This is a genomic window from uncultured Rikenella sp. (assembly GCF_910577125.1).
GTDB lineage: Bacteria > Bacteroidota > Bacteroidia > Bacteroidales > Rikenellaceae > Rikenella.
Map to the genome: position 1 here is coordinate 1 of NZ_CAJTMN010000005.1, position 52,285 is coordinate 52,285.

General features: G+C 60.3%; 47 protein-coding genes. 26 read left to right on the forward strand and 21 right to left on the reverse strand.

Annotation, left to right across the window (positions count from 1 at the left end; all coding sequences use genetic code 11):
* Positions 1–25: 25 nt before the first annotated feature.
* The gene (locus QZ292_RS01260; RefSeq protein ID WP_294596724.1) at positions 26–226 is read right to left on the reverse strand and encodes a hypothetical protein; all 201 of its coding nucleotides are present in this window, start codon (positions 224–226) and stop codon (positions 26–28) included.
* Between the two features lie 210 nt (positions 227–436).
* On the opposite strand from QZ292_RS01260, the gene rpsH reads away from it, so the two are divergent.
* From rpsH to nadE, 21 genes are all read left to right on the forward strand, one after another.
* Positions 437–835 carry a 30S ribosomal protein S8 gene (gene rpsH / locus QZ292_RS01265; protein WP_294596727.1) on the forward strand — a complete coding sequence of 133 codons (399 nt, stop codon included), beginning with the start codon at positions 437–439 and terminating at the stop codon, positions 833–835.
* Between the two features lie 28 nt (positions 836–863).
* Positions 864–1,421: a 50S ribosomal protein L6 gene (gene rplF, locus QZ292_RS01270; RefSeq protein WP_294596729.1), complete on the forward strand. Its 558-nt coding sequence runs from the start codon at positions 864–866 to the stop codon at positions 1,419–1,421.
* 13 nt (positions 1,422–1,434) lie between these two features.
* A complete protein-coding gene (rplR, locus tag QZ292_RS01275) occupies positions 1,435–1,797 on the forward strand; it encodes a 50S ribosomal protein L18 (protein ID WP_294596732.1) in 363 nt (120 codons plus the stop codon).
* Positions 1,798–1,823: 26 nt separating this feature from the next.
* Positions 1,824–2,342, forward strand: a complete 519-nt coding sequence (rpsE, locus tag QZ292_RS01280; RefSeq protein WP_294596735.1) for a 30S ribosomal protein S5 — start codon at positions 1,824–1,826, stop codon at positions 2,340–2,342.
* A gap of 89 nt (positions 2,343–2,431) precedes the next feature.
* Positions 2,432–2,614: a 50S ribosomal protein L30 gene (gene rpmD / locus QZ292_RS01285; protein WP_294596737.1), complete on the forward strand. Its 183-nt coding sequence runs from the start codon at positions 2,432–2,434 to the stop codon at positions 2,612–2,614.
* A gap of 25 nt (positions 2,615–2,639) precedes the next feature.
* The gene (gene rplO / locus QZ292_RS01290) at positions 2,640–3,086 is read left to right on the forward strand and encodes a 50S ribosomal protein L15 (RefSeq protein ID WP_294596740.1); all 447 of its coding nucleotides are present in this window, start codon (positions 2,640–2,642) and stop codon (positions 3,084–3,086) included.
* A 35-nt stretch (positions 3,087–3,121) separates the two neighbouring features.
* Positions 3,122–4,450 carry a preprotein translocase subunit SecY gene (gene secY / locus QZ292_RS01295; RefSeq protein ID WP_294596743.1) on the forward strand — a complete coding sequence of 443 codons (1,329 nt, stop codon included), beginning with the start codon at positions 3,122–3,124 and terminating at the stop codon, positions 4,448–4,450.
* A gap of 122 nt (positions 4,451–4,572) precedes the next feature.
* Positions 4,573–5,358 carry a type I methionyl aminopeptidase gene (map, locus tag QZ292_RS01300; RefSeq protein WP_294596746.1) on the forward strand — a complete coding sequence of 262 codons (786 nt, stop codon included), beginning with the start codon at positions 4,573–4,575 and terminating at the stop codon, positions 5,356–5,358.
* 46 nt (positions 5,359–5,404) lie between these two features.
* Positions 5,405–5,623: a translation initiation factor IF-1 gene (gene infA, locus QZ292_RS01305; protein ID WP_294591854.1), complete on the forward strand. Its 219-nt coding sequence runs from the start codon at positions 5,405–5,407 to the stop codon at positions 5,621–5,623.
* A gap of 56 nt (positions 5,624–5,679) precedes the next feature.
* Positions 5,680–5,796, forward strand: a complete 117-nt coding sequence (gene ykgO / locus QZ292_RS01310; protein WP_027290520.1) for a type B 50S ribosomal protein L36 — start codon at positions 5,680–5,682, stop codon at positions 5,794–5,796.
* Between the two features lie 103 nt (positions 5,797–5,899).
* Positions 5,900–6,280 carry a 30S ribosomal protein S13 gene (gene rpsM, locus QZ292_RS01315; RefSeq protein WP_294596749.1) on the forward strand — a complete coding sequence of 127 codons (381 nt, stop codon included), beginning with the start codon at positions 5,900–5,902 and terminating at the stop codon, positions 6,278–6,280.
* Between the two features lie 39 nt (positions 6,281–6,319).
* Positions 6,320–6,706, forward strand: a complete 387-nt coding sequence (rpsK, locus tag QZ292_RS01320) for a 30S ribosomal protein S11 (protein WP_294596753.1) — start codon at positions 6,320–6,322, stop codon at positions 6,704–6,706.
* 120 nt (positions 6,707–6,826) lie between these two features.
* On the forward strand, positions 6,827–7,435 hold the full coding sequence (gene rpsD, locus QZ292_RS01325) for a 30S ribosomal protein S4 (protein WP_294591846.1): 609 nt from the start codon (positions 6,827–6,829) through the stop codon (positions 7,433–7,435).
* Between the two features lie 26 nt (positions 7,436–7,461).
* Positions 7,462–8,454 carry a DNA-directed RNA polymerase subunit alpha gene (locus QZ292_RS01330; protein ID WP_294596757.1) on the forward strand — a complete coding sequence of 331 codons (993 nt, stop codon included), beginning with the start codon at positions 7,462–7,464 and terminating at the stop codon, positions 8,452–8,454.
* 8 nt (positions 8,455–8,462) lie between these two features.
* Positions 8,463–8,993 carry a 50S ribosomal protein L17 gene (gene rplQ, locus QZ292_RS01335; protein ID WP_294596760.1) on the forward strand — a complete coding sequence of 177 codons (531 nt, stop codon included), beginning with the start codon at positions 8,463–8,465 and terminating at the stop codon, positions 8,991–8,993.
* A gap of 123 nt (positions 8,994–9,116) precedes the next feature.
* Positions 9,117–10,424 carry a phosphopyruvate hydratase gene (eno, locus tag QZ292_RS01340; protein ID WP_294596762.1) on the forward strand — a complete coding sequence of 436 codons (1,308 nt, stop codon included), beginning with the start codon at positions 9,117–9,119 and terminating at the stop codon, positions 10,422–10,424.
* 162 nt (positions 10,425–10,586) lie between these two features.
* Entirely contained in the window at positions 10,587–11,426 is an 840-nt protein-coding gene (locus QZ292_RS01345; RefSeq protein WP_294596765.1) for an inositol monophosphatase family protein, read from the forward strand.
* 13 nt (positions 11,427–11,439) lie between these two features.
* Positions 11,440–12,369 carry a lysophospholipid acyltransferase family protein gene (locus tag QZ292_RS01350; RefSeq protein WP_294596768.1) on the forward strand — a complete coding sequence of 310 codons (930 nt, stop codon included), beginning with the start codon at positions 11,440–11,442 and terminating at the stop codon, positions 12,367–12,369.
* Positions 12,366–13,421 (forward strand): glycosyltransferase, encoded by a 1,056-nt coding sequence (locus QZ292_RS01355; RefSeq protein ID WP_294596772.1) that lies wholly within the window; start codon positions 12,366–12,368, stop codon positions 13,419–13,421. The genes QZ292_RS01350 and QZ292_RS01355 overlap by 4 nt, the downstream gene beginning before the upstream one ends.
* Positions 13,418–14,236, forward strand: coding sequence for a glutaminyl-peptide cyclotransferase (locus QZ292_RS01360; protein WP_294596774.1), 819 nt, complete (start codon positions 13,418–13,420; stop codon positions 14,234–14,236). The genes QZ292_RS01355 and QZ292_RS01360 overlap by 4 nt, the downstream gene beginning before the upstream one ends.
* A complete protein-coding gene (nadE, locus tag QZ292_RS01365) occupies positions 14,233–15,645 on the forward strand; it encodes an NAD(+) synthase (protein ID WP_294596777.1) in 1,413 nt (470 codons plus the stop codon). Before QZ292_RS01360 ends, nadE begins: the two co-directional genes overlap by 4 nt.
* 87 nt (positions 15,646–15,732) lie before the next feature.
* On the opposite strand, the gene QZ292_RS01370 is transcribed toward nadE, so the two are convergent.
* The 15 genes from QZ292_RS01370 to QZ292_RS01440 all read right to left on the reverse strand — a co-directional run bounded on the left by QZ292_RS01370 (position 15,733) and on the right by QZ292_RS01440 (position 40,026).
* Positions 15,733–17,124 carry an aminopeptidase P family protein gene (locus QZ292_RS01370; RefSeq protein WP_294596779.1) on the reverse strand — a complete coding sequence of 464 codons (1,392 nt, stop codon included), beginning with the start codon at positions 17,122–17,124 and terminating at the stop codon, positions 15,733–15,735.
* Between the two features lie 185 nt (positions 17,125–17,309).
* On the reverse strand, positions 17,310–18,377 hold the full coding sequence (locus QZ292_RS01375; RefSeq protein ID WP_294596782.1) for a linear amide C-N hydrolase: 1,068 nt from the start codon (positions 18,375–18,377) through the stop codon (positions 17,310–17,312).
* A gap of 118 nt (positions 18,378–18,495) precedes the next feature.
* Positions 18,496–20,037, reverse strand: coding sequence for a ribonuclease Y (gene rny, locus QZ292_RS01380; RefSeq protein ID WP_294596785.1), 1,542 nt, complete (start codon positions 20,035–20,037; stop codon positions 18,496–18,498).
* 619 nt (positions 20,038–20,656) lie between these two features.
* Positions 20,657–21,055 (reverse strand): cell division protein ZapA, encoded by a 399-nt coding sequence (locus tag QZ292_RS01385; RefSeq protein WP_294596787.1) that lies wholly within the window; start codon positions 21,053–21,055, stop codon positions 20,657–20,659.
* A gap of 130 nt (positions 21,056–21,185) precedes the next feature.
* Positions 21,186–21,482: a hypothetical protein gene (locus QZ292_RS01390; protein WP_294596790.1), complete on the reverse strand. Its 297-nt coding sequence runs from the start codon at positions 21,480–21,482 to the stop codon at positions 21,186–21,188.
* A 68-nt stretch (positions 21,483–21,550) separates the two neighbouring features.
* Positions 21,551–22,858: a 30S ribosomal protein S12 methylthiotransferase RimO gene (gene rimO / locus QZ292_RS01395; protein WP_294596792.1), complete on the reverse strand. Its 1,308-nt coding sequence runs from the start codon at positions 22,856–22,858 to the stop codon at positions 21,551–21,553.
* 5 nt (positions 22,859–22,863) lie between these two features.
* Positions 22,864–23,850 carry a hypothetical protein gene (locus QZ292_RS01400; protein WP_294596794.1) on the reverse strand — a complete coding sequence of 329 codons (987 nt, stop codon included), beginning with the start codon at positions 23,848–23,850 and terminating at the stop codon, positions 22,864–22,866.
* Positions 23,851–23,968: 118 nt separating this feature from the next.
* Entirely contained in the window at positions 23,969–26,125 is a 2,157-nt protein-coding gene (locus QZ292_RS01405) for an elongation factor G (RefSeq protein WP_294596797.1), read from the reverse strand.
* A 216-nt stretch (positions 26,126–26,341) separates the two neighbouring features.
* The gene (locus QZ292_RS01410; RefSeq protein ID WP_294596800.1) at positions 26,342–28,486 is read right to left on the reverse strand and encodes an alpha-L-fucosidase; all 2,145 of its coding nucleotides are present in this window, start codon (positions 28,484–28,486) and stop codon (positions 26,342–26,344) included.
* A 157-nt stretch (positions 28,487–28,643) separates the two neighbouring features.
* Positions 28,644–29,528 carry an AraC family transcriptional regulator gene (locus QZ292_RS01415; protein WP_294596803.1) on the reverse strand — a complete coding sequence of 295 codons (885 nt, stop codon included), beginning with the start codon at positions 29,526–29,528 and terminating at the stop codon, positions 28,644–28,646.
* A 101-nt stretch (positions 29,529–29,629) separates the two neighbouring features.
* Complete coding sequence (locus QZ292_RS01420; RefSeq protein WP_294596805.1) at positions 29,630–32,428, reverse strand: sugar-binding domain-containing protein; 2,799 nt, start codon at positions 32,426–32,428, stop codon at positions 29,630–29,632.
* Positions 32,429–33,643: 1,215 nt separating this feature from the next.
* Positions 33,644–36,127, reverse strand: coding sequence for a UvrD-helicase domain-containing protein (locus QZ292_RS01425; RefSeq protein WP_294596808.1), 2,484 nt, complete (start codon positions 36,125–36,127; stop codon positions 33,644–33,646).
* Between the two features lie 109 nt (positions 36,128–36,236).
* Complete coding sequence (locus tag QZ292_RS01430) at positions 36,237–38,444, reverse strand: GH92 family glycosyl hydrolase (RefSeq protein WP_294596810.1); 2,208 nt, start codon at positions 38,442–38,444, stop codon at positions 36,237–36,239.
* Between the two features lie 85 nt (positions 38,445–38,529).
* Positions 38,530–39,774 (reverse strand): ABC transporter permease, encoded by a 1,245-nt coding sequence (locus tag QZ292_RS01435; protein ID WP_294596812.1) that lies wholly within the window; start codon positions 39,772–39,774, stop codon positions 38,530–38,532.
* A gap of 93 nt (positions 39,775–39,867) precedes the next feature.
* Positions 39,868–40,026 carry a hypothetical protein gene (locus tag QZ292_RS01440; RefSeq protein WP_294596813.1) on the reverse strand — a complete coding sequence of 53 codons (159 nt, stop codon included), beginning with the start codon at positions 40,024–40,026 and terminating at the stop codon, positions 39,868–39,870.
* 92 nt (positions 40,027–40,118) lie between these two features.
* Here QZ292_RS01440 and plsY point away from each other — a divergent pair, with 92 nt between their 5' ends.
* Both plsY and QZ292_RS01450 read left to right on the forward strand, forming a co-directional pair.
* A complete protein-coding gene (plsY, locus tag QZ292_RS01445; protein ID WP_294596816.1) occupies positions 40,119–40,745 on the forward strand; it encodes a glycerol-3-phosphate 1-O-acyltransferase PlsY in 627 nt (208 codons plus the stop codon).
* A gap of 401 nt (positions 40,746–41,146) precedes the next feature.
* Positions 41,147–41,350, forward strand: a complete 204-nt coding sequence (locus tag QZ292_RS01450; RefSeq protein WP_294596818.1) for a hypothetical protein — start codon at positions 41,147–41,149, stop codon at positions 41,348–41,350.
* A 956-nt stretch (positions 41,351–42,306) separates the two neighbouring features.
* On the opposite strand, the gene QZ292_RS01455 is transcribed toward QZ292_RS01450, so the two are convergent.
* The 3 genes from QZ292_RS01455 to QZ292_RS01465 are packed head-to-tail and all read right to left on the reverse strand — an operon-like array spanning position 42,307 to position 45,199.
* Positions 42,307–42,507 (reverse strand): hypothetical protein, encoded by a 201-nt coding sequence (locus tag QZ292_RS01455; protein WP_294596821.1) that lies wholly within the window; start codon positions 42,505–42,507, stop codon positions 42,307–42,309.
* 32 nt (positions 42,508–42,539) lie between these two features.
* A complete protein-coding gene (locus tag QZ292_RS01460; protein WP_294596823.1) occupies positions 42,540–43,784 on the reverse strand; it encodes a pitrilysin family protein in 1,245 nt (414 codons plus the stop codon).
* A gap of 20 nt (positions 43,785–43,804) precedes the next feature.
* Positions 43,805–45,199, reverse strand: coding sequence for an arginine decarboxylase (locus QZ292_RS01465; protein WP_294596825.1), 1,395 nt, complete (start codon positions 45,197–45,199; stop codon positions 43,805–43,807).
* 308 nt (positions 45,200–45,507) lie between these two features.
* Between QZ292_RS01465 and QZ292_RS01470 the strand changes: the two genes are divergently transcribed.
* Positions 45,508–46,749: a hypothetical protein gene (locus QZ292_RS01470; RefSeq protein WP_294596828.1), complete on the forward strand. Its 1,242-nt coding sequence runs from the start codon at positions 45,508–45,510 to the stop codon at positions 46,747–46,749.
* Positions 46,750–46,838: 89 nt separating this feature from the next.
* Here QZ292_RS01470 and QZ292_RS01475 read toward each other — a convergent pair whose 3' ends face one another.
* Together QZ292_RS01475 and QZ292_RS01480 are read right to left on the reverse strand one after the other, a co-directional pair.
* Positions 46,839–47,276, reverse strand: coding sequence for a GNAT family N-acetyltransferase (locus QZ292_RS01475; RefSeq protein WP_294596832.1), 438 nt, complete (start codon positions 47,274–47,276; stop codon positions 46,839–46,841).
* A gap of 14 nt (positions 47,277–47,290) precedes the next feature.
* Complete coding sequence (locus QZ292_RS01480; protein WP_294596834.1) at positions 47,291–48,574, reverse strand: pitrilysin family protein; 1,284 nt, start codon at positions 48,572–48,574, stop codon at positions 47,291–47,293.
* 91 nt (positions 48,575–48,665) lie between these two features.
* Between QZ292_RS01480 and QZ292_RS01485 the strand changes: the two genes are divergently transcribed.
* Together QZ292_RS01485 and QZ292_RS01490 are read left to right on the forward strand one after the other, a co-directional pair.
* Positions 48,666–49,592 carry a YitT family protein gene (locus tag QZ292_RS01485; RefSeq protein WP_294596837.1) on the forward strand — a complete coding sequence of 309 codons (927 nt, stop codon included), beginning with the start codon at positions 48,666–48,668 and terminating at the stop codon, positions 49,590–49,592.
* On the forward strand, positions 49,592–51,589 hold the full coding sequence (locus QZ292_RS01490; protein ID WP_294596839.1) for an HDIG domain-containing metalloprotein: 1,998 nt from the start codon (positions 49,592–49,594) through the stop codon (positions 51,587–51,589). Before QZ292_RS01485 ends, QZ292_RS01490 begins: the two co-directional genes overlap by 1 nt.
* Positions 51,590–52,285 lie beyond the last annotated feature (696 nt).

Consider the following 52,285-nt stretch of genomic DNA (forward strand, 5'->3'; position numbering starts at 1 on the left):
CATTTGTGAGTGCGACACGCACCGTTTATTCCGAGAGGCAACGCAACTGAAGACCAGCCGCCCGGTATGCCGTGCTGCTTGGGTTGAACCACGTCGCGTAAAAGTCCAAATACGAGCTCCGATAATGGTCTCCCGAATCGTAGACCGTGACCGACCAGTCGTAACCTCCGTTGCCAACGAGACCTGGCGCGCCCGAGGTGTGGCTGCGGAAGCCCGGGGCGCCCACAGGGCGTTTTATGGGCCGTGCCTGCCCGAATGGGAAAAATCGTTCGAAGTCGCTGTGAATTGCAAAGAAATCCTTTCTAATAATTTGATTATAAAGGAATAGTTTGTAACTTTGCCACTCTTTACGGGCGTTCATGCTCTCTGCGGAGGCAGAGGTGCGGCACGTAACGTATTGATAAACAACGAAAAAAAAACTTTTTATTTTTTAACCATGACAGATCCGATTGCAGATCTTCTGACTCGTATCAGAAACGCGGTGAAAGCCAACCACAAAGTGGTTGAAGCTCCCGGCTCGAAAATCAAGCAAGAGATCGTACGCATCCTGCATGAACAGGGCTACATCCTCGCTTACAAATTCGGAAAAGACGAAAAAGGCTTCTCGACCATCAAGATCGCCTTGAAGTACCATCCCGAAACCAAAACTCCGGCGATCAAAGCCTTGACGCGCGTCAGCCGGCCGGGATTGCGGCAGTACTCCAATGCGGCTGAAATGCCGAGGGTCATGAACGGCCTCGGAATCGCCATCGTCTCTACCTCCAAAGGGGTGATGACCGACAAACAGGCGCGGCGGGACAATGTGGGCGGCGAAGTGCTGTGCTACGTATATTAATCTACACTCACAATCAAGACAATACGCAATGTCAAGAATCGGAAAATTACCTGTAAACCTGCCTAAAGGCGTTACCGTTACCGTGGGCGCCGATAATGTGGTCAGTGTGAAAGGCCCTCTCGGACAACTTTCCCAGAAAGTCGATCCGGACATCACCGTGAAGGTCGAGGGAGAACAAGTTCATGTGACGCGGCCGACCGATCAACCGCGCCATCGGTCGATGCACGGCCTCTACCGGGCCTTGATCGCCAATATGGTACACGGCGTCTCGACCGGATATGAAACCAAACAGGAGCTCATCGGCGTCGGTTTCAAAGCCGAAGTCAAAGGGCAGATCCTGGAACTGAGCTTGGGGTATTCGCACGACATTCATATCATGCTCCCGGCTGAAGTGAAAGCCGAAGCTTTTGCGGAAAAGAAAGGGAACCCTATTCTGACCCTCAAGAGCGCGGACAAACAACTGCTCGGCCAGGTGGCAGCCAAGATCCGCTCGCTGCGCAAGCCGGAACCGTACAAGGGTAAAGGGATCAAGTTCGTGGGCGAACAACTGCGTCGTAAGGCAGGTAAGTCGGCTAACTCCAAATAACAGCTAAGAAACAATGGCACTCACTAAAATAGCAAGACGCGCACGGATCAAGATGCGCATTCGCAAAATCGTGAACGGGACGGCCGAAACGCCCCGTCTGACGGTTTTTCGCAGTAACAAGCAAATATATGCTCAGGTGATCGACGACCGGGCCGGTAAGACACTGGCTGCCGCATCGTCGCTGGACAAAGACGTGGCTGCGGCGGCAAAAGGGATGAAAAAGACCGAAGTGGCGGCACTCGTGGGGAAAGCGGTGGCTGCTAAAGCCATTGCAGCGGGAATCTCCGGCGTCGCTTTCGACCGCAACGGATACCTCTACCACGGGCGTGTGAAACAACTCGCTGAAGCAGCGCGCGAAGGCGGCCTGAAATTCTAACTCACACAACACACCAACGGATTATTATGTCAGTAAACAACATAAAAAAAGTACGCACCAGCGACATCGAACTCAAAGATCGGCTGGTAAGTATTCAGCGCGTGACGAAAGTGACCAAAGGGGGACGGACCTTCACCTTCTCCGCTATCGTCGTCGTGGGGAACGAGAACGGCATCGTGGGCTACGGCCTGGGGAAAGCTTCCGAAGTTACTGCCGCTATTGCGAAAGGCGTGGAAGACGCCAAGAAAAACCTCATCAAAGTGCCGATCCTCAAGGGAACCATCCCGCACGAACAGGTGGCCAAGTTCAGCGGCAGTCGCGTGCTGCTGCGTCCGGCATCTCCCGGTACCGGGGTGATCGCAGGGGGTGCAATGCGTGCCGTGCTCGAAAGCGTCGGCGTGAAGAACGTGCTCGCCAAGAGCAAAGGCTCTTCCAACCCGCATAACCTCGTTAAGGCGACCGTCACCGCACTGGCCGAATTGCGCGACCCGGTGACCATTGCCGAAACCCGCGGGATTTCACTCACCAAAGTATTCAACGGGTAGTTCTCGCATCGGGCGGTTTCGGCGGCCCGTGCTCGTGTCCGCCGATCCCCGGAGATACCCCACACAACCAACAGTAACTATACAGCGAAATGGCCATAGTTAAAATCACCCAGACCAAAAGCCGCATCGGTGCGACCAAAACGCAGCGTGCCAATTTGGACGCGCTCGGGCTGCGCAAGATCCGCCAGAGCGTCGAACACAACAAATGCCCCGAAATCATGGGCATGGTCGAGAAAGTGAAACATCTCGTCCACGTTGAAGAAGTTAAATAGATTCCTTTAAACAGAGAGAAAGATCATGAACCTCAGCAATATCAAACCCGCCAAAGGCTCTACGCACAGCGAAAAACGCATCGGACGCGGACAAGGGTCGGGGTATGGCGGAACGTCGACCCGCGGGCACAAAGGCGCCCAGTCGCGTTCGGGTTACAAACACAAACGCGGTTTCCAGGGCGGTCAGATGCCGTTGCAGCGGCGCTTGCCGAAATTCGGGTTTACCAACATCAACAAAGTCGTTTTCAAGACCGTCAACCTCGGCGCGATCGAAGCCTTGGTGGCTAAGACGGGGGCGACTGCGATCGGACAGGCTGAACTCGTTGCGGCAGGTCTTGTATCGAAAAATGATGTGGTGAAAATTCTCGGTACCGGGACTTTGACCAAGAAAGTGGACGTGACGGCCAATGCCTTCTCGAAAACCGCCCAGGCCGCTATCGAGGCTCAGGGAGGAACGGCGACTAAGCTGTAAACGATTCATTTTCCATTGCCTACCTTTTTCGGCTCATGAAAAAATTAATAGACACCATTCGGAACATCTTCAAAATCGAGGAGCTGCGGAACCGCATCCTCTACACTTTGGGGTTGCTTCTGATTTATCGGTTGGGGAGTTTCGTCGTGCTGCCGGGGATCAACCCCGAAGCACTCTCCGGATCGGGACTCCAGAAACAGACCGCTGACGGGATCTTAGGGCTGCTCGACATCTTCTCCGGGGGGGCTTTCTCGAATGCCTCGATTTTTGCCTTGGGGATTATGCCGTATATCTCCGCCTCGATCGTGATTCAGCTTCTGGGGATTGCGATTCCCTACTTCCAGAAGTTGCAGAAGGAAGGGGAGAGCGGACGGAGGAAGATCAATCAGTGGACCAGATATCTCACGATCGGGATTCTGCTGATTCAGGCGCCGGCTTACCTGGCCAACCTGAACTACCAGCTGCTCCCTTCCGCATTTGTGCTGGGGCCGGGATCGTTCCTCTTCACCTTCAGCGCCACGATGGTTTTGATCGCAGGGACGATGTTCGTCATGTGGCTCGGCGAGAAGATCACCGACAAGGGGATCGGGAACGGGGTATCCTTGATCATTATGATCGGGATTATCGCCAGACTCCCGCATGCGTTCCTTGCTGAGATGAACGCCCGGTTTACGACGGCAGGCGGGGGATTCGTCATGTTGATTGTCGAACTGGTGCTGCTGTTCCTCGTGTTTGCAGGGACGATCGCACTGGTGCAGGCGGTCAGGAAGATACCCGTGCAGTATGCTAAGCGGATCGTCGGGAATAAACAGTACGGCGGCGTTCGGCAATACATTCCGCTCAAGATTAATGCTGCCGGGGTGATGCCGATCATCTTCGCACAGGCGATTATGATGCTCCCTCTGATCTTCACCAAATTCGAAGCTACGCAAGGCTTGGGGGCTGTTTTCGGTAATATCTACGGTTTTTGGTATAACCTCGTGTTCGGCCTCTTGGTGATGGCCTTCACCTACTTCTATACCGCCATTACCGTCAACACCAACCAGATGGCCGACGATATGAAGCGGAACGGAGGATTCATTCCGGGTATCAAACCGGGGAAGCAGACCGCGAGCTATTTGGACACCATTATGACGCGGATCACCTTGCCGGGCTCGATCTGCCTCGCGATCGTGGCGATCCTGCCGGTCTTCGCCCGGATGATCGGCGTCGACGGACAGTTCGCTTTATTCTACGGGGGGACGTCGCTGCTGATCCTCGTGGGAGTGGTGCTGGATACCTTGCAGCAGATCGAATCGCACCTGCTCTTGAGACACTACGACGGTCTGATGAAGAGCGGGCGGATGAAAGGACGCTTGAACTAATCTCTCGGGGATGGGGGCGGATGGTCATCTATGATTATTCGCACCCTTGATCCGAACCGAATCGTTCGAGCGACCGGTAGAACCGGATTTTTTAAGTAAAAAGGTTCTTCTATTATATATAAATGATATACCTGAAAACCAAAGAGGAGATCGAACTGCTGCGCCAGAGCAACCAGCTCGTCAGCCGTACATTAGCCCTCGTGGGGCGTAACATCCGTCCGGGAGTTACCACCCGGGAGCTGGACGCCTTGGCTGAGGAGTACATTCGCTCGCAGGGCGCGGTACCGAACTTCAAAGGTTACGGAGGATTTCCCGCAACGCTCTGCATGTCGGTCAACGAACAGATCGTGCACGGGATTCCGTCGGGTTATGCTTTGCAGGAAGGCGACATCCTGTCGGTAGACTGCGGCGCATTTATGAACGGTTTTCATGGCGACTCCGCCTACACATTCGCCGTAGGAGGTATGGACAGCTTGGCGCCTCGTGTGCGCGAGCTGCTGGACGTCACCAAGGAAGCCCTTTATAGAGGTGTCGCGCAGGCGCATGTCGGAAATCGCATCGGCGATATTTCCCACGCCGTACAGGAATATGCCCAGGGACACGGAATGACCGTCGTACGCGAGATGGTCGGCCACGGACTCGGACGCCACCTGCACGAGGAGCCGCAGGTTCCCAACTACGGGAAACGCGGCAGCGGGCCCCGGCTGAAAGCCGGGATGGTGATCTGCATCGAGCCCATGATCAACCTCGGCACCCGGAACGTCATCTTCGAACGGGACGGTTGGACTGTCAGAACCGCCGACCGGAAACCCTCTGCGCACTTCGAATTCGCCGTCGCGATTACGGAGCAGGGGCCGGATGTCCTCACCACCTTCGAGTATATCGAAAAAGGGCTGCCGATCGACTGAGAGGCCGGCGGCTCGCCCACAGGCAATGCTTTAACCAATCAACCGAATGGCCAAACAAGCAGCGATCGAAAAGGACGGTACCATTATCGAAGCCCTGTCCAACGCCATGTTCCGCGTGGAGCTCGACAACGGTCACATAATCACCGCCCACATCTCCGGAAAGATGAGGATGCACTACATCAAGATTCTCCCCGGGGATAAAGTAAAGGTCGAAATGTCCCCCTACGATTTGTCGAAAGGACGCATTTCGTTCCGCTACAAGTAATTTTGCAGGCCGGCCCTCTCCGGGTCGGAACCACTGAAAGAAAACAACTCAAAACGATGAAAGTCAGAGCATCCATCAAAAAACGCAGCGAAGACTGCAAAATCGTACGCCGCAAAGGGCGCGTGTACGTCATTTGCAAGAAAAACCCCAAACTCAAGATGCGTCAGGGGTGATTGGCTACTCCTTTCGGGACATCTCTCTATGTCGATGCCCCGAGGGGAGAGCGAGTCGAAACTGAGTTTTAAAAATTTCTAAAGAAAAAGACAAAACACACATATGGCACGTATTGTCGGAGTCGATTTACCGAAAAACAAACGAGGCGTAATCGGTCTCACCTACATCTACGGCATCGGGCGAAGCACCGCCGCCGTTATTCTGGAGAAGGCCGGTATCGACCAGGATACCAAAGTGAAAGACTGGACAGACGAACAGGTCGGCGCCATCCGTAACGTGATTGCCAGCGAAGGGCTGCGCGTCGAAGGGGAACTGCGCTCGACCATCCAGCTCAATATCAAACGCCTGATGGACATCGGTTGCTACCGTGGGATCCGGCACCGTCTGGGGCTCCCCGTGCGCGGGCAGAGCACCAAAAACAATGCCCGCACCCGGAAAGGACGCAAGAAAACCGTTGCCAACAAGAAAAAGGCAACCAAGTAGTTAATCGGTTATCCTAACTCCAATTAGGCAGAGAAAATTATGGCAAAGAAAACATCAGTCAAAAAGAAAGTCGTGAAGGTCGATGCCCTCGGTCAGGCACACATCCACTCGACATTCAATAACGTCATCATCACCCTCACCAACGGCGAAGGACAGGTTATCAGCTGGAGCTCCGCCGGGAAGATGGGCTTCCGGGGCTCGAAGAAAAACACCCCGTATGCCGCGCAGACCGCAGCGCAGGATTGCGCCAAGGTCGCCTATGACCTCGGGCTGCGCAAAGTGAAAGTGTATGTCAAAGGGCCCGGCTCGGGACGCGAATCCGCCATCCGGACCATCAACGGAGCCGGGATCGAAGTGATCGAAATCATCGACGTCACCCCGCTGCCTCATAACGGTTGCCGTCCGCCGGCACGTCGTCGTGTCTGATCTTCGGTTGTCGTCGCAGACCTGTGCTTCACAGCGATGCCCGTAAAACACCGGAAGATCGCATAAAGCGGATCATTTTACCATACCTTTCCAACAAAGACAAAAAAGTAAAAACACAAAATGGCACGTTATACAGGACCCAGAACCAAAATCGCCCGTAAATTCGGCGAACCTATTTTCGGCTCCGACTCTTCGTTCGAGAAGAAAAACTATCCCCCGGGACAGCACGGCCTTAACCGGCGGCGGAAGAAAGTTTCCGAATACGGCGTACAGCTCAAGGAAAAACAGAAGGTAAAGGCACTCTACGGGATGCTCGAAAAGCAGTTCCGGCGCACCTTCGAAGCAGCGGAACGGGCCGGCGGCGTGACCGGTGAAGTGCTGCTCCAGCTCCTCGAATCGAGACTGGATAATGTCGTTTACCGGATGGGGATCGCACCGACGCGCGCCGCAGCGCGGCAACTGGTGTCGCACCGGCATATCACCGTGGACGGAAATGTGGTGAACATCCCGTCGTACCAGCTGAAACCCGGCCAGATCGTTGCCGTTCGGGAAAAATCCAAAGCACTGGAAGTGATCCAGAACGCTCTGGGTTCGAACCAGCGCAGCCGCTTCTCGTGGCTCGAATGGGACGCCGCGTCGATGTCCGGCAAATTCATGCAGAAACCCGAACGCGCCGAAATTCCCGAAAACATCAACGAACAGTTGATCGTCGAACTCTACTCTAAATAGTAATTAATCGAGGAGTACACACAACTATGGCTATATTAGCATTCCAGAAGCCCGACAAGGTGATCATGCTCGACTCCACGGCCTCGTTCGGACGGTTCGAATTCCGTCCCCTGGAGCCGGGATACGGCATCACCGTGGGCAATGCACTCCGTCGAATACTCCTGTCGTCGCTCGAAGGTTACGCCTTTACCACCGTACGGATACCCGGCGTAGATCACGAGTTTGCTTCCATCCCCGGAGTGATGGAAGAGATGATAGAAATCATTCTGAACCTCAAACAGGTACGCCTTGTGCGGACCGTCGAGAACGTCGAATCGGAAAAAGTGGTGGTGAACGTGGCCGGAGTGACCGAACTTACTGCAGGCTACCTCTCCAACTTCATGACCGGCTTCAAAGTGCTCAATCCGGACTTGCTGATTTGCCGCCTCGAACCCGACGTGAAGTTCCAGATCGAACTCACCATCGGCAAAGGCCGCGGGTATGTGCCGGCCGAAGAGAACCGGCCCGCCGATGCCCCGTTCGGACTCCTTCCGATCGACTCGATCCACACGCCGATCAAGAACGTGAAGTACGCGGTCGAAAACTACCGCGTCGAACAGAAGACCGACTACGAAAAACTCACCATCGAGATTACCACCGACGGATCCATCCATCCCAAGGAGGCACTCAAGGAGGCGGCCAAGATTCTGATCTTCCACTTCATGCTCTTCTCCGACGAAAAGATCACCCTCGAGACCGAAGAGAAGGCGACCACCGAAGAGTTCGACGAAGATATCCTCCACATGCGGCAACTGCTCAAGACCAAGCTGACGGAACAGGATCTGTCGGTGCGGGCCCTGAACTGCCTGAAAGCCGCAGAGGTGGAGACCTTGGGGGAACTCGTGCGTTTCCAGCGCAGCGACCTCTTGAAATTCAGAAACTTCGGGAAGAAATCCTTGTCCGAACTCGACGAACTCCTCGCCAACCTGAACCTCCACTTCGGGATGGACGTCGCTAAGTACAAACTTGACAAAGACTAAACACAACCATGAGACATAACAAAACCGTAAACCACCTCGGGCGGCAGGCTTCGCACCGCAAAGCCTTGATGGCGAATATGGCCGTGTCGTTGATCCTCCACAAACGCATCAACACCACCCTCGCTAAGGCCAAGGCCCTCAGGACTTACGTGGAACCGATCATTACCAAGTCGAAAGACGACTCGACCCACTCGCGGCGTATGGTCTTCGCTTACCTGAAAAGCAAGGAAGCCGTGACCGAACTCTTCCGCGAAGTCGCTCCCAAGATTGCGGAACGGCCGGGCGGCTACTGCCGTATCCTGAAAACCGGCTTCCGGCAGGGGGACGGGGCGGAAACCTGCTTCATCGAACTCGTCGACTTCGACACCGAATACACCCAGAACGGCGGCGCAGCTAAGAAAGGCGCTGCGAAGGGACGGACTCGGCGTGCCGGCGGGGCCAAGAAAACGACTGCTGCGACGGACAATGCGGCTCCGGCTGCGGAAACTCCGGCTGCCGAAGCGGCTGCGGTCGAAGCGGTGGCTACCGAAGTCGAATAATTTGCATAGTCAGAAACAAAGTACTACTTTTGAGGGGTGTTTACCGACCTGCGGTAAACACCCCTCGATTCTTTCCGGAATCGGGTGGAACGAAGTGCAAAAACCTAAAAATCAACAATAAAAATGGGACAAATCATCAGCGTACATGCCCGCGAAATCCTCGACTCGCGCGGTAATCCGACCATCGAAGTGGAAGTACTCACCGCCAGCGGCGCTTTCGGACGCGCAGCTGTGCCGAGCGGCGCATCGACTGGCGAAAACGAAGCCCTCGAACTCCGCGACGGTGATAAAGGACGTTACCTCGGGAAAGGGGTGCTCAAGGCAGTGCAGAACGTCAACGACGTGATCGCCAAGGAGATCGTCGGCATGATGGTGACCGACCAGGTGGGGATCGACAAGACCATGATCGCACTCGACGGGACTCCGACCAAGTCGAACCTCGGGGCGAATGCTATTTTGGGGGTATCGCTGGCTTGTGCCAAGGCTGCTGCCAATCTCCTCAACATGCCGTTGTATCGCTACATCGGCGGTTCGAATGCCAAGACCCTGCCCGTGCCGATGATGAACATCATCAACGGCGGTTCGCACTCCGACGCCCCGATCGCATTCCAGGAATTCATGATCCGTCCGGTGGGCGCCGCTTCGTTCCGCGAAGGGTTGCGCATGGGGGCTGAGGTTTTCCATGCCTTGAAAAAGGTGTTGCATGACCGTGGCCTTTCGACCGCAGTGGGCGACGAGGGTGGTTTCGCACCGACCTTGAAAGGTACCGAAGACGCCATCGAATCGATCATCGAAGCCATTAAGAAAGCCGGTTACAAACCGGGTCGGAAGTGCGAGGGAGGTGATGTGGCTATCGGGATGGACTGCGCATCGTCGGAATTCTACAAGAACGGCGTTTACGACTACACCATCTTCGAAGGCGACAAGGGAGCTAAGTTGACTTCCGACCAGCAGGTGGAATACCTGAAAGGGTTGGTGGCTAAGTACCCGATCGACTCCATCGAAGACGGTATGAGCGAAAACGACTGGGAAGGGTGGCAGAAACTCACCGCAGCGATCGGCGACAAGTGCCAGCTGGTCGGCGACGACCTCTTCGTGACCAACGTCGAATTCCTGAAGAAGGGGATCGAAATGGGCTGCGGGAACTCGATCCTGATCAAAGTGAACCAGATCGGCTCGCTGACCGAAACGTTGGATGCCATCGAAATGGCGCACCGCGCGGGCTATACCAGCGTGACCTCGCACCGTTCGGGCGAAACCGAGGATGCTACCATCGCCGATATCGCCGTGGCTACCAACTCGGGCCAGATCAAGACCGGTTCGATGAGCCGTTCCGACCGGATGGCCAAATACAACCAGCTCCTCCGCATCGAAGAGGAACTCGGGGATGAGGCTATCTACGGCTATACCAAGATCTACCGTCAGAAGTAGTCCGGTCGGCTTCGTTTTTGAAGCGGATCTTTTAACGAAAAGGCTTGCTCCGGAAGGGGCAGGCCTTTTTTATACGGCATATCCTCCAAAAATTCCCCCTTTTGTGCGGATTATCCGTTGCAAGAATCACTATCTTTGTGTAATCATCCGAAAAAGCGCCGAATGAAACAGATGGAAAATCATATGCCGATCGACCGGGAAGCGGTATGCGCTCGCGTACGCGAGATTGCGCGGGCGGCCGGGGATTATATTGCCGCCGAACGGAAACGGTTTACCGTCGACCGTGTCGAGGTCAAGGGCGTGCACAACTTCGTCTCGTACGTCGACAAGGGAGCCGAGCGGATGGTCGTCGAAGCCCTCGGGGCGTTGGTGCCCGAAGCCGGATTCATTGCCGAGGAGGGGTCGGGACGGGTCGATCCCGCGGCGCCGTACCAGTGGATCGTCGACCCGCTGGACGGGACGACCAACTTCGTGCACGGACTGCCGCCCTATGCCGTCAGCATTGCGCTGTGGGACACGCAGGCCAAAGAGGCGGTTGTCGGGGTGGTGTATGAAGTCACGTTGCAGGAGAACTTTTATACCTGGAAAGGAGCTCCGGGGGCTTTCTGTAACGGGGAGCCGATCCGCGTCTCCGACGTGGCGCGCGTGGACGACGCACTGGTGCTGACCGGGCTGGCCTACGGGCTGGATGCGAAAGTCGTGGAGCACTTCGAACGGAGCTTCGCCTACTTCAATCGCAACAGCCACGGAGCGAGGCGGTTGGGTTCGGCGGCGACCGATCTGGTCTATGTGGCCGCCGGACGGGCCGACGCCTTTTATCACATCAACCTCTCGCCGTGGGACGTGGCTGCCGGAGCGTTCATCGTGCGTCAGGCGGGCGGAGTCGTGACCGATTTCGCCGGAGGGGCGGACTATACTTTCGGGCGGAGCGTCGTGGCGACCAATCCGTCCGTGCGGGACGAAGTCTTTCGGCTCGTTGCCGGCAAAGAGTTTATCAAATGATCTTCATGTGCCGATGCTGACCTACTATTTTGTCTATCCTTTCGCCTGGGCACTCGGGAAATTGCCGTATAAAATGCAGTTTCTCTTCTCCGATCTCGTGCGGTGGGTGCTGTACAGCGTCGTGCGCTACAGGCGGGGAGTCGTGCGCGCCAACCTGCGCGCCTCGTTTCCCGAGAAGAGCGAAGAGGAGCGACGGAGAATCGAACGTGCCTTCTATGCCCATCTGGCGGACGTCTTTATCGAGACCCTCTCGCTGACCTCGGCCACGGAAAAACAGGTGAGGCAGCGGATGAAATACCTGAACCTCGACGAGGTGGCGGCCTGGACGGGCGGAAAGTCCTGGATATCGGCCATGGCCCATTACGGCTCGTGGGAGTACACCACGAATTTCGGCCTCTATAGTGCGCCGAGCACCACGCTGGCCGTCTATCGGCCCTTGAGCAACCGGGGTGCCGACCGCTTCTACCGGAAGATCCGGAGCCGGTTCGGGGTGGTGCCCGTGCCGATGCACGAGGTGGGGCGCGAGATGGTGCGCCGGCATCGGGCCGGCGGGACGGTGGCCCTGGCGTTGATTGCCGATCAGACCCCGGCGTGGCCGGAGATTCAGAACTGGACGATGTTTCTCGGCCGGTGGACGCCGTTCTTCGTCGGGACGGAGAAGCTGGCTTTGCGGAGCGGGATGCCGGTGCTGTTCCTCGACATGCGGAAAGTGCGGCGGGGATACTATGAGGCGCGGTTCGAACTGCTCTATGACGGGGTGGAGCGGGTCGAACCGGGCGAGATCACCCGGCGGTATGCCGAGCGGCTGGAGCGGATGATCCGTACGCGGCCGGAGTTGTGGATGTGGTCGCACCGGCGGTGGAAACACAATCGGGAGGCTTGGATGGCGGCTCACGGGCGTCAGGTTGCGGAGAATGAAACGGGCGGGGGCGACGGGCGATGAGGTTGGCGGTGGTGATCCTGAACTGGAACGGCGAAGCGTTTCTGAGGCGGTTTCTGCCGGGAGTGATCGCCTGTTCGACCGGGACGGGGGCGCCGGAGGGGTGCCAGGTGACGGTCGTGGTGGCCGACAATGCTTCGACTGACAACTCTTTGCGCTGGTTGTCGGATACTTATGGCGAGGGCGGCGATTCGCGGGTGAGACTCTTGGCTTTTGACGAGAACTACGGTTTTACGGGCGGTTATAATCGGGCATTGGCGCACGAAGCATTGGCTTCGTTCGACGCCTATCTGCTGCTCAACTCCGACGTCGAGGTGACGCCGGGGTGGCTGGAGCCTTTGGTGGCTCTGTTCGAGGCGGAACCTACCGTCGGCGCGGCGATGCCGAAACTCAGGAGCTATGACCGGCAGGCGTATTTCGAATATGCGGGGGCGGCCGGCGGATTTATCGATCGGCTGGGCTATCCGTTCTGCCGGGGGCGGATTTTCGGGACGGTGGAACGCGATGAGGGACAGTACGATACGGTGCGCGATATTTTCTGGGCGACGGGGGCGGCTTTGTTGATACGGGCCGAAGTGTGGCGGCAGGCGGGAGGATTCGAGGAGACCTTTTTCGCCCACATGGAGGAGATCGACCTCTGTTGGCGGCTCCACCGGATGGGGTGGCGCGTGGCGGTGGCTCCGCAGTCGGTGGTTTATCATGTCGGGGGAGGCGCTTTGCCGGCCTCTTCGCCGCGAAAAATCTACCTGAATTTTCGGAACAATCTGGCGATGCTTTATCGTAATTTGTCGCTCGGACATTTTGCGGTGCTCTATTTTATCCGCTTCTGGCTCGACGGAGGGCAGGCGGCGGCCTATCTTTGCACCGGTCGGCGTGCATTCGCCGGGGCGGTGGTGCGGGGACACCGGGACTTCTGGTGCCGGATGCGGAGCGGGTTGCGGCGCGAACGGTGGAACGGCTTTGCGCTGCCGTCGCCGAGGGTGATGTATCGGGGGAGTGTCGCGCTGCGGTATCTGTTCGGATGGCGTCGGTTCGGAAAAATGATGCGGAAATGAAAAAAATCTTTGTAATCGGTTCGATTCTTCTCGGGACAATGGCCTGCGGCTCGTCGGCGGGGAGGGGTGAAAACGGAGCGTCGTCCCGCTCTTCGGCGGCTGTCGTGCCGGAGCCGAAGGTGGTGGTGCCGGAGATCGTGGCTGAGTACCCGCACGACGCGCGGGCGTATACCCAGGGGCTGTTGTGGGCCGATGGCGGTCTGTATGAGAGCACGGGCGAGTACGGCTCCTCTTCGTTGCGGCGTGTGGATTTGGGGACGGGGCGTGTGGAACGGATGGTGCAGCTGCCCGAGCGGTTTTTCGGCGAGGGGCTGGCGCTGGTCGGGGACTCGGTATGCTACCTGCTCACCTGGCGCGAACAGCGCTGCTTCGTCTATCGCCGTTCGGATTTTCGGCAGGTCGGCGTTTTTTCCTACTCGGGCGAAGGTTGGGGGCTTACGGGGAATGCGGTCGGGGATTCGCTCTATATGAGCGACGGTTCGGAGTGGATACGGGTGTTGAATCCGGCCGATTTCAAACAGTTGCGGCGGTTTCGGGTACGGGATCATCGCGGGCCGGTGGCAGCCGTCAACGAGTTGGAGTGGGTGGGCGATCGGTTGTGGGCCAATCTTTACCTGACGGATCGTATCGCGGTGATCGACCCGGCGACAGGCTTCGTGACCCATTACATCGACTGTTCGGCGTTGGAAACCCGTATCGCGCATCGTCGGGAGACGGATGTCTTCAACGGCATCGCCTGCGATCCGGCGACGGGACGAATCTTCGTCACGGGGAAAAACTGGGATAAACTCTTCGAAATCAAGGTCGAATTATGAAAATAGCGCTCATACAGCAGAACAACAAGGTGGGTGATGTGACGGGCAACGCGGCCCGGATGCAGGCGGAGATTGCCCGCGTCGCGGGGGAATACGGGGCCGAAGTGGCGGTCTTCGGTGCGGATGCGGTGACGGGTACGCCGCTGTTGGGACTGGGCGATTCGGCATTGTTCAGAGAGCGGGCTGCGGCTGCGGTGGCGGAGGTCGAGGCTTTTGCGCGGGAGCGAGGGGTGCGGCTGGTGCTGGCGGACGGAGAGTGCGGGGGAGTGGATTTCTGTTGCGCGGCAGACCATTTCCGGCATGGGGCACCGACGGAGAGCCGCGAACGGCTGCTTCGCGAGGCACGCCGGTCGGGACGGCCGGTGGTGTGGGTGAATGCGGTGGGGGCGCAGACCGATACGATCTATTATGGCGGTTCGGGGGTGGCTCTGCCGTCGGGCGAGGTCTCGATGCTGCCGCTTTTCGAAGAGGCGACCGCGGTGATCGACACGGAGGCGGGTGTGTTGCCCGAAGGGGCGGTGTGGGGCGACCGGTTGGACCAGCTGCACGGGGCGCTGGTGCTCGGCGTGCGCGACTATCTGGCCAAGACGGGGGTTCGGGAGGCGTGTGTGGCGATGTCGGGAGGGATCGACTCGGCGTTGGTGCTGGCCCTGGCGGTGGAGGCCTTGGGGGCGGAGCGCGTGAAGACGGTTATGCTGCCGTCTCAGTACTCGACCGACCATTCGGTGGCGGACTCCGAGGAGATGATACGGCGGGTGGGGATTCCGGCGGGACACGCCTGGCTGGTGCCGATCGCCGGGACGTTTGACGCGGCGCGGGCGGCGTTGCAGCCGGTGTTGCAGTCGGCCCGCGACGAGAAGAGCCGTGGACTGGCCGAGGAGAACATGCAGGCGCGGATCCGGCTGATGATGACCATGGCGTTGTCGAACAGCCACGGCGCGCTGATGCTGAATACCTCGAACAAGAGCGAGGCGGCGGTGGGATACGGGACGTTGTACGGCGATACGAGCGGTGCGCTGGCGGTGATCGGCGACCTTTACAAAGGGGAGGTGTATGCCTTGTCGCGGCGGATCAACGAGCGGGCGGAGGAGCAGGGCAGGGTGGCGCCGATTCCGGAGCATATCCTCACGAAAGCACCGTCGGCGGAGTTGCGGCCGGGGCAGCAGGATTCGGACTCGCTGCCGGACTATCCGACGCTGGATGTGATTCTGGTGCGGCTGGTCGAGGGGGGGATGTCGTCGGCGGAGGTGGTTGCCGAAGGGTTCGATGCGGCGACGGTGGAACGGGTCTGCCGGTTGTTGTTGGGGGGGGATTTCAAACGGTATCAGCTGCCGCCGGCGCTGCGGGTGTCGGGATGCACGTTCGGCGTCGAGCGCCGCTGGCCGATTACGGCGACGAAGGTGTTGTAGACGGTTGATTTCGAAAAAAAACGTCAGCCTTGAAAAATCTTACCAGATTTTTCAAGGCTGACGCATGTATACCTTTCCAGGTGCAGCCTACTTTGCCATGATCTTTTCGACCTCGGCGACCGTAATCGGAGGCCGGTGACGGCTCAACAGCCGGTTGCCGTTCTGCGTAATCAGGAGGTTGTCCTCCAGCCGGATCCCGCCGAAATCGAAATAGTCGTGCAGTTTCGGGAAATTGATGTAAGACGCATGGATGCGCTCCCGCTCCCACTTTTCGATCAGCGCCGGAATGAAATAGATGCCCGGTTCGTCGGTCACCACATGACCCGCTTTCAGCGCCTTGCCCATCCGCAAGGCACCCAGCCCGAACATCGGGCTCCGGGTGGTCGCATCGTCGTATCCCACATATTTCTCTCCCAGTTCCTCCATGTCGTGCACGTCGAGCCCCATCTGATGTCCCAGCCCGTGCGGCATGAAGAGTGCTGCGGCACCCGCTTCGACCGCCTCCGCCGGATCGCCCTTCATCAGGCCTAATGCCTGCAATCCCTCGGCAATCACCCGCATCGCGGCCAGGTGAACCGACTGATAGGTCACTCCCGGCCGTGCCAGCTCCTGTGCCTTGGCGTTCGCAGCCAGCACGATTTCGTAGATCTCCTGCTGTTTTTGCGAGAATTTGCCGCCGACCGGAATCGTCCGCGTGTGGTCGCTCGCATAGCTCATCGCCGTTTCTGCCCCCGCGTCGATGAGCAGCAGGCGGCCCGTCTGGAGCCGTCCGTCGTAGCTCAGGTTGTGCAGCGTCTCGCCGTGCTGCGACACGATGCTGCGGAACGAGAGACCTCCTCCCGCCTGATCGGCGATTCGTTTCAGTTCGGCGGCAATGTCCCGTTCGCCGACCCCTTCGCGACACATCGTCATGGCCGTCGTGTGCATCTTGTAGCCGGTCATCGCGGCCTCTTCCAGCTGGGCGATCTCTTCCGGCCCTTTGATCTCGCGCATCGAGACCACGGCCCGGATCAGGTCGCGCGACACGTGGTCTTTGAGCCGTTCCGCCGCGATGCCGAGCCAGGCCGACAACTGCAGCTTTGTCTCGCCCCGGTACGGCGGCAGGTAGTGCACCTTGCGGCCCTTTTTGATGGCGCTGTTCAGCGTCGCCGCCAGCTCCTGCAAGCTCCCGGCCGAACCGACTCCGGCCTGTGCGGCCTGTTCGCGCACGGTGGGCTGGGGGCCCATCCAGATCAGGTCGTCCATCGTCCACTCGTCGGCGTAGAGGCAGTCCGTGTCGCGGTCCACGTCGATCACGCCGACGAATCCCGGCTGGGCGAGACCGAAGTAGTAGAGGAAGTTGCTGTCCTGTCGGAAGTCATAGGTGTTGGCCGGGTAGTTGACCGGCGAGTCGAGGTTGCCGGGCAGGAGAATCACGCCGCTCTTGAGTTTCTTACGCAGGGCCGCCCGGCGGGCCGTATAAATTTCGGGAGAAAACATATTCGTTTGAGAGTTAGTGGTTTGGGTTCGTCTGACGAGGAACGTCGGTCACAGCGTTCCGTCTCTGTAAAATTACGGTTTTTTCGGATTCGATTCAAACGAAATCGTTCCCTCGGCGCGTGTCGGACGAAGATTCGGGAACGATGTGCACCGGGGGAACGGAAAATTCGTGCGGGAGGAGGGAATCAATGACCGAAGTTTTCCGGAATTTCGAACAGGAAGGGGAAGGGGGCGGTTTTGCGGAACTCCTTGAGCGCATTTCCGGCATACTCTTCGCCTCCGGTGAGGGTCAGCTTGCGCACCGGAGCGCCGGGCCGCAGGTCGGCTTCGTCGAGCGGTACCCACAGGATGGCCGGAGCGAGGGTCGTTTCGAAGTAGTAGATCCGGTTTTTCTGGTCGCTGACCGACCGCCAGCGGGTCGAGGAGTTGTTCGGGTGTCCGGGGGCCGAGAATCCCAGCGGCACCGACACGGAGCGCATGACGCTGAAGACGGCGGCGACGGCTTTTTTCGGATCGCCGCTCTGTTCGACGGCGTTGATGTAGAAGCTGGCGCGGACGAACCGGTCGGAGGATTTGTTCGTCCCGGGCAGCATGTTGAGGCCGCCGATCGGGGCCCAGTAGTCGCGGACGGCCAGCTGCTGGTCGTAGCTGGGCGAGTTGGTCAGCACCTGGTACTGCCGTCCCTCGTGGATGGAGATTCGTCCGTCGAGGTATTCGATTACGGCGCTGTTGCCGGTGCTGTCCGAGATGGCCATGTGCATCGTGGAGGCCTGGCCGCCGGGCATGGCGGGCGCGTCGATCCGGAAGCTGTCCCGTTTCAGTTCGGCGACGGCTTCCGAGACGGTGGCGAAGTTGTCGAGCACGTACTGGCACCAGATGCTCATCCCCATCACGGGCCGGTCGTCGGGCCCGGGTCGGTCGTAGCGGCTCTCGGTCAGGTAGAGCAGCTGGGCGACGAGCCCTTTTTCGTTCATCCCTTCGGAGGTGCCGATGTCGTAGGAGGCGGCGATGACGCTGCCGTATTTCGAGGTCCAGGTCAGATGGGGGCCGCGGTCGTAGCTGATGCGTTCGATGCCGCGGGGCATGAGCCACAGGTTGGTGGGCATCTCTTCGCGCCAGTCCATGGTGCGTCCGGTGACGGTCATGCCGTTTGGGCCGAGGTAGACGGCGCGGGTGCAGGCCTCGCTCGGCGCGAGGGTGCCGAGGGTCAGCAGGCCGCCGAGGCAGGCGGCGGTGAGGATGTGCGTTTTCATGGGCGTTTCGTGTTTTCCCGGGGTACAATGCAAATAGCGTGCAAAAGAGGGCGGCGGTTTATTCAAACCGCCGCCCTCTGGCAAATAGAAATCGCCCTGCGCCCGCGCGCCTTACCGCCTACTTGGCGTAGCTGATCGACCTCGTTTCCCGGATGACGGTGATTTTCACCTGTCCCGGGTAGGTCATCTCGTCCTGAATCTTCTTGGCGATGTCGTGCGACAAGGTCTCTGCCTGCTGGTCGCTGATCTTTTCGCTCCCGACGATCACGCGCAGCTCGCGCCCGGCCTGAATGGCATAAGTCTTCAGTACCCCCTGATGCGCCATGGCGATGTCCTCCATCTCTTTCAAGCGTTTGATGTAGCTTTCCACCACTTCACGCCGTGCCCCCGGCCGTGCGCCCGAGATGGCATCGCACACCTGTACGATCGGTGCGATCAGAGTGGTCATCTCGATCTCGTCGTGGTGTGCCCCGATGGCATTGACCACCTCCGGTTTTTCCTTGAATTTCTCGGCGAGCTTCATCCCGATCATGGCGTGCGGCAGTTCCGGTTCGTCGTCCGGCACCTTCCCGATGTCGTGCAACAGTCCGGCCCGCCTTGCCAGCTGGGGATTCAACCCCAACTCTGCCGCCATAATCCCGCTCAGGTTGGCCACCTCGCGCGAGTGTTGCAGGAGGTTCTGCCCGTACGACGAGCGGTATTTCATCTTCCCGATCAAGCGGATGAGTTCGGAATTCAAACCGTGAATTCCGAGGTCGATCGCCGTCCGTTTCCCGACTTCGACGATCTCCTCTTCGATCTGCTTCTGCACTTTGGCCACCACCTCTTCGATGCGCGCCGGGTGGATACGCCCGTCGGTCACCAATTGGTGCAACGCGAGCCGCGCAATTTCCCGCCGCACCGGATCGAATCCCGACAAAATAATCGCCTCCGGAGTATCATCGACGATGATTTCCACACCCGTCGCCGCCTCCAAAGCCCGGATATTCCGCCCTTCGCGGCCGATAATCCGCCCCTTGACTTCATCCGAGTCGATGTTGAAAACCGTCACCGAGTTCTCGATAGCCGCTTCGGTAGCCACCCGCTGGATGCTCTGCACGACGATCTTCTTGGCCTCCTTGCTGGCGGTCATCTTGGCTTCGTCGATGATGTCGTTGATATAAGCGGCCGCTTCGCTCTTGGCTTCGCTTTTGAGCTGTTCGATGAGCTGCGCCTTGGCCTCTTCGATCGAGAGGCCGCTGATCTGTTCGAGCTTGACGATCTGTTCTTTGGTCAGCCGGTCGAGCTCCTCTTTCCGTCCGGCGAGCGACTGGAGCTCGTTTTCGACTCTGGATCGGGTGCTTTCGAACTCTTTGATGCGTTTGTTGAGCTGTTCGCCCTCTTGGTTGAGCTGGGTCTCGCGCTGTTTGATCTTGGTTTCGATCTGCTGCAGCCGGGTGTTCCGTTCGGCGACCTGTTTCTCGTGTTCGGCTTTCATCTGGAGGAATTTCTCTTTGGCTTGCAGAATTTTCTCCTTCTTGAGCATCTCGCTGTCCTGCTCGGCTTCGCGCAGGATGGCGGTGCGCCGCTTTTCGGTCGATTTGTAGGTGAACATGTAGGTGGCGTATCCTACCACGGCTGCGGCGACTACGGCACTTACAATTATGATCAGTATATCCATTCGTGTGTTTGATTAGGTTATTTTGTTGTTTTGGTTTCGTAGGGGTACAAAAAAAGCATGGCTTCCTTTGATGGTTTGACGAATAACTCCGGTCAAATCATGGGTGGAGCTGCCTGTGGATTTGGGACTTCCAACGTTCTGCCGCCGCGCTCGGGCGGCGTTTGGGATACAGAAACCCGCCGAAACGGGGTAAGGCCTGTCCTACGTCCATAGAGTTGTTGTGCTCCAAGTAGTTAGTGTTGAGTATCGCAAAGCAAAAGGAAACCATGCGGGCATTTTCGGTTTCTTCTGGTATGTACCGGAAAAAGGGGAGACGGCTGGGACGGAGGGGAAATGCCGGAGGCCTATCGTTTCGAGGGGATATGCCTCCGACAATCCGGCCGCTCCCCCGATTGTCTGCCAGCCGCGCGAGGTGCGGCGTGGGTGGATGGGAGCGTGCGACCCGGGAAGCTCTCGTGCGAGGGGCTTCCGGGTTCCGTAAATTTTCGTCTCTTTTCCCGAAAGAACGTTCGGTGTCCGGTTCCGCCGAAAAACGGTGGGCGGAGGCCCGGAGGTCGGGCGAACTGTCGCGCCCCGAAAGGCGCTGTTCGCCGAAGTGTCTGTGTGTCTCGTGCGCCGGTCAGGAGTCCGAGTCGGTCCGGTTTTTCCGGGGCCGTCCCCGTCTGCCTTTGGGCTTGACGATCGGTGCCGGAGTATGTACGATCCGGTCTCCCGGTTCGTCGCTGTCACTCTCTTCGCCGGCCCATCGGTCGAGTTCCGAGGCGAGGTCTCGCAGCCGCAAAGCTTCCGGACTCATCCGCAGGCGCTCTTTGTTCTCTTCGTTTTCGATCGAAATCCGCATGGCGGCCATCGCGAGGTATTCGGTCAGCGAGGCTTCGTATTTGCGTTTCAGGGATTCGATCTGGTCGCGTATCTGTCTGGCGGCGCGTCTCACCCGTTCCTCTTCGTCGGCAGATATGGTCAGTTGGTACGGTCGTTCGGCGATCTCTACGCGTATCTTCAACATCTTCCGTTCCATACCTCTTGTCTTTATCTGCTGCAATATCCGTGCCGTTTTCGTCGCCCGCCCGGCGGTTCGGTACCGTGTTGTCCGAAAATGCGTGCCGCCGGAATAATCTTTCGTTTATAACGAATCCGGTGCCCGGATATTATTTGTTCATCAGTGCGATGCAACGATCCACATCTTTCAGCAAGCGGTTGATACGCAGTTTGGCTGCCCGCACCCCTCCGGCCACTTCGGTGACCGATTTGCGCAGCAGGAGCCGGTCCAGATCCACCCGCAACCGGGCGATCTCTTCGTTCTGCGCTGCGGTCAGTTCCGAGAGCCGTTCGTTTTCCGCCCCCAATGCCGCATTGGCTTCCCGCAGTTCAGCGTTCTGTGCCAGCAGGCGTTGAATGTTGCGTTCGACGCGTTCGATGAGGCTCTGTTCCGACATCTCTGCCATAGGGGTATCCGTCCGCTTGTCCGTACCGCAAAGCTACGGTTTTTCGGCGGGATTTACAAATGCGCTCTTCACCTGCCGGCTCCGATGAGTTCGCCGCGCAGGTCGTAGTCGTCGGCGGCGGTGATCCGCACGTCGGTCAGGGTGCCGGCGGCGAGCGGCACGGAGGAGGCGATCAGCACCTCCTGATCCACCTCCGGCGAGTCGTACTGGGTGCGTCCGACCCAGAAGTCGCCTTCGCGCCGGTCGATGATCACCCGGCGCACTTGTCCCACGAGTCGTTCGTTGGCTTCGCGGGCAATCTCCTGCTGCAGGGTCATGATGCGTTCGACGCGCTCCGCTTTGACCTCCTCGGGTACGTCGTCGGTGAGCTCCGTGGCGGAGTAGGTGCCCTCCTCTTCGGAGTAGGGGAAGACGCCGAGTCGGTCGAACCGGGTCTGGCGGACGAAGTCGAGCAGTTCGGCGAAGTCCTCTTCGGTCTCGCCCGGGTAGCCCACGAGCAGGGTCGTCCGCAAGGCGATGTCCGGAATCTCGCGCCGCAGCCGCCCGATGAGGTCGATGGTCTCGGCTTTCGACAGTCCGCGCCGCATGGAGCGGAGCATCCGGTCGGAGATGTGTTGCAGCGGGATGTCGAGGTATTTGCAGATTTTCGGCTCGTCGCGCATCGTTTCGATCACTTCCTGCGGGAAGTGGGTCGGGTAGGCGTAGTGCAGCCGCACCCACTCGATGCCGTCGATGCGGCACAGGGCGCGCAGCAGCTCTCCGAGCCTCCGCCGTCCGTAGAGGTCGATGCCGTAGTAGGTGGTGTCCTGGGCGATGACGATGAGTTCGCGCACGCCTTTCCGGGCGAGTGTTGTCGCCTCGTCGATCAGCTCTTCGAAGGGTACCGAGACGTGCCGTCCCCGGATGAGCGGGATGGCGCAGTAGCCGCATCCCCAGTTGCACCCCTCTGAAATCTTGAGGTAGGCGTAGTGGGGCGGTGTGGTCAGCTGCCGTTCGCTGCGCAGCTCGTCGCGGTAGGTCGTCCCCACGGCGCGCAGGATGTCGCTCAGGTCTTTGACGCCGAAAAAGTCGTCCACTTCGGGCAGCTCGTCCCGCAGTTCGTCGCGGTACCGCTCGCTGAGGCACCCCATGACGAAGAGCCGGTCGATCTCCCCGGCTTCTTTGGCGGCGGCGAACCGCAGGATGGTGTTGACGGACTCCTCTTTGGCGTCGCCGATAAAGCCGCAGGTGTTGATCACCACCACCCGGGCGTCGGTCGCGTCGCTGTCGTAGACCACCTCCCAGCCGGCCGCGTCGAGCTGGCCGGCCAGGTGTTCCGAATCGACGAGGTTCTTGGCGCACCCGAGGGTGACGATGTGTATTTTTTTCTTCTTCATAGGGGTTATCGGTTCTGTATTTCCGCCGCGGCCGGTGCTGCACCGACTTCGAAAAGACGGGGATCGGTCAGCGTGACGCCTCCGTTGGGCCATTCGACCGTTATCTGCGTGACGGCCAGGGTCTCGGGCCGGCCGAAACGACGCAGCGGAGAGCGGGTGTAGCGGATGTCGCTCCGGGTCCACCACGTCTCGTCGTTCAGGTTGACGATGTGCGACTGCACGCGGCGGATCAGCCGGTCGTCGATGCCGATCCGGACGATGAACTGCATGGAGTAGGCGTGGCGGTAGTAGCCCAGCTGCGGGAAGGCGACGCGAAAGATGTGGCAGGAGTCTTCCCGCCCGAGGTAGCTGTAACGGGCGTTCCGGTTCGCTGCATTCACCGTGCTGATCGTTGCGACCGGCTGGACGAGGCCCATGTGCAGCAGTTTCTCCAGGTTCTCGCTGCCCATGCCTGTGGTGTCGTCCTGCGTGGCGATCTCTTTCTCCGGATAGTAGTGGTATTGCCGGCGACGGGTCTGGGTCGCCGCCACGGTTCCGGTCACGCTGTTGGGCCGGTCGGTGACGGAGAAGCGGCCGCACAAGGTGTGCCGGTAGTAGATGACCGGCACTCGTTTCAGGCTCCGGTCGAAAAAGTCGGCGAGGTCGGCGTGGACGGTCACCTCTTCCGAGGTCAGGGAGTGCCGGATCGTCTCGACCAGAGCGACGTTCCACACGCCGCGCTGCTGCATCGCCGCGTCATAGACGGCCCGTTGCGGCTCCGTTCCCACGTAGCTGACGCTGACCGTCTCCCCGACGGCGAGCTTCGCCGCAGGAATCGTTCCCACGCCCAGCGAGTCGGTCACGGCGATGGCTTTCCGCCCCACATACAGATAGGCGTACGGCAACGCTTCGCCTGCATCGTTCCGCACCACGACTTTCAGCCCGTCGGCTGCCGCATGGGCCGCACTGAACCACAGCACGAGCACGAGCCCGAGCATCGTTTTTCGCCACATAGCTCTCTGGTATTTCGTTCGACAAAAGTAATCAAACGGCGGAAAAAACGAATTTCCGTCCGGGAGGACAGCTCTCATGAGCCTCTCCCGCACGGAAATTCAGCGAAAAATCAACAGACTACTCCTCCTTGTCGGTATCGGAGTATGCCTTGAGCAGTTTTTCCTGCACCTCGGCCGGCACCTGTTCGTACCCGTCGAAAGTCATGGTGTAGGTCGCCCGTCCGCCTGTCAGCGAGCTGAGCGACGTCGAGTAGCGGTTCATCTCGGCCAGCGGAACCCGGGCCGTCAAGGTCTCGAATCCCTTTTCGCTGGTCATCCCCTCGATCATCGCGCGGCGGTTCTGGAGGTCGCTCATCACATCCCCCAGCTTGTCGCTCGGCGCCAGCACTTCGACCCGATAGATCGGCTCCATGATCTTCGCCCCCGCGTTCCGGAACGCCTCTTTGAAAGCGTTCCGCCCGGCGAGCTTGAACGAGATTTCATTGGAGTCCACCGGGTGCATCTTCCCGTCGTATACCACCACCCGGATGTCCCGCGCATACGAGCCCGTCAGCGGCCCCTCCTCCATCTTCTCCATGATCCCCTTCATGATGGCCGGCAGGAACCGCGCGTCGATCGCGCCGCCCACAATGGCGCTGCAGAAGACCAGCTTCCCGCCCCACTCCAGGTCGACCTCCTCGGTCGATTTGACGTTCATCACCTGTTCCCGTCCGTCGATCTTGTATTTCGACGGCGCCGGCATCCCTTCCGTGTACGGTTCGATCACCAGCGAGACTTCGCCGAACTGGCCTGCGCCGCCCGACTGCTTCTTGTGCCGGTAATTGGCCGCCGCCTGTTTCGTGATCGTCTCGCGGTACGGCACTTTCGGTGCCAGATATTCCACTTCGATCTTATGCGTCCCCGCCAGCTGGGTCTTGAGGATGTTGAGGTGGTGTTCTCCCTGTCCCGAAAGAATGGTCTGCTTCAGCTCCTTGGAGTACTCGACTCCGATCGACGGGTCTTCATACGTAGCCCGGATCAGCAGTTCGCCTAACTTTTCGTCCTCCGCACTGTTCTTGGCCTTGACAGCCGTCCGGAAACGCGGTTTCGGGAAGCCGATCAGGTTGATCTGCCACTCAGCCCCCGGCCCGTTCAGCGTGTGGTTCACGCGGGTCGCCTTGAGCTTCACCGTACACCCGATATCCCCGGCGCACAGCTCCGTCACTTTCACCCGGTTCCGCCCCGCGCTGACGAATATCTGGCCGATCTTCTCCTTGTTCCCCGTGGCCATGTTGGTGAGCTCCATCCCTTCGGTCAGCGTCCCGCTGATCACCCGGAAAAAGGCCACTTCGCCCAAATGCGGCTCGACGGCCGTCTTGAAGACGAAAATCGACACCGGCCCAGCTGCATCCGCCTGCACGTCGCCGCCGCCGATCAGTCTGAAATTCGGCGCCTTGAGCGGCCCCGGAGCTACATTGATAATAAATTCCATGAGCCGTTTCACGCCGATATCCCGTTTCCCCGAGAGGCAGAAGACCGGCACCAGGTCCCGCTTGGCAAGGCCTAATTTGATCCCCGACCGCATCTCGTCCTGCGTCAGCGTCCCTTTCTCGAAGTAGAGCTCCATCAGCGCCTCGTCGTTCTCGGCCGCCGCTTCGACCAGCGCTTTGTTCAGTTCCCGGGCGCGCTCCATCTCGCCGTCCGGAATGGGCAGCTCTTCGCGTTCGCCCGAATCTCCTTTGAAGCGGTACATCTTCATCATCAGCACGTCGACAAAGGCATCGAACCCGGGCCCCGGATTGACCGGATATTGCACCACGACGATCGGCGCTTCGGAGTTGGCGCGCAGCTCTTCGATGGTCTGCTCCCAGTTGGCCTTCTCTGCATCCAGCTGGTTGACGGCCGCAATGACCGGCTTCTCGTGCCGCCGTGCATATCTCGCCTGTATCTCCGTCCCCACCTCGAACCCGTTCTGGGCGTTGAGCAGCATCACCCCCACGTCGGCCACCTTGAACGACGAGAAGAGGGCGCCGCAAAAGTCATCCGCCCCCGGCGTGTCCAGAATGTTGAGTTTGTAGCCGTTGAACTCGGTATATAAGACCGTCGAGAAGATCGACCGTTTGTACTGGTGTTCGATGTCGGTGTAGTCCGAGAGGGTGTTCTCCCCCTCGACGGTGCCGCGCCGTTCGACGACTTTGCCTTCGTAGGCCATCGCTTCGGCCAGGGTGGTCTTCCCGGCACCCGAAGCACCGAGCAGGACGATGTTCTTGATCTCGTTGGTGGGGTATTTTTTCATAACGAACGGGTTTTGTGGGTTAGTATCGGAAATCGAAGCCGAAATCCGCCTATAAATATAAGAAAAATCCGTTCTGTTTGTTTGGCGTGGGTCGAAAAATTCTTTGGAGGCCTCCCGAAAGGAGGGGGTCGAAAAAGAACCGCCCGCCCCGCCGGGTAGAGGCGGGACGGGCGGTGCGGGGCAGGATGCGCTGCGGGGCGCAGCCATGCGGAGAGGTCAGAACAGATCCAGATCGTTCATCGACGGACGGGCTTCGGGAGCCGTCCCGTCCAGGTCGATCCGTACGTAGCGCGTCGAGTAGGGCGTTCCGAAGTAGTGGTAACGTTTGGTCGGATCGTTGATCAGGTTGCCGAACTCGAACCGTCCGGCCGTTTTCCAGTGCCGACCGTCATCGCTGATCCGTACCGCGCCTTGGACGATCCCTGCCGGTTTCGTGCGGCTCGCCTGCGGGTCGTAGGCCACGCCGTGCAGCTGCTGTATGCCGCCCAGGTCGATCTCGACGGGCGATGTCTCCCGGAGGATCGTCCAGCCGCGGCGATCGAGTCCTAAGCGCTCGGTCGCCGTCGCTCCTTTCGCGCCGTTCAGCACGGCGACTGCTTTCAGCTCGCAGGCCGACAATTCGATCGGCCCGTCGTACGGGGTCGAGTGTTCGTCCGGCTCGGAACCGTCCGTCGTATAGTATATCCGGTAGCCGGCGTTGAGGTTGTCGACTGCGTTCCGACCGTGCGGTTTCCATCCGAACTCCTGTTGCCGCGGAGCGATCGTTACGCGTCCTTCCGCATCGTGGCCGATGGTCAGTTGCGGCGGCCGGGAGGCGTAACGGTGTGCCGACACGCGGCAGATGGCCGGTGTCAGGCGCGATTCTAGGAGGCGGAAGCGCAGTTTGTCAGTCGTTACGTCCGGAAAGCGGAGGATGCGTTTGTAGCCGATATTCGTCGCCGAGGCGATTTCGTGCCATCCGCCGTCGATCCAGGCGTCCACGGCGTGTCGTTCGACCCGTTCGCCGTGGGTGGCGATCGCCTCCTGCAACACGATCCGGTTGAGGGTCGCCGGGGCCGGCAGCTCGATCGTAAATTCGCCGGTTCCGTCTCCCCACAGCAGATAGGTCTCTTCCCGGCCGTCCAACACCGCTTTCGGCCCGTCGGCTCCGGCCAGCAGGTCGGTTCCGTAGGTCTCGCGGATGCGCCGGCCGGTCTCTTTCAGGGCTTCGACGTCGGCCGGCGAGAACCGCCCCTCCCGGTTCGGCGGGATGTTCAGCAGGAAGGTGGAGTTTCCGCCCACGGCCCGTTCGTAGATGTCGAAAATGTCGTCCGCGCTGCGTACTTTCTGGTGGGTGTCGTCGCGGTAGAACCATCCTTCGCGGATCGAGGTGTTGGTCTCGGCCTGCTGGTAGTGGAGGTAGCGTGCGTCGCGGAGGTTTTCACGGCCGCCCAACAGGGGGGCGGTCATGTCCGGAAAGTGCGAGGCCGTATCCGGATCTTCCGGATACGGAATCACGTTCCATTCCGTATCCCGGGTGTCGCCGGCTTCGTTGCCGCACCACCGCACATCTTCGCGGCCGAAAATCACGGCCTGGGGGGCCAGACGGTGGATCATCTCTTTCCAGGCGGCGTAGTTGTAGGTCTGTCCGCCTTTTCGCTTGGGGTGCGCGCCGTCGAACCACACTTCGTGGATGGGGCCGTATTCGGTCAGCAGCTCGAACAATTGGTTCAGGAAATATTCGTTGTAGTCGTCGACCACGAATTCGAAGCGGGTCGTATCGGCGAACGGCCGTCCCTCGACTTCGCGGGGAATGGTGCGGCGGGTCTGCGGGCTGAGGTTCCCGTACAGCCCGTCGGGGCTCTCGATCTGGTAGAGGTCGGCCGGCGAAAGGTAGATTCCTAATTTCAGCCCGTATTTCCGGCACGATTCGGAGAGGTCTCGCAGGATATCTCCCTTGCCGTCCCGGAAACCGGTGGACATGATTCCGTGGTCGGTATAACGGCTCTGCCACAGGACGAATCCGTCGTGGTGTTTGGCGGTCAGGATCACCATTTTGATCCCGGCGGCCTGCATCGCTTCGCACCATTGGTCGGTGTCGAGCTCTTTCAGACCGAAAATTCGGGGGTCTTCCATCCCGTTACCCCATTCTCGACGGGTGAAGGTGTTGGGGCCGAGGTGGATAAAGGCGATGAATTCGTTTTTCAGGGCGGCCAGCTGGTTCGGGGTCGGCACCACGTGGGCGGCTTTTTCGACGATGCGGGACAGGCTGTCGCCGGCTTCGACGGGAATCGTGTTCCGGACTGCCATCGTGTGCTCGGGCAGGTGGGAGCAGGCGCTGAGCAGCAGACTGCCTGCAAGGGATAAAAGGGTTCTTTTCATTAGTTGTTTTTGGGTTCGGTTGAGTTTTTTGAGCGGGGGCTGTTCGTCGGCCCCGGTTTTTCAAGGGTGGCGGTTTGTCGAACTTCGGCGGCAGGGTCTCGGCTCCCGCCGCATCGAACCGGACGGGCGCTGTCGTTCGGGAATCCTCCGGGGACGGTCAGCCTTGTCCGCGATTCCGGTATGCTGTCGGCGACATCCCCGTCTCTTTGCGGAACAGGCGCGAAAAATAAAAGCAATCGCTGATTCCGACCTTATGGCAAATCCGGTTGATCTTCATGTCTGTCGAATCCAGGAGCAGACAAGCCTGCCGGATCCTGAGTCGGTTGAAAGCGGCGATCGGGGTCAGCCCGGTTCGGGCCTGGAACAACGCGGTCAGATGGGAGACCGAGTAACCCACATACGAGGCCAGCTCGTTGACGGAGAGTTTTTTCTCGATATTGTCCTGCATGAAAAGGAGGGCCGTGTCCACGATGTCTGTCCGGGCGGACTGATCCCGCCGGCCTCGGAACTGGGGGACGAACCGGAACGAAGCCAGCAGGTGGTGCAGCACCGAGGTGGCGTAGAGCAGATTTTCGTTGCTGTACCCCCATTCCAGCGTCCGGTAAATCGTTTCGAACAGCACGATCCGTTCTCCCAGCCGGGCGTTGGCCTGCGGAGCCAGTTCCTGCGGCTCATACAGGCCGCTGCTGTAGAGAGGTGCCATCGTGCCGCCGAAATGGAGCCAGTAGATCGTCCACGGATTTCCGTTGTCCGCCCCGTAGCGATGCGGAACGCCCGGCGGAAGGATGAAAAACTGATTCCCTGTCACGCGGTACTCTTTGTCGCAGATCGAAAAATAACCGCTCCCCTCCATGCAGTAAATCAGGATGTGCTCTCCGATCGGTTCGTCCCGCTGGCGATAGTGGTTCCGGGCGCGGGGGTAATGCCCGATGTCCGTTAGGTAGAGGGCCGCAAACCACGGGTTCTTCCGGAGTTCCCGGATACGGGACTCCGGAAGAACCAGACTCCGTTCTCCGGTAAAACCGTCTTTTTGTTTTCGCATGACAGACGAAAAATAACAAATTTACAGAAAAAACGGTTTCCCCTCTGCAGAGAAACGGTTGCCGCGAAATGATCCGGGGGCGAGTTCCCCGGCTCCGTCGCTTACTGTCCCGCAAGGAGGCTCAGGTCTATCTGTCGGACGGGGGCAAACCGTTCCGAGGCCATATACTCCACGAGGCTCTGTCGGAACTGGGCCGCGGCCGGTCGTCGGTCGAGGTCGTTCTGCAGGTCGGCGCTGCATACCAGCAGCTTCCCGTTCCCCACGCGCGCCTCGTAAACGAGTCCCAGCTTCCGGTTGGTAAACCAGTCGTCGATGAGGTAGACGATCGGGCGGAAATCCTCCGGATAATCGTCCAGGATCATCGCGTCGCAGCGACTCGTCAGATCCCACCACTGATAGTCGCTCACCCCTTCGTTGGGAAAAGCCGCCAGCGCCGGGTGGCCGGCCTCGCAACAGATTCCGAGCGTGTGCGGAGCCTGCCCGCGCGTCCACGCCGTGTTCCAGAAAATGCTCGAAAATCCCGTCGGAATATCCCCGCCCCGCTCCGGCGCGACCGTTCCGTAGGTCAGCAGCAGTACCGAGCCGCCCTTTTCCAGTTCCGTCCGCGCCGCAGCGTCCAGCCGGGTCGCGATATACGGCTGCGCCGCCACCTCCGGTTTGACCGCCGGATAGACCCAGATGTTCCACCGGTTGCGAATCTCCGTCCCGGGAATCTCGACCGTGACGACCAGCTGCGAAGGCTCTTTCACCCCCGACAGACCGTACCGGATCTCGCCCGCCGGAATGCAGCTCCCCAGCGGCAGGTCTCGGACGGAATCACCCGAGGCCAACTCCCGGCCCTCTGTCGTGGCGATGCTCCACCGGACTGTCGCTCCCGTCAGCGGCCGCTCGCCGAAATGGGCCATCTCGACCGGAACTTCCAGCACCTCGTCGTTGAGCCAGACCAGCTTCGGGAACCGCGCCAGCGGCACCGTCCGGTTGCAGAACATGCGGTACTCGCGGCCGTCCACATACCCTTTCTCCTCCCAGAACGCGTCCAGCGCCCCGACCAGCGCCGTCCCCTGTCCCGGGAAGTCGTTCAGGCCGAGCAGCTGGAACCCGGCAAAGCCCGGCGTCCGCAGCGCCGCCTCGATATCCGCTTTGTAGCACAGCGTTTGCAGCCGCCCCGAAGCGTACAGGAACTTTTCCGCCATATCCGCCAGGCCGTTCCCGGCCAGCGTCTCCCGGAATATCTCCAGATTCTTTGCCTTCAGCACCCCCTTATACTTGGAGATTTCGCCGAAATTCGGGTAGACGCACCACTGTCCGATCTCGTGGCTGACCGTCGGCATATTCTTCCGGATGATCTCCGCGAAATCGTAATCCGTCCGCGGCGCCTCGCGGTTGATGAGGCTGTTGGTTCCCGCTCCCCACGCCTGTATGCGCGGGTCGGGCGTATTCCAGTAGTCCGCATTTTCCAGGTACGGCCATCCCGCCGCCCCCGTGTAGACCCGCCGCGCGTCCTTCCCGCGCCAGTATTCGATCAGCTCCGACAGGTAGCGCCCCTGGCCTCCGCCCGCCGGCTCGTTCCCGTACGCCATCAGACAGAACGACGGGTGGTTTCCGTACTCTTTCAGGATCCGGTCGCCCTCCATCCGGAACCATTCGTCCTGCGGGCCGCCGCTGCCGATCTCGGCCCATCCGCCGCACTCCACCTGCAAGTACATCCCCATGCTGTCGGCCGCATGGAAAGCGGCCTCCGGCGGGCACCACGAGTGGAACCGAACATGGTTCAGGCCGAACTCCCGGCATTTGCCGAAGATCTTCGCCCAGGCATCCGGATCCGTCGCCGGGTAGCCCGTCAGCGGGAAGACGCAGCACTCCAGCGTCCCCCGCAGGAACACCGGCTGCCCGTTGACCTCGAAACGCGTGCCGTTCGCCCGGAACTCGCGCAGGCCGAAATCCGAGCGGAACGCGTCGGTTCCCCCCGCCGAGCGCAGCTCGGCATGCATCGTGTAGACCGTCGGCGTGAACTCCGACCACAGCTCCGCCTTTTCGCCCAAAACGACCGTAGCCGCAGCCGTCGTATCCCCCGGATGTATCTTCACCGTTGCCGCCTTGCCGACCGGCGCTCCGTCCGCCGTTTCGGCCTGTAAAATCAGCTCGGAGGCCGTATCGGTCCGACCCGCCAGCGAGACCGCCACCCGGACCTGCTTCGTCCGGATATCCGGATCGATCCGCATCGATTCGACATACGCCGCCGGACGCGCCTCCAGGTTTATCTCTCCGACAATGCCGTTCCAGTTGCTCTGCGTGTGGTCCGAAACGCTGTGCGCATTGATCCCCACATCCACCCCAAGGCGATTGTCCACCCGCAGGGTCAGCGTATGCTCGCCCGCCGCGAGCCCGTTCAGCACGTAGCGGTGCGGCGTCTGGAGGGTGTTCTGGGCTCCGATCGGCTCGCCGTCCAGATAAAGCGTCGTCTGCCAGTGGGGACGCTCCAGCTTCAGGATGACCGTCCGCTCGCCCCATTCGGCCGGGATCCGGATCGTCTTTTGATACCAGGCCGCCCCGACGTAGTGTTTGTCCGGATTGAGCCAGAACGGCACCTTGATATTCCCGGGCCGACGGTATTCGGCATATTCCGGCGCCTTGTACCACGCGCTGTCCACGATCTGCCCCGTCCACTGCGTTTCCATGCCGATTTCGTTTCCCCGCCCCTGCTCCTGCAACGAGCCGGGCAGTCGGAGTTCATCCTCCAGCGTCCGTTTCTGCCACTCTTGTGCCATGCCGGTGTCTTCCGGGTCGAGTGCGAACCGCCAGCTGCCTGCCAGTGACAGCTCGGTCGGAGCTTGCCTGCACGAAAAAAACAAAAACGAAATGACAGACAGACAGGCTGTCCTCGCAATGATCTGTTTCATATCCAAATGGTTATTGGACAAAAGTAAACAGGTATTGCCGCTCGGGGAATGGACGAAAAATAAATTTGCATGGATAATATGCCGATTCGGTGCTGCGTGTTAGTTGTCCTGCAGGCTCCTCGATTCCTGTACAACTGTGTCGAAGTCGTCTTGTTTGGGAATCGAATGCGGATTGATGTCCGGGGCGGGGGGTACCGGTATTTGGGGTAGAGGTTGTCCTTATGGGGTAGGCCCGGCCAACGTTGGGGTAGAGTCTGCCTGTTAGGGTAGACCCGGCCATTTGTGAGTGCGACACGCACTTCCGAGAGGCAACGCAACTGAAAACCGTGGGCGCGGTGGTCCGAGTAGCTGGTGTTGAGGTGCTGCGAATGGAAAAGCAAGTCCAGGCCGTAGATGCCGCTCGTGGCGGAAGACCAGCTGAACCCGCTGTTGCCGACGTCGTTCAGCGCGCCCGAGGTGCTGTTGCGGAAGCCCGGGGCGGGGTAGTGATGCGGGTCGCCACCAGCGAAAGCGTAATAAGCTCTGCCCGATTCTCCGCCTTATTCGGCCTGTCGCCCCCCCCGAAGCCGTTACACGGCTTGGGCGACAAGGCCGGCGATTCTGCGAATCGCGTTACGCTCTCAAAGTACACCGTAACGCCAGCGGCAGTTCGGCGCCAGCGGAGAGCGCAACGAACTCCGTCGAGTTGCAGCCCTCCGCCTGCCGGGGCGTCGGACTGCGCGACCCTGCGGGTCGCAAGAGCACGGCCTATGTTTCCGCCCCAAGCACCGCCCCGTGTCCGCCTCACTGCGGCTCCGTTGCTTTTTCCCGCGCGCCGGAGTTTCAGTCGCCCGCGGCAATTCTCGTTGGTTGGCCGAGTGCCAACCAACGAGAATATGCCCTTTTAAGCGTGCGGGCGACTATTGAGCTCCGAACCGGATAGAACTGCCCTGCGCGGGCGGTGGCCGGGTGACCCCGGCGGGACGGAGCGAAACTGCGTATCGCTTACTGGCTTGCTACACCCAATGCACTGTCCGCGCGCCTTAGGGAAATCCTGTCAAAACGTGCATGCACATTTTGACGATTTCGCTCCTAAGATGTGGCGCACGGGTTACTTTGCAACTAATAACGGCTGCCCGCCGTGACGCAGATGCGTCCGCCGGGCAGGCGGTGCGTGCCGCACTCCCAATTGGCCGCCTCAGCCCAATTCTCTGTCCGCGTGGCTGGGGAAAACCGTTACAACACCTGCAGCTTGGCGAACTTCAGCAGCAGGGTCTTGACTCCCGCCGCGTCGAACCGGACGGTCACTTTCGTATCCGTTGCCGTCTGTTCGAACGCCGTCACCGTGCCGACCCCGAACCGAGCATGGACGACCCGCGCTCCGACGGTCAGGTCGCCGGCGCTCTCCAGCGGCTTGCCCTGCGGAGCGGCTGCGGATGAAGCGGGGCGGGATTCCACCTTGCGGAATCCCGCCGGGGGCTGAGATGCGGTCGTGTTGCTGCCTCCATTCCCCGCCGCCGTCTTGCGCTGGTAGCGCTGGAACGCCGGACGCGGATCGCCCTCCACGCCCTTGGAACGACCCGTCGCCACCCCTCCCGCGGCGTTCCACCGGTTCCGCAGCGAGGCGTTCTCATCCTCGGGCTCTCCGAAGACATCCGTGTCGAGGGTCGGCATGTCGAGGTATTTCGGGTCGATCTCCTTGATAAACCGGCTCGCCTGGGACGGCACGACGCTCCCCCAGCGGAACCGCGAGAGGGCGAAACTCAGTGTCGCCCGCTTCTCGGCCCGCGTCAGGGCGACATAAAACAGCCGTCGCTCCTCTTCGACATCCTGCGCCGAAGCGACACCCCGCTGGCTGGGGAACAGATTCTCCTCCAACCCCATAATATAGGTGTACTTGAACTCCAGCCCTTTCGAGGCGTGCACCGTCAGGAGCGTCACCCGAGGGGTGTCGTCCTCCTTGCTGTCGTCCATGTCGGTCAGCAGGGCGATCTCCTGCAACCACCGGTCGAGCGTAACCGCTTTGCCTCCGGCCTCTTCTTCGGTCGTTTCTGCCGGCAGGTCCGGATTCTCGCTATCGACGGTCGTCTCTGCGTCCTCCTCTGCAATCGCCTGTGCATCGACGAATTCCTTGATGGAGTTGATCAACTCTTCGACGTTCTGCAACCGCGATTCGTCTTCGATCGAGGGGCTGTTCCGGTAATGTGCCACCAGCCCCGACCGGGCCATCACCTCCATGGCCAGCTCGTAGGCGTCCATTTGTCCCGATTGTTTGAACAGGTCGGTGAAATTGTTCACAAACGCTGTCAGGCTCTTCACCGCCGCGCCGCGCACCCCCAACTCTTCCGGCGTATGGCGCAGGAGCGCCTCCCACATCGAGAGGCCCTCGGCCTGGGCAGCGGCGACGATCCGGCTGACCGACGTGTCGCCTATGCCCCGGGCCGGGAAGTTGATGATCCGTTTCAGCGACTCGTCGTCCCGCGGGTTGATCGCCAGCCGCAGGTAGGCGATGGCGTCCTTGATTTCGGCCCGCTGGTAGAACGATTGGCCGCCGTAGATGCGATACGGGATATTATTCCCCCGGAGGTACTCTTCGATGACGCGCGACTGGGCGTTGGTGCGGTAGAGCACGGCGAACTCGTCGGCCGTGGCGCGGTCGCGGTAGAGGGTGGTGTGGATGTCTCCGGCGACGCGCTGGGCCTCCTCCTTGTCGGTGAGGGCGCAGATCACCCGGATCGGATCCCCCTGCTCGTTTTCGGAAAAGAGGTGTTTGGGCAGCTTCCGGCTGTTCTTTTCGATCACGCTGTTGGCCGCCTCGACGATGGTGCGGGTCGAGCGGTAGTTCTGTTCGAGCTTGAAGATCCGGGCCTCGGGATAGTCCTGCTGGAACCGCAGGATGTTCTCGATCCGGGCGCCGCGGAACGAGTAGATGCTCTGGGAGTCGTCCCCCACGACGCAGATGTTCCGGTGGGCGTCCGCCAGCTTCTTGACGATCAGGTACTGGGCGTAGTTGGTGTCCTGATACTCGTCGACCAGAATGTATTGGAACCGTTCGCCGTATTTCCGTGCGGTTTCCGGGTGGTCGCGCAGCAGGATGTTCATATAGAGCAGCAGGTCGTCGAAGTCCATGGCGCCGTTCTGCCGGCACTGGCGCATGTAGAGGGCGTATATCTCGGCCAGTCTGGGCCGTTTGGCGCGGGCGTCCTCTTCGGTGAGCACGGCGTTGGCGGCGTAGGCTTCGGGCAGCACGAGGTTGTTCTTGGCGAGCGAGATCCGGGCGAAGACGTCGTTGGGTTTGTACTGTTCGTCGGGCAGTTCGAGCTGACGGATGATGGCTTTGACGACGTTCCGGCTGTCGGCGGTGTCGTAGATGGTGAAGGCTTCGGGGAAGCCCAGCACCTGTGCTTCGGCGCGCAGGATGCGGCTGAAGAGCGAGTGGAAGGTACCCATCCAGAGTCCCCGCACGGCTTCGTATGGCAGGATCTTGGTCACGCGGTCGCGCATCTCGCGGGCGGCCTTGTTGGTGAAGGTGAGGGCCATGATGTGGTAGGGCGAGACACCTCGCTGCAACATATGGGCGATCCGCATGGTGAGCACGCGGGTCTTCCCTGAACCTGCGCCGGCGATAATCAGCGAGGGGCCGTCGTAGTTCTCGACGGCGCTCCGCTGGGGCGGGTTGAGCCCGGCCAGGTAGTCGGTCTGTATCAAGTCGTTTTCCATGAGAGTCGAATCGCTGTCCTTATACAAAGAGTCTTGCGGGGAGTCGTGTGCGGGGGCTCGTTTTCCGGCATCTCCGCGTATTGTGCGGCGCCTGAGCCGGGGAGTGCGTCTATTGCAGGACGATGTCCAGCTCGCCGCCCGAGACGATGTCCCGCCACGTGAGGAACGGGGTGCTCAGCAGGTGCCCGTTGAGCGTCATCTTTTCGATCCGGTAGCGTTTCGGCGAGACGCCCGGAGCGCGGACCGTAAAGGTCTTGCCGTTCGGTAGCCGGATGACCGCCTCCTCGAAAAGCGGCGTCCCGATCGCATAGTTCAGGCTCACCGGATCCACCGGGTAGAAGCCCAGGGCGCTGAAAACGTACCACGCCGACATCTGGCCGCAGTCTTCGTTGCCGCATATGCCGTCCGGACGGTTGGCGTATTGTGTCCGCATGATTTCCGAGACGTATCGCTGCGTCTTTTCCGGCTTGCCGATGTAGTCGTACAGGTAGGCCACATGGTGCGACGGCTCGTTGCCGTGGGCATACTGACCGATCATTCCCGTGCTGAAAATCGGCAGCGAGTCCGTCGCCTCGGGGTCGAGCGTGAACATCTCGTCCAGCCGTTTTTCGAACTGCTCCGGCCCCCGCATCAGGCGGATCAGCCCCTCGACGTCCTGCTGCACCGCCCAGAGGTATTGCCAGCCGTTACTCTCGGTGATGTGTTCCGTGTAGGCCTTCGGGTCGAAGCCCGGAAGCCATTCGTTGGTCGAGAGCCGCGGCTGCATGAAGCCCGAAGCCGGCTGGTAGAGGTTCATGTAGCTCTTCGACCGCAGGATGAACTCGTTGTAGAGCGAGTCGCGTCCCATCCGTCGTGCCAGCTGGGCGATGCAGTGGTCGTCGTAGGCGTACTCCAGCGTCTTCGAGAGCGACTCTTTTTCCAAGTCCGCCGGCACGTAGCCCAGCATTTTGTAGAGCCCGATTCCCCGGTAGTCGTCCCGGTCGGCCGTCGCCACACAGGCCGCCAACACCCGGTCGAGCGTCGAATCCGGCAGAATGCCTTTCAGCGCCGCCTCGACCAGCACCGGCACCGAGTGGTAGCCGATCATCATGTCCGTCTCGTTGCCCCACAGCGGCCACACGGGCAGCATCCCGTGCTGGTCGTAAAAGTCGAGCATCGAGGCCGCCATCTCCCGCACTCGCGCCGGGTGCATGAATGTATATAACGGATGGGCGGCCCGATAAGTATCCCAGAGCGAGAAAGTCGAGTAGTTGTGCCCTCCCTCGCCCGGCACGCTGCCGGCGTGTATCTGTCCGTCCGGCCCGAAGTAGCGGCCGTCCGTGTCGTCGAAGAGGGTCGGGGCGAGCATCGTCCGGTAGAGGGCCGTGTAGAACGACACCCGTTCGTCGTGCGTCCCGCCGCGGACTTCGATTTTCGAGAGCTCGGCGTTCCATGCGGCCCGTTGGGCGGCCCGCACGCTGTCGAAGTCGAACGAAGGCATCTCGGCGGCCAGATTGCGCCGCGCCCCCTCGATGTCCACCGCCGAAATGGCTGTCCGCACCGTCACCGAACGGTTCTCTTTCGTGGTGCGGAACACGAACCGGCCGATGTGGCTCCGGATGCCGTTATAGGTGCTGTCGCGGTGCACCGAGACCACGGTGTCGATCGTGTACGAGACGAACGGTTGCGAGAACTGGGCCGTGAAGTAGACCCGTTGATCCGGCGCCCACCCTTCCGAGAAGCGGTACCCTTCGATCGTCCGGTCGTCCACCACGCGCAGGTAGGAGCCCATGGTGTAGTCCCAGTTCATCGCTTTGGAGAGGTTGACGAAGACGGTCGCCCGGTCGGTCGCCGGGAAGGTGTATCGCTGCATGCCGCACCGCTCGGTCGCCGCCAGTTCGACCCGGGTGTCGTAGTCTCTCAGCAGGACGCTGTAATACCCGGCCTGTGCCTGTTCGTCCTGGTGGCGGAAGGTGGAGTAGATCCCCAGCTCGCCTTTCCCGGTTTTGAACGGCGGTACGGCGGGCATAAAGCTGATGTCGTACAGATCCCCTGCTCCGGTTCCGCTCAGGTGGGTGTGCGAGAAGCCGGCGATCGTGGTGTCGGGCCAGAAGTAGCCGGCGATCCGATCCCAGCCGCTGGTGCCGTTATCGGGCGAGAGCTGCACCATGCCGAACGGGGCGCTGACGCCGGGATAGACGTTCCCCGGGCCGTCCGTCCCGATAAAGGGGTTGACCAGCGAGGCGGGATCGTTGCCGGTGTCCGGGGTGCGGCCGCACGACGGGGCGAGGAGGGTCGCGGCGAGCAGGCCGAAGAGGCGGAGGGTGCGGTTTTTCATGGGTCGTTCGGGTTGGGCCGCGAAACGGTATGCGGTGTGCGCGGCGGAGGGTTATAAAAAGACAAAGATAGTGCCTTTATCCGAATCAGGAGTGGAAGATGGCCTGTACGGGATCCATCCGCGAGGCGCTCCAGGCGGGGAACAGGCCGGCCACGGCTCCCACGACCGAAGCGATGGTCAGCCCGAGCAGGATGTTCCCGAAGGTCAGCATCAGCGTGAAGTTGGAAAAGTGGTTGACCAGCAGGGTGCCGACGTAGACCATGGCGAGTCCGATCGCGCCCCCCACGACGGAGAGGATCATCGCTTCGAAAAGAAACTGACAGAGAATAAAGTAAGGGCGTGCTCCGAGTGCTTTCTGGATGCCGATCTGCGCGGTGCGTTCGCGCACGGTGACGAACATGATGTTGGCGACGCCAAAACCGCCCACGAGGATGGAAAAGATACCGATGATGCCGCCCGCGAGGTTGATCTTGCCGTACATCTCGTCGAACATGTTGTTCAGGGTGCTGACTTCGTTGAGGGCGAAGTTGTCTTCGGTCTGTGGGCTGAGCCGCCTGAGGCGGCGCATGATGGAGCCGACCTCGGCCTTGAGGTCTTCCATGTCGGTTCCGTCGGGGCCGAGAATCATCATGTCGGTCGGGGCCCACCGCAGGTTGATGAAGCTGCCGGCCAGCGACAACGGGATCAGGATGCTCCGGTCGAGGCTGTTGAAGGCCACGCTGTTGCCGGCTTTGGTCAGGAGGCCGATCACGTGCAGTTTGACGCCGTCGATGCGGATGGTTTTGCCTACGGGGTCGCTCCCGTCGAAGAGCTGTTCGGCGATTTCCGGCCCGAGGATCGCGACGCGACTGCCGTGTGCCGATTCGAAGGGGGTGAAGTAACGTCCCTGCTCGATCTCGGTGGTCTGTATCCGGTCGTAGTTGTGGCTGATGCTCAGCACGGTCGCGTTGTCGACATAGAGGCTCCCGTTCCGGGCCGTACGGTTGAAACTGGTCGTGAAAGCGACTTCGGCCTGGGGCAGCAGGGCCTGGGTCTCGTGGTATTCGTCGAGGCTGACCTGCGGCCGGTTGCTGTATTTCCACCACTCTCCGCCCCCTTCCCACGGCCATTTGCTGACGTAGAGGGTGTTGCTGCCGAGCGATTCGATTCCCCGGCGGATGTGGATGGCCATCGAGTCGACGAGGGTGAAGACGGTGATGATGGCGAAGATGCCGATGGTGACGCCGCCCAGCGAGAGGGCGGTGCGCAGCTTGTTGATGACGACGCTTTCGAGGGCGGCGAGCCAGCTTTGGTGGATTTGCCCGAGGGTGAAGAAGAGTTTTTTGAACATAAGGGGAGTGGGAGCGACGGCAACGGCTCAAATTTAGGGATTTTTTGCGATTCCCTGTACTTTTCCTAATTTTGCGGATAGGGGTGTTTCCGTTTATTCCGAGAGGCAACGCAGCTGAAGACCGTGACCGCGGTAGTCCGAGTTGTCGGTGCTGAGACTCTGTGCATAGAGATTCAGGTCTCTGCCGTTGCTGTTGTTTGTGGTGGACGACCAGCTGGAACCGTTGTATCCGGCACTCATCAGATCTCCCATGCGTCCTCGGTTTCCCGCGTCGCGGAAACCCGGGGCGGGTGAAACGAAGTGGGGTTTGGTTGGATGGAAATGTTATTGAAACGGATTCGATTATGGTTTGGATAATCTGTCTATTGTTGATCGGCGGGTACCTGCTGGGGTCGATTCCCAGCGCGGTGTGGATTGGGCGGTGGTTCTATCGCACCGATGTGCGGGAGTACGGAAGTCACAATGCGGGGGCGACCAATACGCTCCGGGTGTTGGGACGCCGGGCGGCGCTGCCGGTCTTCGTGATCGACGCGGCGAAGGGCTATGCGGCGGTGATGCTGGCCCATTTTACGGATTTGCAGGGCGACGGACTCTTTTTTCTGAAGATCGGTCTGACGGCGGCGGCGATTCTGGGGCATATCTTTCCGCTGTTCGCTGGTTTCAAAGGGGGGAAAGGGGTGGCCACGATGGCGGGCTGTATGCTGGCCATTGCGCCGATACCGATGCTGCTGGGGCTGGCGACGTTTGTGATCGTGCTGGCGGTGAGCCACTATGTCTCGTTGGGATCGATGACGGGAGGCGTGCTTTTCCCGTTTTATATCTTGTTGGTCGACGGGTTCCAGCCGTATAAACTCCTTTTCGGTGTTTTGGTCGCGGTGGTGTTGTTGATTACCCACCGGAAGAACATCAAACGGCTGCGCGAGGGGATGGAGAATAAGACCTATTTGTTTATCAGGCGGCCGAAATCGTGAGATTTACGAAGTCTGCGTCTTGCGGACGTGGGGCGTGCGGTCAAAGAATGAGGTAAAGGCTGCCGCAGAAATGCGGAGCATTTCCCGTCCCCGCACCCGTTGGGTGTTTTGTTAGGGTTGTCTCTGCCTTATTATGGGGCCCGCGCGGCCGACGCGTTCGCGCCACGGCGGCCGGCCTTTATTATTTCCAACCAACCCGTGCCGCCGCCAAAAGAGACGATTCAACTGTTTCGGCGGTAAGCCGAAACAGTTGAATCGCCCCGGCGCGCGAACAAAGAACGGTGCAAGATTTGGGCCGACACAGCCAATTGCCCACCGCGGGCACGCGGGGCCTGCGCGGCCCGAGCGCAGTACCCTCAAACCACCGCGCGCCGTCGCCTTAATAGGGAAATCGTCAAAATGTGCTGGCACATTTTGACTGGATTTCCCAAAGGCGCGCGACAAAGGATGAGGTAAATAAAACCCGCGCGCGGCTGCTGGAGAAGGAAATCATTCAAACGCGTGATTCGCGTTTGAATAAGATTTCCGCCAGCGCGCTTAGGGTAGAGGCGGCCTATTCCGGAGTGCCCGGAGGCACCGGCGGAGCGACAGCGGAGCCGCAGTGAGGCTGACACGGGGCGATGCCTTGGGTAAAGCTTTTGCGACCCGTAGGGTCGCGCAGTCCGCCGCCCCGGCAGGCGGAGGACTGCAACTCGACGGAGCTCGTTGCGTCTCCGCTGGTGTCGAACTGCGGCGGACCGAGAGCGAGTAGCGCGATTCCTGCGGAATCGCCGGGCTTGCGCGCTGGGCCGTTCGGCCCACCCGGGGAGCGCGCAGCCCGAACTGCAATAGACTTGGAGAGAACTTTTGCGACCCTTTGAGGTCGCCGGCCTTGTCGCCCAGGCGCGAAGCGGCTTCGGGGGGATGGGCGACAGGCCGAATGGGGTAGAGGATTAGGTGGAGAATGGGGCTGAACTGTTGCTATGGGTTGGCGAAGTATTCGGCTGTGAATTGGGAGCAGTTGGAGCGGGCCGGCGCCCGGGAGCGACCGCAATTCTCGACGCGCGAGCGGCGTGTTGCGGGCCTCCGCGTGGGGAGGCTTTCGGCCCGGGCGGCTCGAAGAGCCGCAGGATTCCGAGACAAGGGAAGAGACCCGCAATCTTTTCAGAATAAGTCGGGGGATTTTCAAGGGGGATATAAGTCCCCTTGAATGAGCTCTTTGCTTACTTTCTACCACATAGTAGAAAGTAGGGGCCCCCGCGGCCTAAGTGGAACAGAGAAAAGAGATTGATATAGAACCCAAAGACGGCCGGCCACCTGACGTTTATCGGGTAAACGAGCTTTGTCCGCGCGCCTTACGCGATTCATTCTATTTCGGCTGCCGCCAAAATAGTTGAATCGCTTCTTAAGGCGTGGCGCGCGGTGCCTTCGGGCACTCCGAAATGACAGCCTCTACCCCAACAGGATAGAACTGCCCTACGCGGGCGGTGGCCGGACAATAAAACCCTAATAAAACGCCCGATGGGCGCCCCGGCGGGACGGAGCGAAACGTAGTTTCGCTAAGGCCGTCTCTGTCTTCTGTTTATTCCGAGAGGCAACGCAACTGAAGACCGAGGCCACGGTTGCCCACGCTGCTGGGATAGAGGTTCTGCGTGCCGAAGTCCAAGAACACGCCGCCAGTCCCGCTGACAGCGGACGACCAACTGTACCCGCCGTAGCCGACGTTCATCAGATCGCCTAATCGCCCATGGTTGCCTGCGTCGCGGAAGCCCGGGGCGGGCATCGATTTTTGAAATGCGAAAAGACCGCGGAGGGCTATTCCGCCGACTCGGCCAGATAGAGCAAGGTCGAGCTGTTCTCGCGGCGGAACAGACGGCGCGATACCTCCTGAATCTCCTGCGCCGTCACCGAGTTGTGCTCCGCGACCTCCGTGTCGATCAGGGCCGCGTCGCCCAACATCTCGAAATAGGCTAAGTTCATCGCCTTGTTCAGCACATTCAGCTCGCTGAAAATCTGAGTCGCCTCGAACTTGTTCTTGACCTTCTCCAGCTCGTAATCCCCGACCGGTTCCGATTGCAGGAGCTCCAGCTCATGCCATAACGCCGACTCGGCCTCCGCCACCGGAACACCCTCCATCACATACCCCGTCACCACGAACAAACCCGGATCGATCTCCCCCGAGACATAGGCATTGACCTGCGAAAAGAGATTCGCCTCCTGAACCAGCCGCTGATAGAGCCGGCTCGACGTCCCGTTGCTCAGGATGTCCGACGCCACGTCGCACACCGTATATTCCCGGCTCAGCCGCCCCGCCATGTGGAAGACGATGTAGATCACCGAAGCCGGCACCGGCCGCCGCACCTCCAGCCGCCGCGGAGCGGTCTGCTCCGGTTCGGCCGGCAGCGGATCCGGTGCGAATCCTCCGGCCGGAATCTCGCCGAACCATTTCTCGGCCAACTCGAAAACCCGTTCGGCCGGCAAATCCCCCGCCACCGACAGGATGGCGTTGTCCGGCCGGTAGTACCGGTCGAAAAAGGCCCGCACCTCCTCCATTGTCGCCCGTCGGATGTGGTCGATCTCCCGCCCGATCGTCGCCCACCGGTACGGATGCCGCTCGTAGGCCAACGGCCTCAACAACAGCCAGATGTCGCCGTACGGCTGATTCAGATACCGTTGTGCGAACTCCTCGACCACCACCTTGCGCTGCACGTCGAGGCTCCGCTCGTTGAAGGCCAGCGAGAGCATCCGGTCCGACTCCAGCCACAGCGCCGTCTCGATATTCTCCTTAGGCAAGGCCAGGTAGTAGTTCGTGTAGTCGTTGTTCGTAAACGCGTTGTTTTCGCCGCCCGCCAGTTGCACCGGTTCGTCGTAGTTCGGCACGTGGATCGACCCGCCGAACATCAGGTGCTCGAACAGATGGGCGAACCCCGTCCGGTCGTAGGCTTCGTTGCGCGAGCCCACTTTGTAGAGCACATTGACGGCCGCCATCGGGGTCGAGCGATCCTCGTGGGCGATGACGGTCAGCCCGTTGGGCAGCGTTCTTTTCTGAAATTCGATCATAACCTTCGGATAAGCGCCGGTCAATAGCCCAGAATGCGCATCATCGCGCGGTAGCTCTGCTCCTTGGCGAAAAGGCGGGTGTAGTATTCGTTGTCGTCCTTGTCGCGGTCGATGATGATGTGCTTGGGCGCCGGAATCAGACAGTGCTGAATCCCCCCGTAGCCGCCCAGCGACTCCTGATAAGCCCCCGTGTGGAAAAATCCGATGTACTGCGTATCCCCCGGACAGAGTTTCGGCAGGAAGATCGCGTTCTGGTGCGCCTCGGCGTTGTAATAGTCCTCGCTGTCGCACGTGAGGCCGCCGAGGAAGACCCGCTGGTACTCCTTGTCCCAGTTGTTGATCGGCAGCATCATGTAGCGCTGGTTGATCCCCCACGTGTCCGGCAGGGTGGTCATGAACGACGAGTCGATCATGTACCACAGCTCGCGGTCGTTCTGCTGCTTCTGGTTGATGATGGAGTAGAGGGTCGCGCCGCTTTCGCCCACGGTGAACGATCCGAATTCGGTGAAGATGTTCGGCTCGTCGATTCCGTTGAGGTTGCAGTAGTTCTTGATCTGGGCCACGATCTCCTCCGCCATGTACTCGTAGTCGTAGTCGAAGGCGAGCGAGTTCTTGATCGGAAATCCTCCCCCGATGTTCAGCGAGTCGAGCTCCGGGCAGACCTTTTTTAGCTCGCAGTAGACGGCCAGGCACTTCGACAGCTCGTTCCAGTAGTAAGCCGTGTCGCGGATCCCGGTGTTGATGAAGAAGTGCAGCATCTTGAGCCGGAACTTCTTGTTGGGCTTGATCTTCTCGAGGTAGTAGTTCTTGATCTCGCGGTACCGGATGCCGAGGCGCGAGGTGTAGAAATCGAACTTCGGCTCCTCCTCCGATGCGATCCGGATGCCGACGTGGCACGGTTTATGAATCGCAGCATCCAGCAGCTCGTGTTCGTCCTTGTTGTCGATCACCGGGATGGTGTTGACGAACCCGGCGTGGATGAGTCCGGCGATGTTCTCGACATACTGCGGCCGTTTGTAGCCGTTGCAGACGATAAAGGTGTCTTTGTCGAGCATTCCGCTGTCGTACAGCGCGTTGATGATGTGGATGTCGTAGGCCGAAGAGGTCTCAAGGTTGATTTTGTTCTTCAGCGCCTCCTCCAGCACGAACGAAAAGTGCGAGCTCTTCGTGCAGTAGCAGTAGTTGTAGGTGCCCTTGTAGTCCACCTTCGCCATCGCCACGTTGAAGAGCTTCTTGGCCTTCTGGATCTGCGCGCTGATCTTCGGCAGGTAGCTGATCTTCAGCGGCGTTCCGTACTGTTTGATGATATCCATCAATGGTACGTCGTGGAAGTTGAGGTTGTTGTCTACGACGCTGAATTCGTCCTGAGGAAACTCAAAGGTTTGCTCGATGAGGTCGATGTACTTGTTTTTCATCTTCGCCGGATGGGGCTCTAAGGTGGATAAGCGGCTCGGTTACTTCGGGCCGGTGCGGACGATCCGCGCGGCCCGGATTTTGCTGTTTCGGGAAACAAAGTGCAAAGATGCGATAATTTTCCGGACTTCCGTCGGTCGGAGGTCATTAATTTCGAGTTCTTTCCGCCGGCCCCGCGCCGGTGTCGGGCACCCTCCGGCCAGGGGGTGTCGGGCGTTCGAAGAATGACACTCCGCCGGTAAAATAGTGTCGAAAATTGGTCGGGTGATTTTTTTTTCGTAATATTGGGACAAATTAGAGAGAGTTTTCGATGGACAACAACCTACTCAAGCAACTCATCGCACAGCACCGCCGGGTGGTGATTCCCGATTTCGGCGCCTTTCTGAAAAAGGAGGGGCCGAGGGGTGAGCAGCTGGTATTCAGTCCGTTCCTGCGCAAGGACGACGGGATGGTCACCGAGGCCCTGATCCGCGAATACGGGGTCGAATCGGAGGACGCCCGCGGGATGATCGCCGAATTCGTCGTTTATCTGCGGCAGTCGCTGGCTTCGTCCGGACGTTATTATATCGAGGGGGTCGGGATGCTGGCGGCGGATGCCAACGGCTCGATTACGCTCAAAGAGGGGGTGATGCCGGAGCGGAGCAGGGCGGAGGTCGAGAGCGAGCGGATGGCCCGGCAGGCGCCGCAGCAGCCGCAGCCGGCGATGGAACAGATCGTGGAGGCCGAACCGGTGCCCGTGCAGCCGGTGATGACCAAACCGCCGGTGATGACCCGGCCGCAGACGATACAGGTGCAGCCTTCGATGGGGCAGCCGATGCAGCCCCAGCAGGGACAGCAACAACAGTCCTCGTTGTTCGGAACCTATCCGGGCATCCAGCAGCAGCCGGTGAGACCGCAGCAGCCGCAGATACCGCCTCAACAACCGATGCGGCCGCAGCCGCAACAACCGCAGATGCCGCCCCAGCAGCCGATGCGGACACAGCCGGCGGTGCCGCCTCAACCGATGCAGCAGCCCATGCAGCAGCCGGTACAGCCGGGGCAAAGGCCGCAGCAACCGCAGATGCCGCATCCCTCCATGCAGCCGCAACAGGGGGTTCGGGGGGGGCAGCAGCCGGGAATGGTTCCGCCCGTTCCGCAACCGGGACGGCCGGGGCAACCCCAGGGACAGCAGCCCGGACAGACGATGCAGCCGGGGATGATTCCTCCGTCGCAGCGCCAGCCGCAACAACAGCCCGGACAACCGGGGCGGCCGATGCCGCGAGACCCTCAGGCGCAATCGCGACCGCAGAGACCGGGACAGACACCTTCTCGTCCGGGACAGCCGTATCCGGGGGGACGGAGACCGCCGGTGCGCCGGCGTCCGCAGCAGCGGACAAAGGCCGATGTGTGGCTGATCGTCGCCATTATTGCGGCGCTGGTCGTGATCGCGATCATGATCTACAGCTTCATCGTTTCGGGCGGGGGCCAGGATATGGACATGGAGATGCTGAACGAAGCGATGGCTCCGATGCAGGACGCTTCGAGTTCGGCAGGGGGAGGAGACGGATTGTAGGATACTACTAATAATAGGATAAGGAAAAACGAATCCGGCCGCAGAGTTTTCAATGCTCTCGCCGGATTCGCTTCTATATATAGAATGAGTTACAGCGGCCGCTCCAGCATGATCATGTCCCGGCACAGCGTGCCATCCTCGTCGATGACCGGAGCCGGATAGTGGTCGGTGAAGAAATTCGGAATCGTGTGAGAGTAATGGAATCCGCACCGCTCGTAGAATCCCCGTCCGCCGTTGCTCGTACCCACTTTCAGGCTCGTGAACCGACCCCGATAGTGCGCGCAGAGGTCATCCAGCATGCCTCGTCCCTGACCCGAACCGCGGCAGGATGCGGCTACGGCTAAGTTTTTGATCTCGCCGGCCGCCACGTCCACCACCGCCTCGCCGACCACCCGGCTCTCCCCGTCCTGCCAGACCCACATCTCTCCCTCGGCCAGATAGCGCTCCACCATCCTTTCCGACGGGTCGGCCTCCAGCAAAAGCGCCCGGAACGACCGTTTTTCGGACAGTGCGACGATCTTTTCCATCCGTCCCGAAATTTTTACGCCCCAACGATCACCGTGCTGAACGCTGCCGGATCGAGCCACTGCCGGGCCAGCTCCCGAACCCGTTCCGGCGTGATGCTCCGCACCTCGTCGAAAAACATCGATACCGCCTCGTTCGTCATCCCGCACTGGACGTTTTCGATCGTCACGTCCGCCACCCCGAACGGCCCGTCCAGAATCCGCATCATCTCGCCCACGATGATGTTCCGCACCATCTCCAGCTCCGCCGCCGGCACCTCTTCCGTCCGCAGTCGCTCCACCTCGCGCAGGATTTCGGCCACCGCCTCGTCCGTCGCCGCAGCCGTGACATCCGTTGCCACGGCGAAATAGCCCGTGTGCTGGAGATTCACCATCGCCGAGTAGATGCCGTACGTGTACCCCTTCTCCTCGCGCAGATTCTTCACTAACCGTGAGCCGAAGTAGCCTCCCAGAATCGTGGCGACCACCTGCATCCCGTTGAAATCGGGGTGCTCCTTCGGAAAGAGCGTCCGGCCCAGACGGATCGACGACTGCAAAGCTCCCTCCCGCCGTTCGCGGATCAGGTCTGTCGGCTCCGTCGGCGGCACGCCCGGGTCGACGACCGGCCGGCCCGTTTGGAAGCGGCTCAGGAATCGCTCCATCTCGCTGCGTATCTCCGGCGCGATCCGGCCCGAAGCCACCGCAAAGAGATTCCCGGCCCGGTAGTGCGTCTCGTAGAATCCGCGCAACAGGCTCGTATTCAGCTCGTCATAGGCCTCGGTCGCCGAGCTGCGGCCGTAGGGATGCTCGCTGCCGAACAAGGCCCGCGAGAAGAGCTCCCGGGCCTGATACGACGGTTTCTCGCGTTCGATGGTCAGTTGCTGTTTCCGTTTCGCGGCGTAAATCTCCAGCTCGTGTTCCGGGAACTGCGGCTCGAACAGAATCTCGCTCAGCAGCTCCAGTGTCTGCGGCAGAAAGCGGTTCAGACAGCTCACCGTCACGATCGCATAGTCGCGGTCGATCGAGGTGTCGTAGTAGATGCCGTAGAAGTCGAACCGCTCGGCGATCTGTGCCGCCGAGTAGCGCGCCGTCCCCTCGCTCATCAGGTTGAGGGCGGCCGACGCCGTGAACGGCGCCGGCTGGTAGCGCGTCCCGGCGCCGAAGACGAGGCTCAGGCGGCACAGCGGCTGTGTCCCCGCGTCGATCGTCCAGAACCGGATGCCGTTCGGCAGGGTGGAGTGGAGCGTTTCGGGAATCGTCAGCCGGTCGGGCAGCTGGAAAGGAGGTTGTTGTGTGCGGTCTAACATCGGAGTCGGTTCCATGGAGAGGGACAAAAATAGTGATTTTGTACGACTCCGGCTGCGCCGGGCCCGCAAAACGGGCGGGTGCGGCGAGCGGGGAAATTCATTACATTTGCATCGTACCGAATTTCTCGATCGGGAGGTCTCGCGGATGAACAAACAACAACAGATACGCCAATGGCTGTATGTCGTGGTCGGTTCGGTGCTGATCGCCACGGCTTACGTACTCTTTATCACCCCCTATCGGATCGTCCCGGGAGGTGTCTACGGGATGGGGGTCGTTCTCAACTATCTCTTTCCGAAGATTCAGGTCGGCACCTACGGGCTGTCGATGGATATTCCGCTGCTGCTGATCGGGTTCCGGCTCTTCGGGGCGCGGTTCGGAGCAAAAACCGTCGTGGCGGCCGTCCTGACGCCGGTGATTATGGACGGCATGACGTGGGTGGTCGGTTCCGATCCGGCCACGATGCTCGGCGGCAAGATCGACCTGGCGGGCGATGTGCTCCTGAGCTGCATCTTCGGCGGGACGCTGCTGGGGGCCGGCGTGGGGCTGATTCTCAAGACCCACGCCACGTCGGGCGGGACGGACATTATCGCGATGATCGTCTCCCGCTACCTGCACCTGCCGATTAGCCGGTCGGTGCTCTATGTCGACTCGCTGGTGGTGCTCTTCGGGCTGGCGGTGCTGGGAGACTGGCGGCTGCCGCTCTATTCGCTGGTGACGATCTTCGTCTCGTCGCGCGTGATCGACTACATCGTGGACGGCGGGTCGGGCGACAAGCTGCTCTTCATCCTTTCGAAACAGCACACCGACATCCGCGATTTCATCCTCGACGGACTGGATCGGGGCGGGACGTATATCAAAGCCAGCGGGATGTACACCGGGGCGGATAAGGAGATGATTTTCGTGGTGGTTTCGCGGCGCGAAGTGTCGCTGATCCGCGACCGGATCCGGCAGGTCGATCCGGAGGCTTTCATGATTGTGGTCGATGCGCACGAGACGCTCGGCGAGGGATTTAAAACGTTCGAAAAACCATGATGTTACGTAAGATAGGTCTGATGCTGGGCGTTTCGCTGCTCATCACGCTGATGATGCCGCGGCGGGCCGCCATGAACTTCAACTTCGCCCCCGGCGAGACGTGGGACGAGGAGACGCTGGTGGCGCCGTTCGACGTGCCGGTCTATAAAGAAGCCGAACAATTGAACGCCGAGCGGAAAGCGCTGATGGAGGAGTTCCAACCGGTTTTCCGGCTCGACCCAGTGGTGGGCGAGACCCAGCTGCGCACCCTGCGGGCCGATCTGGCGGCCAACACCTCGCTGTCGGATAATCGGCGCGAGGCGATCTGGCGCGCTTTCCGGCAGGTGTACGCCCGCGGAGTGGTGAGTGAGGCCGACCGGGCGGCCTATACCGACCGGATGGTGCGGATCGACAGCGCCCATGTCCTGTCGGGCCGGTTCGCGGCCGATATGTTCACGCCCAATACGGCGATGGACTACCTGCAGCAGACCGAGGGGATCGATCCGCAGCAGGCGGCGCGCTACCTGACACCGTCGCTCGTCTACGACCGGTCGCTCAATGCCCGGCTGCGCGAGGAGCTCCTCGCACGGCTGTCGCGTACCGAGGGGATTGTGCGCACGGGCGAGGTGATCGTTCAAAAGGGCCAGCTGATCGACCGCCACACGGCGACGGTGCTGACCTCCTATCGGCGGGAGTATGAGAACCGGCTGGGACGGGGGATCAGCGGGGCGGTGCTGTTTCTGAGCCGCTTCCTGATCATGGCGGCATTGATGACCCTGAGCTACGTCTTTTTCACCTACTTCTCGCAGAACCATTTTACGGCCTGGCGACCGATGCTGTTCGTCTTTTCGCTCTATGTGGTGATGGCGGGCCTAATGGCTCTGGTGGTGCGGACGCAGTTCCTGAGCCCGTATGTGGTGCCGTTGCCGGTGGTGGCGGTTCTGTTGCTGGCTTTTTTCGATACGCGGGTGGCGATTTTCGGCAATATTTCGGTAGTGTTGATCGCTTCGCTGTTCGTGCGGTTCAGCTTCGAATTCTTTACGGTCGAGTTTCTGGGGGGGATTACGGCGATTTTCGTGATCCGGCATGCCTATCAGCGTCACCGGGTCTTTCGCGCGGTGGGGGCGGTGCTGCTGGTGCAGGAGCTGATCTATGTGGCTCTGCTTTGGATGAAGCAGGGGACGCTGTTCGTCGATTATTCGGGCATGTTGTGGTTCGTGGCGAGCGCTTTCCTGATGCTGGCGTTCTACCAGCTGATCTATATCTTCGAGCGGGTTTTCGGCTTCGTGTCGGACATCACGCTGCTGGAGTTGTCGGATACGAACCAGCCGCTGCTGTTGCAGCTGGCTGAAAAGGCGCCGGGGACGTTTCAGCATTCGGTGCAGGTGGCGTCGCTGGCCGAGAGCGCGGCCAAGGAGATCGGGGCCAATCCGCTGCTGGCGCGGGCCGGGGCGCTGTATCACGATGTGGGGAAGATGGAGAATCCGTTCTATTTCGTGGAAAATCAAACGGGCAACTTCAATCCGCATTCGATGCTGAGTCCGTCTCAGAGTGCGGCGATCGTGCGGTCGCATGTGACCGAGGGGATTACGCTGGCGCGGAAACATCGTCTGCCGGCGGTGATTCAGGAGTTCATCTCGCGGCACCACGGGACGTCGAAGATGTACTATTTTTATGTAGAGGAGGAGCGGCTGCACGGCAAGGTGGAGCATCCGGAAGAGTTCGTCTATCCGGGGCCGAAGCCGGTGCGGCGCGAGGTGGCGATCTGTATGATGGCGGATTCGGTCGAGGCGGCGTCGCGCTCGCTGGCGAACTACGACCGCGAGACGATCGACGAGCTGGTGGATCGCATCATCGACCGTCAGATCGCCGAGCATCAGTTGAGTCAGGCCGATCTCTCGTTTGCCGAGGTGACGCGCATCAAAGAGCTTTTCAAGACCCGGCTGAATAATATTTATCATGGTCGGATCTCTTACCCGACCTCGCCGTCCGAGACCCCCTCTCCGGCTGCGGTGTGAGAGGGTTGCTTTCGCGGCTGGCACGCGAACGAAGAACGGGGCGTAGCAAGCCAGTAAGCGAAACGTAGTTTCGCTCCGTCCCGCCGAGGTCACTCGGCCGCCGCCCGCGCAGGGCAGTTCCGTCCTGTTCAAAGCTCGACCGCGCGCCGCCGCCTAAAGAAGCGATTTTTTATTTTGACGGTGAGTCAAAATAGATAATCGCGTAAGGCGCGCGAACAGAGAACAGTTCGAAGATTTGGGCCGACACAGCCAATTGGGAGTGCGGCACGCACCGCCCGCCCGGCGTAAGGGCAGTTCCATCCGGCTCAAAACTTTCCCGTCGCCCGCCCGCTTAAAGAGGGATTTCACTCGTTTTGCGATGAGCAAAATCGAGATGAAATCCCAGCGGGCGACGGTAGAGGTGGCGGAGCGATAGCGGAGCCACATGGGCTGACACGGGGCCGAGAGCGAGTAGCGCGATTCCGCAGGAATCGCCGGGCTCGGTTTTGGGGTAGAGGCTGCTATTTCGGAGTGCCCGAAGGCACCGGCGCGAGGGGGGCGCGCCGAGGACGAATAGACAGAAATTTGGGCGGTGAATTGGGCTAAATTTGGAGCGGGTCGGAGCCAGCGAGGCCGGAAACAAGCATCGCGCAGTTGCAGGCCTCCGCCGGGGGTGGCTCCGGCCCGCGCGACCCTGCGGGTCGCAGGGTTTCGGCC

What these genes read in the sequence shown, in the direction of transcription:
- QZ292_RS01475 (WP_294596832.1), bottom strand. Translation starts at nt 47,276, where the DNA reads ATGGAAAAGATCGTCGCACTGTCCGAAAAACGGTCGTTCCGGGCGCTT.
- rplQ (WP_294596760.1), top strand. Translation starts at nt 8,463, where the DNA reads ATGAGACATAACAAAACCGTAAACCACCTCGGGCGGCAGGCTTCGCAC.
- plsY (WP_294596816.1), top strand. Translation starts at nt 40,119, where the DNA reads ATGGTTTGGATAATCTGTCTATTGTTGATCGGCGGGTACCTGCTGGGG.
- QZ292_RS01425 (WP_294596808.1), bottom strand. Translation starts at nt 36,127, where the DNA reads ATGGAAAACGACTTGATACAGACCGACTACCTGGCCGGGCTCAACCCG.
- QZ292_RS01405 (WP_294596797.1), bottom strand. Translation starts at nt 26,125, where the DNA reads ATGAAAAAATACCCCACCAACGAGATCAAGAACATCGTCCTGCTCGGT.
- rplF (WP_294596729.1), top strand. Translation starts at nt 864, where the DNA reads ATGTCAAGAATCGGAAAATTACCTGTAAACCTGCCTAAAGGCGTTACC.
- QZ292_RS01355 (WP_294596772.1), top strand. Translation starts at nt 12,366, where the DNA reads ATGAGGTTGGCGGTGGTGATCCTGAACTGGAACGGCGAAGCGTTTCTG.
- QZ292_RS01370 (WP_294596779.1), bottom strand. Translation starts at nt 17,124, where the DNA reads ATGTTTTCTCCCGAAATTTATACGGCCCGCCGGGCGGCCCTGCGTAAG.
- nadE (WP_294596777.1), top strand. Translation starts at nt 14,233, where the DNA reads ATGAAAATAGCGCTCATACAGCAGAACAACAAGGTGGGTGATGTGACG.
- infA (WP_294591854.1), top strand. Translation starts at nt 5,405, where the DNA reads ATGGCCAAACAAGCAGCGATCGAAAAGGACGGTACCATTATCGAAGCC.
- rpsE (WP_294596735.1), top strand. Translation starts at nt 1,824, where the DNA reads ATGTCAGTAAACAACATAAAAAAAGTACGCACCAGCGACATCGAACTC.
- QZ292_RS01435 (WP_294596812.1), bottom strand. Translation starts at nt 39,774, where the DNA reads ATGTTCAAAAAACTCTTCTTCACCCTCGGGCAAATCCACCAAAGCTGG.
- QZ292_RS01350 (WP_294596768.1), top strand. Translation starts at nt 11,440, where the DNA reads ATGCTGACCTACTATTTTGTCTATCCTTTCGCCTGGGCACTCGGGAAA.
- QZ292_RS01455 (WP_294596821.1), bottom strand. Translation starts at nt 42,507, where the DNA reads ATGCCCGCCCCGGGCTTCCGCGACGCAGGCAACCATGGGCGATTAGGC.
- QZ292_RS01420 (WP_294596805.1), bottom strand. Translation starts at nt 32,428, where the DNA reads ATGAAACAGATCATTGCGAGGACAGCCTGTCTGTCTGTCATTTCGTTT.
- rplO (WP_294596740.1), top strand. Translation starts at nt 2,640, where the DNA reads ATGAACCTCAGCAATATCAAACCCGCCAAAGGCTCTACGCACAGCGAA.
- rpsD (WP_294591846.1), top strand. Translation starts at nt 6,827, where the DNA reads ATGGCACGTTATACAGGACCCAGAACCAAAATCGCCCGTAAATTCGGC.
- QZ292_RS01360 (WP_294596774.1), top strand. Translation starts at nt 13,418, where the DNA reads ATGAAAAAAATCTTTGTAATCGGTTCGATTCTTCTCGGGACAATGGCC.
- QZ292_RS01470 (WP_294596828.1), top strand. Translation starts at nt 45,508, where the DNA reads ATGGACAACAACCTACTCAAGCAACTCATCGCACAGCACCGCCGGGTG.
- rpsK (WP_294596753.1), top strand. Translation starts at nt 6,320, where the DNA reads ATGGCAAAGAAAACATCAGTCAAAAAGAAAGTCGTGAAGGTCGATGCC.
- QZ292_RS01400 (WP_294596794.1), bottom strand. Translation starts at nt 23,850, where the DNA reads ATGTGGCGAAAAACGATGCTCGGGCTCGTGCTCGTGCTGTGGTTCAGT.
- QZ292_RS01390 (WP_294596790.1), bottom strand. Translation starts at nt 21,482, where the DNA reads ATGGCAGAGATGTCGGAACAGAGCCTCATCGAACGCGTCGAACGCAAC.
- rpsH (WP_294596727.1), top strand. Translation starts at nt 437, where the DNA reads ATGACAGATCCGATTGCAGATCTTCTGACTCGTATCAGAAACGCGGTG.
- rplR (WP_294596732.1), top strand. Translation starts at nt 1,435, where the DNA reads ATGGCACTCACTAAAATAGCAAGACGCGCACGGATCAAGATGCGCATT.
- rny (WP_294596785.1), bottom strand. Translation starts at nt 20,037, where the DNA reads ATGGATATACTGATCATAATTGTAAGTGCCGTAGTCGCCGCAGCCGTG.
- QZ292_RS01480 (WP_294596834.1), bottom strand. Translation starts at nt 48,574, where the DNA reads ATGGAACCGACTCCGATGTTAGACCGCACACAACAACCTCCTTTCCAG.
- rpsM (WP_294596749.1), top strand. Translation starts at nt 5,900, where the DNA reads ATGGCACGTATTGTCGGAGTCGATTTACCGAAAAACAAACGAGGCGTA.
- QZ292_RS01330 (WP_294596757.1), top strand. Translation starts at nt 7,462, where the DNA reads ATGGCTATATTAGCATTCCAGAAGCCCGACAAGGTGATCATGCTCGAC.
- QZ292_RS01490 (WP_294596839.1), top strand. Translation starts at nt 49,592, where the DNA reads ATGTTACGTAAGATAGGTCTGATGCTGGGCGTTTCGCTGCTCATCACG.
- map (WP_294596746.1), top strand. Translation starts at nt 4,573, where the DNA reads ATGATATACCTGAAAACCAAAGAGGAGATCGAACTGCTGCGCCAGAGC.
- ykgO (WP_027290520.1), top strand. Translation starts at nt 5,680, where the DNA reads ATGAAAGTCAGAGCATCCATCAAAAAACGCAGCGAAGACTGCAAAATC.
- QZ292_RS01440 (WP_294596813.1), bottom strand. Translation starts at nt 40,026, where the DNA reads ATGGGAGATCTGATGAGTGCCGGATACAACGGTTCCAGCTGGTCGTCC.
- rimO (WP_294596792.1), bottom strand. Translation starts at nt 22,858, where the DNA reads ATGAAGAAGAAAAAAATACACATCGTCACCCTCGGGTGCGCCAAGAAC.
- QZ292_RS01375 (WP_294596782.1), bottom strand. Translation starts at nt 18,377, where the DNA reads ATGAAAACGCACATCCTCACCGCCGCCTGCCTCGGCGGCCTGCTGACC.
- QZ292_RS01465 (WP_294596825.1), bottom strand. Translation starts at nt 45,199, where the DNA reads ATGAAAAACAAGTACATCGACCTCATCGAGCAAACCTTTGAGTTTCCT.
- QZ292_RS01410 (WP_294596800.1), bottom strand. Translation starts at nt 28,486, where the DNA reads ATGAAAAGAACCCTTTTATCCCTTGCAGGCAGTCTGCTGCTCAGCGCC.
- eno (WP_294596762.1), top strand. Translation starts at nt 9,117, where the DNA reads ATGGGACAAATCATCAGCGTACATGCCCGCGAAATCCTCGACTCGCGC.
- secY (WP_294596743.1), top strand. Translation starts at nt 3,122, where the DNA reads ATGAAAAAATTAATAGACACCATTCGGAACATCTTCAAAATCGAGGAG.
- rpmD (WP_294596737.1), top strand. Translation starts at nt 2,432, where the DNA reads ATGGCCATAGTTAAAATCACCCAGACCAAAAGCCGCATCGGTGCGACC.
- QZ292_RS01460 (WP_294596823.1), bottom strand. Translation starts at nt 43,784, where the DNA reads ATGATCGAATTTCAGAAAAGAACGCTGCCCAACGGGCTGACCGTCATC.
- QZ292_RS01385 (WP_294596787.1), bottom strand. Translation starts at nt 21,055, where the DNA reads ATGGAACGGAAGATGTTGAAGATACGCGTAGAGATCGCCGAACGACCG.
- QZ292_RS01430 (WP_294596810.1), bottom strand. Translation starts at nt 38,444, where the DNA reads ATGAAAAACCGCACCCTCCGCCTCTTCGGCCTGCTCGCCGCGACCCTC.
- QZ292_RS01415 (WP_294596803.1), bottom strand. Translation starts at nt 29,528, where the DNA reads ATGCGAAAACAAAAAGACGGTTTTACCGGAGAACGGAGTCTGGTTCTT.
- QZ292_RS01345 (WP_294596765.1), top strand. Translation starts at nt 10,587, where the DNA reads ATGAAACAGATGGAAAATCATATGCCGATCGACCGGGAAGCGGTATGC.